This window comes from Paenibacillus sp. FSL W7-1287 (assembly GCF_038004245.1).
GTDB classification, from domain to species: Bacteria; Bacillota; Bacilli; order Paenibacillales; family Paenibacillaceae; genus Pristimantibacillus; species Pristimantibacillus camelliae.
Genome location: NZ_JBBORD010000001.1, coordinates 215,001 through 272,671, shown reverse-complemented (window position 1 = coordinate 272,671; position 57,671 = coordinate 215,001). Strand labels below are relative to the sequence as shown.

The window sequence follows — 57,671 nt, the reverse complement described above, 5'->3', positions numbered from 1 at the left end:
AATATTCGTTCAGTACTGCTTCGTGATCAAAGTTGGATTTTTGAACTTCCGCTCCAGCCCAGCTTTCAGCACCGAGAAGGTTGGCTGAAGACAGGGAATGAGGAGCGCAGCGTACGTATTGTGTACGTGAGCACCGGAAGACCTGGCTGAATCCAAGATTCGATGCCGATTAAGCTCCCACGAGTTACATCGTGATCAAAGCTGGGCCCCAAAATTCAATCCCGAAAAAGCGATCAGTACTACTTCGTGTTCAAAAAGTCACCTTTCAGCACCGAGAAGGTTGGTTGAAGACGGGAGCTGAGGAGCGCAGCGTACGTAGTTGGTACGTGAGCACCAGAAGACCCGTCTGAATTCAAGATTCGATGTGAATATACACTCAGTTTGACTTCGTGATCAAAGGTGGCTTTTAGAACTTTCCACTAAACCCACCACATTTCACCTAGTGGCTCACGGATTAGCACCTGCTGCAAATTCTGTACCGCTTTGGAGAAGCCTTCTTCTACAGACATAAGGCCGTCCTCATGCTCGATGCTGACAACGTAGTCGTAGCCAACAAGGCGAAGCTCACTAATAATATCTGCCCATGTTTTTAGGTCATGACCAAAGCCTACGCTGCGGAACTGCCAAGCACGATCAAGCATTTGTGTATAGCTTTGCATATCAGTGATACCATGCATATTTACGTTAACCGGATCAATCGTTGTATCTTTAGCATGGAAGTGATGGATTGCGCCAGCACGACCTAGAATACGGATCGCTTGCACTGGATCAATACCTTGCCACCACATATGACTTGGGTCAAGGTTAGCGCCGATCGCTTCACCTGTTGCCTCACGTAGACGAAGCATCGTTGCAGGACTGTGAACGGAGAAGCCGCCGTGCAGCTCAAGACCGATTTTCACACCAGCATCTGTTGCAACCTTATTAATATCTGACCAGTAAGGGATGACTTTTTGTTCCCACTGCCATTTTAGAATATCTTGATAGTCATTTGGCCATGGTGCAACTGGCCAGTTAGGATATTTCGCATCTTCATGATCACCAGGGCAACCAGAGAATGTATTCACAACTGGAACCTCTAGGCGATTAGCAAGCTCGATCGTTTTACGAATTACGGAATCGTCAGCTTGAGCAAGCGCTTTCTGAGGGTGCAGTGGATTAGAGTGGCAGCTAAGCGCACTAATGATAAGACCGCGAGATTCAACAGCCTGCTTGAATGCTTTCAGCTTACCAGCATCAGCAAGTAGTTCATCCGGATCGCAGTGTGCATTGCCTGGATAACCGCCTGTACCGATCTCAACAGCTTCCAATCCTTTCTCTGCAATGTAATCAAGTGCTTCCTCAAATGGCTTTTGTGCAAATAGAACAGCAAATACGCCTAGTTTCATAAGTAATAACCTCCTATGGATTGGTTAATAATGGTGATGAGTTGATTTCTGACTCTACTACTATAATGCCCTTAACGATCTGGAACTTCAAGACAAAGAACAAAATCGCATAATTATTAGACAAAACTGCAATAATGCACGGATGGCAGGAATGTCTTGTAGAATATATTGCTCAGCTTTGTTACACTATTAACTAGAAAATTGATAGCTAGTCAAATAGCATAACGTAGCTATAAACGAGTGAGAGGAATCTTAAAATGACTTTAACAAGATCAGATATTGAGCTTTTAGCACCAGCAGGTGACTGGGAATGTATGCGTGCTGCCGTTGCTAATGGTGCGGATGCCATATTTTTCGGCGTTGAAAAATTTAACGCACGAGCAAGAGCGAATAACTTTAGAAGTGAAGAGCTGCCTGAAATCATGGCGTTCCTTCATACGTATGGTGTGAAGGGCTTTTTGACGTTTAATATTTTAGTTTTTGAGGACGAGCTGAGAGATGCTCAAACTTTAATAGAAATGTGTATCGATGCAGGTGTCGATGCTGTCATTGTTCAGGACCTAGGATTAGTTAAGCTAATCCGCGAGCTTTCGCCGGATTTCCCGATTCACGGCTCTACGCAAATGACGATTACTTCTCCAGAAGCGGTTGAGTTTACGAAGCCATTTGATATGGAGCGCGTCGTACTTGGTCGTGAAAACAATTTGAAGCAAATTAAAACGATTGGCGATCAAGCGAAGCTGCCGATGGAAGTGTTTGTGCACGGTGCTTTGTGTGTGTCTTATTCTGGGCAATGCTTAACCTCAGAAATGTGGGGCGGTCGCTCTGCCAATCGTGGTGAATGCGCACAAGCGTGCCGTTTGCCGTATGATTTGATCGTAGATGGTGAGAAAAAGCCGATGGGAGACGTGGCTTACCTCCTTTCACCGAAGGATCTGGCAGCAATTGAGCTTGTTCCAGAGCTGATCGAAGCCGGTGTTACCTCCTTTAAAATCGAGGGTCGACTAAAAAGCCCGGAATATGTAGCTAACGTTGTAAGCAAATATCGCAAAGCCATTGATAAATATTTCGATGGAGATCGTTCAAAACCTTCCAAGGAAGAAATCCGTGAGCTGCAGCAAAGCTTCTCACGTGGCTTCACGCATGGATTCCTAGAAGGAACAAACAATAAGCAGCTTGTCGATGGTACATTCCCGAAGAGCCGCGGCGTATACCTTGGTAAAGTCGAACGTATTATGCGTGATGCGGTAACGGTTCGTCTGGAAGCTCCATTGAAACGAGGCGACGGTATTGTGTTCGATGCGGGTGACCCAACGAAGAAGGAAGAAGGCGGACGCGTCTACGATATTAGACGTCAGGGTGTGAAGCTAGAGAATGAAGCGGCAGAAGGACTTGTCATTGAGCTTGTTCCTGGCCGTAATGATATAGATTTGCGTAAGGTGCATGTTGGTGATCGGATCTGGAAGACGAATGACCCTGCGCTAGACCGTGCCCTTCGTGCGTCCTACGAAACAGAAAAGCCTTACCGTGTATTCCCTCTTCATGTACAAGTTACTGGGGAGGCTGGCAAACCGCTGCACACGGTATGGACAGATGTCGAGAAGCAGATTAGCGTGACCGTTGAATCTGAGCTTCTGCTAGAGGAAGCGTTGAAGCGTCCGATGGATGCGGAGCTGCTATCTGAGCAGCTTGGACGATTAGGCGGAACGATTTATCAGCTGGATCAGCTAGAGGTAGCCTTGAAGGGTGAGCTTATACTGCCGATTCGTGAGCTCAATCGTCTGCGCAGAGAAGCTGTCGAGCAGCTGGCAGGCGAGAGACCGAAGCCGCCAGTTTATACAAAGCGTCAAGTCGATGCAATGGATGATGCTTTCGATAATGTGAAGCAGCTGAAGCCATTAAGCAGTGGCCGTGATGCTAAACTATCTGTACTATGTCGCACACTAGAGCAGGTCGAGGGTGCCATTAAGGCAGATGCCGATTATATCATTGCTGACTTTGAATTTATTAAGCAGTTCCCAGCTGCAATTGAGCTAGCTCGTACTGCAGGCAAGCGTATTGCGCTCGCAACACCACGGATTCATATGCCGAATGAAAATGGTTACCATGCCAACATTCTTAAGCTGAAGCCGGATGCGGTGCTTGTTCGCAATACAGGAGCGCTTTATTACTATATGCGTGCGAAAGCACAAAACCCAGATGCGCCATTCCCGCGTTTAATTGGCGATTTTTCATTAAATATTGCTAACCACAAGGCAGTTCAGCTGTTTTTAGATAGTGGACTTGATACGGTGACGCCTTCCTACGACTTGAACATTCAGCAAATGGTCGATTTGCTTGAGCGTGCTGATACGAGCAACATCGAGGTCGTTATCCATCAGCATTTGCCGATGTTCCATACAGAGCATTGTGTGTACTGTACATTTTTAAGTGAAGGTACCGACTATACAAACTGTGGCAGACCTTGCGAATCTCATCGAGCATCCTTGCAGGATCGTATCGGAATGAGTCATCCCGTTCGCGTGGATGAGGGCTGCCGTAATACGGTATACAACGCAATAGAGCAATCAGGTGCGGAGTACCTTAAAAACTTTATAGAGCTCGGTGTATCACAATACCGTGTAGAATTTCTAGAAGAAAGCGCGGAGAAGGTTCAAGAGGTACTGAAGCTTTACCGTCAAGCGCTTGATGGCAGCATTAGTGGTACGCAAGTATGGCGCAGCCTCAAGGCAACAAACCAGCTTGGTGTCACACGTGGTCAACTAGTAAAGTAATGCATTGAATCAACGAAGAAGGAGGTCAAGTCGATCGCATGGCTTGGCCTTTTTTAGAGGTTATTCAAAAAACGCAACTGCAAACGATATGCACGGGGCTGTAATCGCACTTTTTGAACAGACACTTTTAAGTGATAAGGCGGGGGAGGGAAAACATGGATACTGGATGGTATGCGAATTGGCAGCATGTATTCAAGCTTGATCCAGATAAAGAAATTAGTGATGAGGCGTTGGATCAGCTATGTATGTCAGGCACAGATGCGATCATCATCGGCGGTTCAAGTGGCGTAACCTTTGACAACACGGTTGATCTGCTGGCGAGAGTTCGTCGCTACAGTGTCGACTGTGCGTTAGAGGTATCGACGATGGATGGGGCGGTGCCCGGCTTTGACGGCTACTTTGTTCCATTTGTATTAAATACGAAGCAGGCTGACTGGCTGATGCTGAAGCAGCTTGAAGGGCTTCAGGAATATGGACATTTTATACCGTGGGAGATGACGACCGCTTCAGGCTATATCGTTCTAAATGAACAGAGCACTGCCGCTAAGGTGTCCGGCGCAGAAGCGAATCTATCGGAGCAAGAGATTCTGCCGTATCTATGGATGGCGGATCGTTTACTCAGACTGCCTGTCGTTTATATTGAATATAGCGGAACGTTTGGTGATATGAATGTGCTGGCCCGAGCAGCAAGCGAGCTAGAGCAAGCGCATCTTATCTATGGTGGCGGTATCGACAACGCCGAGAAAGCAGCGCAGGCTGCGGCCCATGCACACACCGTCGTGGTGGGTAATGTCGTTTATGATAACTTGAAAGCAGCACTAGCAACCGTCGAAGCGGTTAAGTCAGTAAAAGTAAGTAAGCAGTAAAGGAGTGAGGGTGATGTTTAATTACATTAATATTGATGATGCGGTGGCCAAGCTTAATGCACCTCAGCGTGAGGCGGTACAGACAACAGATGGCCCTTTGCTAATTATGGCGGGTGCAGGCAGTGGTAAGACGAGAGTACTTACACACCGCATTGCCTATCTTATAGAGAAAAAACGTGTGGCGCCGTGGAGTATATTAGCGATAACCTTTACGAACAAGGCCGCACGTGAAATGCAGGAGCGGGTTAGTTCGCTTGTTGGTCCATCTGGACGCGATATATGGGTATCTACGTTTCACTCGATGTGTGTTCGCATTCTTCGTAAGGATATTGATCGCATTGGATTTAGCTCTAATTTTTCTATTTTAGATTCTGCTGATCAGCTGTCCGTCATTCGTGGCTGTATGAAGGACGAAAACATCGATGTGAAAAAGTTTGAACCGAAGGCCGTTCAAGCAGCGATCAGCTCAGCGAAAAACGAATTGATCAGCCCTGAACGTTATGAAGAGAAGGTAGGAGACTACTTCCAAGGCATCGTAGCGAAAATATATAAGATGTATCAGAAGCGTCTAAAAAATAATAACTCGCTTGATTTCGACGATCTTATTATGATGACGATTCGTCTGTTTAAAGAAGTTCCAGAGGCGCTCAACTTCTATCAGAACAAGTTCCGTTATATTCACGTCGATGAGTATCAGGATACGAACCGTGCGCAATATATGCTAGTTCGCATGCTAGCCGATGCACATCACAATATTTGTGTTGTAGGGGATAGCGATCAGTCGATCTATCGCTGGCGTGGTGCAGATATTAGCAACATCCTGAACTTTGAGGATGATTATCCTGAGGCGAAGACGATTCTGCTGGAGCAAAACTATCGTTCGACCTCTACCATATTGAATGCAGCAAATGCCGTCATCTCTAACAACACGGGCAGAAAATCGAAAAAGCTGTGGACCGATCAAGGCGAAGGCAATAAGATCTATGTCTATTACGGAGACAGCGAGCGAGATGAAGGCTACTTTGTTACGGGTGTCATTCAGAAAAATCGTAGTAATCAACATAAATATCGCGATCATGCGATTCTATACCGTACGAACGCTCAGTCGCGTATTATTGAGGAAACGTTAATCAAGTCTGACATCCCTTATCAAATCGTAGGCGGTATTAAGTTCTATGATCGTAAAGAGATCAAGGATATATTAGCTTACTTGCGATTGATCTCGAACCCAGACGATGATATTAGCCTGCAGCGTATTATTAATGTGCCTAAACGCGGCATCGGGGATACAACGATTGCTAAGCTTGCACAGGCAGCAACGGCACAGGGTGTGTCGATGTATCGTATTCTGTTCCAGCTAGATATGGTCGATGTGAAGGGCAAGACGAGGGATCAGCTGCAAAGCTTTGGTCATATGATTAGCAGTCTGCATAGTCAAGTGGATGAGCTAACGGTAACGGAGCTTACTGAAAAGGTACTGGAAATGTCCGAATATAAGCTTGAGCTGCAGCGCGAACAAACGCTCGAGTCGCAATCACGCATTGAGAACATCGAGGAGTTTCTATCGGTAACGCAGGATTTTGAACAACGCAATGAAGATCGCACATTGGTTGCCTTCTTAACAGATCTAGCGTTGATCGCAGATATTGACTCGATGAATGACGATAAGGAAGATGTCGATGCTTCCGATGCCGTTGTGCTCATGACGATGCATAGTGCGAAGGGTCTCGAGTTTCCGATCGTATTTATCGTTGGGATGGAGGAGTCGATCTTCCCTCACTCTCGTGCATTTACGGATGATGAGGAGCTGGAGGAGGAGCGTCGTCTTGCCTATGTTGGTATTACGCGCGCCGAGAAGCAGCTATATTTAACCTCTGCAAAAATGCGGACGTTATTTGGCCGTACGTCAGTCAATATGCCTTCGCGCTTCCTGAAGGAGATTCCTAGTGAATTGCTAGAAAGCAATCAAGCCGATGTGGTCGATGGAAGCTTCCCGCGTGGTTTTGGCGGCTTAGGCTCTGGCCGACCGAATAGCTTCGGCACAAGATCCGATAGCAATCAGGCTGGCTTTGGCTATGGCAGCAGAGGTAATCAAGGAGGCTATAGCAGCAGAGGCTCAGCAGGACAAGGCTATCCGACGAGACCGAGCGCAGGTACAGCTCGTCCTACGGTTACTGTAACCTCCGGACTCGATGCTGCGAGGAAGAATGCCCATACTCAGGATAATGGATTGGTAAGCTATGCAGCGGGCGATAAAGTTGCGCATGGCAAATGGGGAGAAGGTACTGTCATTGCTGTTCGAGGCAAAGACAACGACATGGAGCTGCAAATTGCTTTCCCTGCACCAGTAGGAATTAAAAAGCTATTAGCAAGCTTTGCCCCGATAAAAAAGGTATAATAGAGTAAGTAAACGGTGAAATCGTGAGCGATCATGTTTCACCGTTTATAATATGGTAATGCTGTAAAGTAGAATCGGTTGAAGATGGAGGAATGTTGATGTTGACGAATCAGGATCAGCAGAGAATGGAACAGCTTATAGCTGAGTTGAATGAGCACAATTATCGTTATTACACACTGGACACGCCAGAGATCTCAGATGCGGAATATGATAGGCTGTACGATGAGCTTGTCAGTTTGGAGACTACACTTGGTGTCGTGCTGCCGAGTTCCCCAACGCAGCGTGTCGGTCATACGATATTGTCTGGCTTTGAGCAGCATAGACATCTTGCGCGGCTATGGAGTTTGGATAAAGCACAAAACCTGGAGCAGCTATATGCTTGGGAAGCGAGATTGAAGCGGGCCATCTCTGATTATAATGCTAAAAATCCATCTACACCTCTGCCAGATCCGACCTATGTTATGGAGCTGAAATTCGACGGGCTCACGCTGAATTTAACGTATGAGCGGGGGCAGCTTATTCAGGCGGCTACTCGTGGAAACGGCACAGTTGGAGAATCGATTCTAGCACAAGTGAAAACGATTAATTCGATTCCACTATCCATTGACTATACCGATGGTGTCATCGAAGTACAGGGCGAAGGCATTATGACGTTATCTAGCCTCGCTCGCTATAATGAAACGGCAGAAGAGCCGTTGAAAAATGCGCGCAATGCAGCGGCTGGTGCACTTCGTAATTTAAATCCCGCGGTTACAGCAAGTCGCAAGCTGGACGCCTTTATATACAATGTTGGCTATGCAGAAGGGGTTACGTTCGATAACCATAAGCAGCTGCAGCAGTTTTTGAAGGATAATCGCTTCAAGGTTAACCCATATATTATCTATGCAGACGATTTGAAGCAGTTTGAAGATGAGCTTATTGCCTTAGCGGAGCGTAGAAATGAGCTCGATTTTCTTATTGATGGAGCTGTCATTAAAGTTCAGGATATGCGGACACGTGAAGCGCTTGGCTACACGGATAAGTTTCCTCGCTGGGCAGTTGTTATATACAGTTATTTAACATATGTAGCTTATGTAGTAATGTGTAATTATAGAGCTTGTTTTCACTATATGTATTCTAAGTGAAATTCTAAACAAATGGACATATAATATTGGATTATCAAATGTGCGTTAGGAAATGAATTTACATTCGCAAAAAAGGTTTTGAGTTATGTCTTATTGAAATAATAAAGTTACTATTTGTCCAATACTTATACTGAGAACTTACAGCAATTAAGGATATTTAAACAGGTAGTGGGGGGTGTTGGCATGAATGTGAAGAAAAGAATAGAGGAGTTAAGGGAATTAATTGAGTACCATAATAGAAAGTATTTTGATGAGGAACAGCCAGAAATAACTGATTATGAATATGATCGACTTGCTAACGAATTAGAACAATTAGAAAAAGAACATCCTGAATATGTTAGTGTGGATTCCCCTACACAAAAAGTAGGAGGCTCTGTTAAACGTGAATTGAGAAAAGTTGAGCATGATGTACCTGTAATAAGTCTGCAAAATGTATTTACAAAAGAGGAGATATACAGTTTTGTAAATAGAGTCTATTCGCAGGTTTCTAATCCGAAATTTGTGGTTGAGATGAAAATTGATGGTTTATCCGTAATGTTAAGGTATCACAATGGTAAATTAACGGAAGGAATTACGAGGGGGAATGGTCAAGTAGGGGAGTCAGTTTACGAAAATATTTTGGAGATAAAGTCAATACCCAAAGAGATTCCCACAAAATTAACTTATTTAGAGGTTCGCGGAGAAGTTTATATGTCTAATGAAACCTTTGAAAGAATAATACAAAAGGATATAGATGGCCAGAAATACAAAACACCAAGGAACTTAGCTGCAGGTACTCTAAGGCAGTTAGATCCGAGCGTGGTAAGAGAACGCAACCTGGATATATTCGTGTTTAACCTAGAAATATCAGAAGGAAAAGACTTCACTTCCCATAGTGAAACGTTGGAATGGTTAGAAAAACAAGGATTCACCACAGTCCCTGAGTATAAAATTTGTACAACAGCAGATGAAATATGGAGATATGTATCAGAAATAGGCGAGAAAAGATCAAGTTTATCTTTTGGTATCGATGGGGCTGTTATAAAAGTTGATAATTTGAATGACAGAAGAATATTAGGAATGACAAGTAGAGTCCCCAAATGGGCGGTTGCCTTTAAATATCCGCCAGAGCAAAAGGAAACGGTTATTAAAGACATTAAAGTACAAATTGGTCGTACAGGTAGGCTAACGCCCTTAGCCCATTTGGAGCCTGTCATACTAGCAGGAACTGAGGTTTCCAAAGCGACTTTACACAATCAAGATTTTATTGATTCTAAGGATATACAAATAGGTGATACCGTTGTTATACAAAAGGCAGGGGATATCATTCCTGAAGTTGTAAGAAGCATTCCTGAGAAGAGACCGAGCAGTGCGGTTAAATACACAATACCTCAAAAGTGTCCGATCTGTAATTCACCGACTGTTAGAGATGACAATGGTGCGGATATTCGTTGTAGTGGAAACGAGTGTTTTGCCCAAATGATTAGAGGAGTCATATATTTTGCTTCTAAAGATGCGATGGATATCGAAGGTTTAGGGCCAAGTAAAGTCGAGTCCTTAATGTCGGAAGGGTATATCAGAGATATTGCAGATATTTATCACCTTGGAGAATATCGTGATGAGCTAATTGAGAAGGGGATAATTGGACGAGAAAAGTCGATTGATAACCTTCTGAATGCGATAGATAAATCAAAGGAAAATGATTTGGACCAGCTAATTACAGGGTTTGGAATAAAGAATGTAGGGAAGCAAACGGCAAGAGTGTTGACTTCTAATTTTGCAGATTTAGACGAGATTAGTAACGCTACCTACGACAAATTAATCATGCTACCGGATTTTGGTGAAGTAGTTGCCAACAGTGTATTGAATTTCTTTAGTCAAAACAGTACAAGAGACTTGATTGGCAAACTGAAAAAAGCTGGCGTTAATACTACATCAAGAGTATCGGAAATAAGTAAAGATGACAGATTTACTGGGAAAACATTTGTTATTACCGGAACACTTCCGAACCTAAAAAGAGATGAAGCTACTCGATTAATACAAATGTATGGTGGCAAAGTTTCAGGTAGTGTTTCCAAGAAAACGTCATTTGTCCTTGCAGGAGAAGAAGCAGGAAGTAAATTAACAAAGGCAGAGGAATTAGGCATTAAAATAATTGATGAAGAAGAATTCAACAATATGTTAAGAAAGATTGTAATATGAAGTGCGACACCTAAAAAAATAACTCATGACGAATTCGTGTAGAATGAAGTTACCAGACACCACCTACAAGGAGAACTCGTCATGAGCTATACACATCTTACCATAAACGAGCGTACAAAAATAGAAACATTATTACATTTAGGATGGAGTGCAAGAGCCATTGCACAGCAGATCAAGCGCCACCATTCTACGGTTTCTCGTGAAATACAACGCATGAATAACCACTCTTCTACTTATGAGGCTAGCGACGCACAAGCCGATTATCAGCACAAGCGGATGCAAAGTAAACCAAAAGGAAAGTGGAACAAAGACAGAGCACATTACCTTACTCAAACTCTGGCTGCAACATGGTCTCCAGAACAAATTGAAGGTCGAATGAAACAAGACGATCCTGAGCACGCGGTATCCTTTAAGACCATCTATCGCTGGATTTACCAGGGGAAACTCGTCCAAGGAAACACCATCTTCTTGCGACACAAGGGAAAGCGTAGAAAGCCTCGTGAAAGCAGAGGTCGCTTTAATCTTGGATTATCCATCAGGCAACGTCCAAAAGAAGTGAAGCAACGTGAAACCTTTGGTCATTGGGAGCTTGATACTGTCGTTTCTAGCCGTGGTAAAAGTAAAGGCTGCTTGGCTACCTTTGTCGAACGAAAAACACGCTATTACTACGCTGTAAAAATGCCTGACCGTTCAGCCTTGTCTATGGAGAAAGCTGTTGCTACGGCTTTAGAAGAGCTTGCTTTACCTATGTTTACAGCTACCGTTGACCGTGGGAAGGAATTCGCTTGCCATCAAGCATTGTTAGAAGAGCACGGCTTGATGGTTTACTTTGCTGATCCTTATTCATCTTGGCAAAGAGGCAGTAACGAAAATGCCAATGGGCTTCTCAGAGAATTCTTTCCTAAGAAGTTCGACTTAAACACGATAGATCAAGCTGAACTTGAATGTGCTTTAGATTTAATCAACCATAGACCACGTAAATGTCTAGGTTGGAAAACTTCTCACGAAGCGATTATGGACGAGTTGTCGCACTTAGCTTGACAATCTATCTTAAAGTAAAAAAACAGATCAGAATGGTCAAGATGGTGTGCTTACTGAATAAGTGGCACACCTCTTATATTTAATTTGTGTTTTAATAACTGAGAGTAATATTATTAATTGCAAAGTTCATTTAAGTGGTGTGTAATAATTTGTTCTGTTTTTTCAATTGTGAATATATCCGGTCTTAAAAGAGCATGAATGGATATGCCTTCAATGATGACAGCAAGTCTTAATTTTTCGATTTCAATATTTATGGTTTTATTTATACAACCTGCTTTTATTAATATTTCAAGCAGTGCTTCCATTAAAATATATTCTCCTTCAGTTAGTTCATCTTTTTTTGCGTTCAAAGCTGCACTAGTAAGTGAGCGGATGGCAAAAACTAGCCAAACGCCCGTTTCAGTTTGTTTATCCTGACTCACCGGAACTAATTCTAACAACGTTTCACGTACCGCATTAAGAGGGTTTGTTGACCAGGATATATTCTCCGACCTTTCTCTCCCGCGAGCAAGAAAATATTCCATGATAAATAATAGTAGTTCATCTTGGTTTGAGAAATAATGTCTTAGTGCTCCGGTAGACATTCCAGCCTCAGATGCGATTCTGCGGATAGATGCTCTTTCAATGCCTTCCGTTTCGATAATTTTCCAAGCTGTTTCAGCGATAATCTTCCTTTTATGATCATGATCAACGATTTTTGGCACTTAAATCACCTCTTGCTTTTATTTCGCACACTGTGTTATTATCATTTTATCACAGTGTGCGAAATAAATAAATATGGAGGTTGTTTAGGTGCTTGAAATCATTGAATCATTAATTCCTACCAACATAGATTTCACAACAGCACTCCTCATTATTGTGCTCTGTGCTTTCATTGACATTTTAAGCCCCGGGGTATTGGCCATCACAGCTTATATCCTTCTAATACAAAGAGAAAAATTGGCATCGCGTTTGATGGTTTTTTTAATATCCACACAAATTTGCTATTTTATGATGGGTATCTTGGTTTACCTGGGAGTTGGGCAGATAATTGGTTTTATAGAAAGCGTGACTAACAATCAAATTTCAAGTTGGTTTTATACGATACTTGGAGTTGTCCTTGTACTCATTAGTTTTTATAAGCCTAAAAAAGGAATGGAATCCCGGTTCTTAGAGTGGTTACCTAAAGAATTATCAATAAGTGCGATGATTATACTCGGTATTATTGTATTTGCGATCGAGTTTACCACAGCCTTACCGTATTTTTACTCGATATTTTTAATGGATGGTTTAGCGTTTAATACCGGCTTGTCCATAAGTATTTTACTTGGCTATAACGTGCTTATGGTACTTCCTTCAATCATCTTATTGTTCATTTATATTCTATTTAGAGGTTGGATACAGAATAAGCTTGAAAAACTAAAAACAAAATTATTAAAAGCTCCATTGTCTTCTTTATTAGTGGGAGTGGCAGTTATTGGAGCTGTTTTATTCAATATTGGCATTAGGGGAATTCTATCGTGATATTAGTTATTTGGAAAGGGGATGTAATGATATGAAAGAGATTGCAAGCGGTGTAAGTCTACTTCTATTAATTCAAGGAGTTGGAGGGATCATAAACCGATTAGCAGGTGGGGGTCCAAGTTGGTTTCTCGTAAATTACATCGAGGCTTTGCAAGGGTATGAATTATTAGCCAGTGTTGCACTAGTTATACTTGGAGCAATTATTGGTGCAGGTTCTCTCAAAATAAAAGGTAAAGATGACTAAGCTATTATCCACTCAAGAACACATAGTTACTGAACCAAGGAAACTGTCATTCAATCGAAAATAAGTAATGATGACAGATTTACTGTGAAAACATTTGTTATTACCGGAACACTTCCGAACCTAAAAAGAGATGAAGCTACTCGATTAATACAAATGTATGGTGGCAAAGTTTCAGGTAGTGTTTCCAAGAAAACGTCATTTGTCCTTGCGGGTGAGGAAGCAGGAAGTAAATTAACAAAGGCAGAGGAATTAGGCATTAAAATAAGGGTAATCGGAAAATAGTGTGGAAAGAGGGTCAAAAAGAACCCTCCTCCATTACCTTAGTCAATGTGGAAAAATCAGCACCATAGATTTCTTCATACACCCATTCATAGCCATTTTGTCCCAAATTAAGGAATTTATCAGGTAAAATTTTTCCGAAAGCAACTTCAACTTCTTTAAATTTCTTTTTCTTTTTAACTTTACGATAGCCTTGAGTAAACAAAATCTTTGCTCTTAGTGCTTCAAAAGAGTAACCACGACCAACATGGTTCATTGTCTTAATTAAACGGTTCAAGGACTCAGTATAGGCATTTGTAATCGGAGAATTGAAATAGTTGAATATCTCTTCTTCCCAATTATTCGTTGACTTAATCGGTCTTCAAAATGCGTCATTAATTCTTTAGGAACATTTGAAAGCCATTTTTGATAGAGTTTATAGGCTTCATCAATTGATTCAGCCTCATAGATATCAAAGAATTGCTCTTTAAGTTCGTACGCTTGACCAAGTAACGGGAACTTATCAGTCCATACTTGCAACTTTATTTGGTTATCGAAGTCGTTAAGGTCTTTTCGTCTTGTAAGAAGTACATAACGATCTCTCATGAGTTGTCTACGTTCTTGGGCCGACACATTCTGACGGTTAGCTTTTCGGATTTTCTCTAAGGCTTCATTGGCTAATTTAACAACGTGGAATTTGTCAATTACAATTTTGGCATTCGGTATCACTGTATTAACAGCACTTTTATAAGGATTCCACATATCCATTGCTACAAGTTCAATTTTATCAATGTCTTGTAGCTTTGAAAGATAACTGATAACAGTATCTTTATTTCGTTTTCGTAAAATGTCAATTACAGACTTGTTTTCAACATCTGTGATGACACAACGATAGTTTTTGAGTAAATGGTCTTCATCAATACCAAGCCATTTGGGAGTTCTAAAATCTGTTTGAGCTTCAAGCTCAGCTACATAATCATTAAAGATGTTTCGTACAGTCTTTTCATCAACGCCTATCTCGTCTGCAACACTGGTGAATGTCTTTTCAAGACTGGTTTCTTGAATCCAATTTATAAGTCTATTAGTAACAGAACGTTTGACATCCATATCTGGTAAATCTTCAAAAAATGTTTCATTGCATTCACGGCACTTATAACGCTGCCGTTTGATAATTAACCCTACACGTTTGGTGTGCATCGGTAGATCAAAGAAGAGTTGTTCCTTTTTACCATGTTTGTATAGTTTAGGAATTTCCCCACATTGAGGACAATGTGATGGAGATGGTGTAGTAGACTCTACTAGGAATCTATAATCATATTCACTCTCTTTCATATCAAGAATCTTTAAGTTTGGTAGGTTAATCATATTTGTTAGCATTTTTACTTTCCTTTCAGGATACTTCTTTTTTCCTATATGATAGAAAGAAATTCAAAAAGAGCTGTCGAAACAGCCCTTTGATTTCGTAAAAATCATATCTTTGGTCAAACCAGGTGTAAGGGAATCAAACATTTTAAAAAAAGGATACCATTTTTATTTGTATTATTTGGTATTGGTTCTATTTAAGATTTGCCAAATAACTAGCTGCTACTTTGTTTAGAAAATAAGTGAAACCCACTTGCCATTGCTCAAGCATATTTCTATGAAAGTCGTCAACGATGAAATACTCTGTCTGATTTAGAAAGTCTTGCGGCGTTGATGGATGATCTTTTTTTTCTAAAAAGGATAAATGTTCTTTTACACGATCCAAAACTTTTGAATCATTTGGAGAGAAACCTTCTTGTAAGAACCGAATCATATCTTCATTAAATGACTGTGCTTCCATGGCAGAGTCGTTCATTGATTCTACATCAATCGTCTGATTCAAGAAGTCAAAATCATATTCTTTTTTCAAATGTTCGTTTTGGTCTTTTAAGGCTTCTTGCCATTCGTCTTCAGTTTCAAAACCTTTAAACATGGTTTCCATATCTAAATCGACTCCTTCTTTGACATTTTTAATAGATGAATTGATTGTCTTGATCAGTACTTTAAATCGTTCAACTTTTTGTTCTAACAAACATTTTTGCTGTATCAACGTATCCTCCCTGTCTATTTCGCTATCTAATAATTTTTTAATTTCCTTGAGAGGAAAATCCAATTCTTTGTAAAAAAGTATTTGCTGTAATCGTTCTAAATCTTTTTTGCCGTATAAACGATAGCCGGCTTCTGTCGTTTGCTCTGGAATCAAAAGACTTATTTTGTGATAATGGTGTAATGTCTTTACTGTGGTATGAGCTAGTTTTGCAACTTCATGAACGGTATACATTTCTTCTCCTCCTTTCAATGCTCTTTATACTAAAGTATCCTCTAAGGTAAGAGTCAACCATATATTTCACTTTTTTCTTTGAACATCATACGTGAATTTACAAAAGACAACAGCCGTAACAAGACATGAAACAATCAGTAAATAGTAGTTAATTGCGGGCGAATGGTTGAAAGTAGATTGTGATGCTCTAACTACCCAGTCAACTGGATTTATTTTTGATAGGATACTTATCCACTTTGGTAATAAATTGCTTGGCATAAAGGCAGAAGACAAGAAAATCAACGGGAAAGAGAAAAACTGCATAACTGTGATCATTGTTGAGTGCTTTTTGGTTAGAACAGCAATTCCAATTGAAACGGATCCGATTAGACACGAAAATAATGCTGGTGTGACAAGAAAAAGAATTGGTGAAACGATTCCTGTTGGCAGTCTGAATCCCATAAAATAGCCAATAACCACTAACAAAGTAGATTGGATCAATTGAAAAGTAAAAATGTAGACCAAATCACCAATGATGAAAACCAGATTATTCTTTGGAGCGACTAAATATCGGTTAAATATTCCTTCTCTCATATCATCTAACGTGCTCATTCCTAGATATATTCCACCAAATAAAGCATTCATGACCAGAATTCCCGGTAAAATATATGATGCATAATTGGATACTTCAAACCCACCGACGGATGAAATACTTGAAAATATCGTGCCAAACAGCACCAAGAAAATCAATGGCTGGAACATTGAAATAATAATTCCTATAGGATTTTCAATTAGCGGAGTCAGTCTCTTTTTTGCTAATAACAAAACGAATACTATGTTATTCATAGTTCTGCCCCTTTCTCATTAAAGTTTGCTAAATAAACGTCATTTAAAGTTGCCTGTTTCAGTTCACTAAATTCAATTTCGACATTACTTTGAATTAAGTACCTCAATAATTTAGACAAAATTTGTTGTCCCTGACTCGTCATAATTGTTAATGCTGCTGGTTTTATTTCGTGACGGACGACCTCTTTCAAATCAGAAATATATTCTTCGATTTTATGAAAGTTGGACAAATCTATTTTTCGATAGTGAATTTCAATTTGATCAGCCGCAAGTTTATTGATCAGTTCTCTTGGCGTCCCAATATCAAGTATCTTTCCTTTGTTGATCAATGCAATTTCGGTCGCTAGGTGATTCAGTTCCTCTAAATAGTGTGTTGTTACAAAAATTGTCGTTCCTTCAACTTGAGAAATTTTCGAAACAATTTGCCACAAGGTAGTCCTTGACTCTGGGTCTAATCCAGCTGTAGGTTCATCCAGTAAAAGAACTTCAGGTTTATGAAGCAAACTTATCGCAATATCCAATTTTCTTTTCATTCCACCTGAGTAAGTACCAACCAAATCGTTGGATACCTGGAACAAATCAAATTCCTTTAACAAGTGTTCTCCTCGTTCCATTATTTTTGAAGTGCTCATGCCATACATTTTTCCTGCAATCAATATGTTTTCCCAAGCTGTTCCTGTCGAAAATATAGTTGTTTGTTGGAATGTGACTCCAATTTTTTTTCGAACCTCATTCACCTCTGAAACAACGTCTAAATCCGAAATTTTGACAGTACCCTCATTTGGCAAGGATAAAGTAGCTAATATACTCGTCAAAGTAGATTTTCCTGCACCATTTGGACCAATTAGTCCGAAGATAGAACCTTTTTTCACTTTAAGAGACACATTATTTAATGCTGCCTTTTTGCCAAATGTTTTGCTAACAGCGTTTAAAACTATTTCATAATGGTCATACATATTGTTCCCTCCTTCATTTCTTATAAAAGGAACTATAAACTATCCTCTTAGAGGAGAGTCAACCATCAAATATTCTTTGTATAAAAGGTTGAGTTGGGATGAATTTAATGAGGCAGGAAAAAGGAGAATAGAATTTCATATATTCAGATTTTATCTATACTAACCACGCACATGGTAAAAAAGTCCAAGTGAAAACTTGGACGTAGTTCTTTCCGTATTAATAAATTAATACAGTTATGATTCGATAATAAAAGGCTTTAAAATGTAAACACACAATTATCCGATTTATAGTGCTTTGAACATTAATATAATTTTTAGGGTTTTCAACACTATAATCCGAATACCCTAAAATAATTGATGAAGAAGAATGCAACAATATGTTAAAGTAAAAAATCAGCTCATAATGGTCAAGATGGTGTGCTTACTGAATAAGTGGCACACCTCCTATATTATATTCATGTTTTATAATTGAGGGCGAATCAAATGTGAGAGAGGGTGTCAGGTCCATAGCGGGCGCATATTGTTTAGGAACGGTTTAACGTATACATGTGGAATAATAATTGGTATTTTAAGAATTGTGATTTCCTTAACTACCCTTGCAGTTTGGTTTAGGTGCATTTCTTTACAATATATATTACTGCAACTTGTATTCTTGTTTTAGAAGGGTTAAAATTGATTTACTATTAACCGAAAGGAATGATGGGTGGACAATGGATAACTGACCTAATTTTTCACATTTGAAATTGTATATTTCAGGTTAGAAAACTTAGGATTAGTCTGCCCGTTTTTCTATATACTAAATAACTATGATGCTGATTGACTAAAAGGCTAAATAGCTTTATTTGAGTGCGAAAAAATGCGATATGACTGATCCTTCCAAAATTATTTGGGAGGATTTTTTATTCTCCCTGAATCAAAATAAAGAGAGAAGGAATCGAATTGTTAAAACAAAGACAACTAATAGCAAAGGTTAAGGAACTTGTCGAGTTAGATGAACGAATATCTGCGTGTATGATGTATGGCTCTTTTACAAAGGGAGAAGGGGATCAATATTCTGATATAGAATATTATGTATTTCTAAAAAATGATGCGATTTCCACCTTTGATTCAGCAAAATGGTTAGGTGAAGTAGCTCCCTACATTTTACTCTACCTAAATGAGTACGGCACAGAAGTAGTAATTTTTGAAAATCTAATACGTGGTGAATTTCATTTCCTCTCTGAAAACGAAATGAATATTATTCCTTCGTTCAAAGAATCAGGCTACATTCCTGACACAAAAGCAATGTATATTTAAGATGAGACAGGGCAACTAGAACTGTATTTATCAGAGTTGGAAGGTCCGGGTCCAAATAGACTCATAGAAGAAAACGTTAATTTTTTATTGAATAATTTTTCTAACCAATGGTTAATGTTCTCAAAAGAGGCGAGTACGCACGCTCACTGGAAATTTTGGGTCATCGGAATATATAGTGGAATTTCTTTTCTAATGGCCCTGTTAATTTTTAATGTTGATAATTACATAAAAAATAGAGGAAAACTAAATGAATAGGGTTTCCTCTATTTGAACTATGGGGTAGCGTAGTTGAATAATGTTCAACAAGGAGTATCTTAAAATTTATAGTACCAAAAAATCGCCATTTCATTTGCTGTTGGAAAGTTGGAATAGAGCATAGTATCAACTGCACCTATTACAAATTGATTTTTGGCATAAAAATGACAAGCTGAAACATTAATATCTTGTGTTTCAAGTACAAGACCACAAAAGTTATTCTCCTTTGCCCAATCAATAGCTTTATTTAATAATGCTGTTCCTACACCGTTTTTTCTGTATTCTTTTGTAACAGCAATGTCCTCAATTAATGCATATCCATTCCAATTAGAACGAATCTTTATTCGACCAATACAAGTGTTTTCAACGTAATTTAAAAAAACGACTTTATCTTCTTCTTCAATATAGCTAATGTCAATTTCATCATCTTCGTATTTCTTAAAATAAGGTTCGGAAAACTTTTCCACTGTGTATTTCCAAACCTTGTTTTTAAATGTAGGTATGATTCTTCCAGAAACTAAGAAGCTCTCGTTTGGTTTACTATAATCCTTCATATTAAACTGATCCATTTTAATAATCATATCAATCTCTCCATTCAGACCAAATATAAATTATAACTTATGTTATGTTGCCAGTTTCACTTCATCCTACTTTAGATAATCTGGCTGTTGAAGAGGATTAAAGATTGAACTTTGAAAGTCGTAAACTGTCATATGTGTCCTTCATTTGAAATACAAATGATGTTAATAGAAATTCTTTTATATACTGTTTCGTGCTTTCATTACTGCGACTATCAACAAATAAGAACCAAGCAAGGTAATGATCAAGATATTTCGTAGCCACGCCTTTAAAACGGTCTATCCATTGTTTCAAACGAGAATGGAGACCGTTGACATTTTGGATGTGGTACAAGCCCTTAATAACGTATTTGCCGTCATTTGATTTAATACGATAATGCTCTAAACCCTTTTCTTTTGCATAGGTTTTGTAAGCCCTCCAAGCATCCGTTACAATCACGTTTTCATTAGATAGTTTAGAGCCAATTAAATTATCGACTTTTGTTTTTACAATACGCCCCATACAAGCAACTTTAGAGACGGTTGATTTTGTTCGGTCTCTGGCAACGGGAACACAAACTTGTTCGTGGCTTATTCCCCGATGTTTAGACTTTCCGCCACGTTTACGAGGTTTACGTTCTGTTATATCCCGTTGCCCCTTTTGAGAGTATAGGAAATAGGTCTCGTCAACTTCAACGATACCTTCAAATTGTTCAAAATCCAATTGTTTTAAAGCACTCAATAGTTTATGTCTCCAATAAAAAAGCGTAACCCAAGTAACCCCTACGATTTCGGCAGATTTTCTTAGGGAATACCCTTTAAACATACAATCAACAAATGCAATCCATTCATTGCCTTTTCGTGTTCGGTAAAGAACAGTATTGGTTGTGTCTGTGAATGTCTTACTGCAACCCTTGCAACGATAACGTTGGCGACCATTATTTTTTCCAAACCTAACGATATGTTCAGATGTACAGTGAGGGCATTCAAATCCTTCATTGAAACGAGTTTCTCGCATTTCATTAATTAGACGACCACCGACAGACGAAGAAGGTTCAACATAGCGTTTAACCCATTGAAAAATACGTTCTTTTTCTGTGTGTGACAAACTATCGATATGTTTTAGTAGATTATTGAACGCTTTACTCAACCGTCTCACCTCTCCGAATGTACGTTCTTACGGTAATTATACTAAGTTTTCAGAGAGTTATCAAATATCAACAATAACCTTTAACAGAGCCTTTCTAATAGTTAAATAACAATCAGTATATAAATCGGATTATTTGGTGGTAATAGATCAAATAATAGTTTTATTAAGTCATCAATCTAATTTGATTGATACGTTGTCAAGAATGTAGAGATTTGCGTGAGTTTATCTTTTTTAAGAATTTAATTCTTGGTAAAAGTGTATATAGTTCATCAGTTCTGCAATTCCTTTTAATTGAAGAAATAGTTGATTGTTCAGATTTTCCAATGCTAACTGAAAGGAACGTTCAATTTTATCATATTTTTGTGTGTCTAAGTCGTTTAATAATTTCTTCATATTTTCTATATAATAAACGGTTTTTCTCAAACTGCTTATGATCAGTATTTTTCGTAGTTCAGGTATCGAATATATTCTATAACCGTTTTCATTATTTCTTTCTGAATTGACTAACCCTTCATTTTCCCAATGGCGGATCGCTGAAGTATTTACTCCCGCTATTTTTGCAGCCTCTCCAATACTCATACATTCATTTAATTTTACATTTTTATATTGAGTAAATTCAGCATTTTGAATCATAGTTAGAATTTCTTCCACTCGCTGTTTCTCCACTTGTATTTGGAATTGCTGTTCATTCACTAACCAAAGGGCTTCCTCAAACCTTGAACTTTTAATCATTCTCATAACTTCATAAACAACGGGTATATCATATCCTTTTAACAAGGCTCTAATGGTAGTAAAAGCTTGGAAGTGAAAAGATTTATAAAAACGGTGATTACTATTCGTTCTTGGTACAACTGGAATGAGGTCTTGCTCCTCATATCTTCTCAAAGTTGTTGTACTAACATTTAAGGCGTTTGCAATTTGTTTAGGGGTATATGTCTCCATTTAATTACTCCTTATTAAAGTAAAACCTTCAAGTGCTACAATAACATATTTTAAATAAAATCCCAATATATAAAGGAAGAAAGACGGAAAACCGAAATATTGCATGAATGTTATATGATATATAGTAGAAACAATTTAGGAGTGATAAATATGGAGAAGAACATAAAACTTATGGATGAATCAGAATTAAAGGTTGGTTTAGTTGGAAATCCCGACTCTCCAACAATCATGCTTCCAGTTGCTAAAGAATCTGTATTCGGACAAGAAGCTGAAAACTTAAAATTGTGGGGAGTAGACCCCGAGTTAGGAAAACATTTTATTGAGGGACTGATGGACAAGTTTCAGATTCTATTTTTCGACTACGAAAGACACCGTTTGCAACATCCGAACCCTGAGAATCTAACACCTGAAAATTTAGTAATAGATTTGTTAACAATTGCCGATGAAATGAACGTTAATAAGTTTAGCTATTACGGATATTCTTGGTTAGCTTTAGTTGGATTACAATTAGCCATTCGAACGGATAGATTAGAAAGCTTAATCATGGGTGGTTTTCCACCAATAGATGGTCCATATAAAGAAATGATGGTGGTAACAAATAAAACATACGAGCAAGCTTTGTATAATCAAAATTCTCCTGTTATTAAGGAACATGATCATATTAATCCAGAAAAGATTGATTGGGATAACATACAGGTAAAGATTGACACGAATCAAACTAAACAATTCGTTACAATGTACAAAAATTTGATGGAATTTGATGATCGTGAAATCCAGCATAAATTAGCTATTCCAAGATTGGCGTTTGCCGGGGAAAAAGACACTATTGTTTATGGAGAAAACTTTGGCAGTGTAACAGTAGATATTATCGGTATACTTCAAAAAAATAAACAAGAGTTAGAACACTTTGGATGGGATATAGAAATCATAAAAGGAAATGATATGGATCACACCAAAGCTATGCAGCCTGTAACGGTGCTGTCATTGATAAAGCACTGGTTGATTAAAAGTTTGAATATAACTCGTTAAATATAGTAATCCGATACGCTAATCTCACAGAATCGCAAAGGATGAACAACTTGACAGACCTATTATTCCTCCCAGACCTTAGAGCAATAGAATCGCCGCAAGAAAATGAAACTGACATGATGTTTAAAGTGGAAGCAATCGAACCACCTGAACGGTGTCCTGAATGCGGTTTTGACAAACTGTACAGACATGGTTCAAGAAAGCAACTAATTATGGACTTGCCCATTCGTTTAAAGCGAGTGGGTTTACAATTAAATCGAAGAAAATATAAGTGTCGAAAATGTGATTCTACCTTTTGGGAACACCTTATATCTTTAGCTAAAACAGCGTAGCATGACTAGGAGACTGATAGAGTCAATTGAAGAACAGTCCTTGTCTAAAACTTTTGTGGAAGTAGCTGAAAACGTTGGGGTAGACGAAAAGACCGTTAGAAATGTCTTTAAGGATCATGTGGCATTCAAAGAACGAGAATACCAATTTGAGACTCCTAAATGGCTTGGGATTGATGAAATACACATTATCCGTAAACCTCGTCTTGTACTGACCAATATTGAGCGTAAAACTATCTTTGATATCAAGGATAATCGTAATAAAGAAACGGTTATACAACGCCTTATAGAGATATATGATAGGCATCATATTGAATACGTCACAATGGACATGTGGAAGCCATACAAAGATGCAGTTAATACTGTCTTACCAGAAGCTAAGGTAGTCGTAGATAAGTTTCATGTAGTTCGAATGGCTAATCAAGCCTTAGATAGCGTCAGAAAGTCCCTGAAAGACAAAATGACCCCAAAAGAAAGACGTAGTCTTATGCGTGAGAGATATATTCTTCTCAAACGCATACATGACTTAAACGAACGAGACGTATTCCTTTTAGAGACTTGGTTAGGTAATATTCCCGACCTAAAAGAAGCCCATGAACTCAAAGAAGAGTTTTACTGGGTATGGGACACAAATGACTCTGACGAAGGTAGAGAGCGTTATAAGTATTGGAGACAACGTTGTATATCCAGTAACTCTAAAGATGCTTATAAAGACCTTGTGAGAGCCGTAGACAACTGGCAGGATGAAATCTTCAACTATTTTGATAAGAAACTTACTAACGCTTATACTGAGTCCATAAACAGCATTATTAGGCAAGTAGAACGAATGGGTAGAGGTTACTCGTTTGAAGCCTTACGAGCAAAGAGTCTGTTTAATGAGAAGCTCCATCAAAAACGTAAGCCACGATTTAATTCGAGTGCTTTTAGCAAGGCTATGTTATACGATACTTACAACTGGAATGAAGTGATAGACCATCACACAACAGGCAACTACGGTGTCGATTTTTCCACACTTATTAAGAAATTGGAGAAGGGTAACTTATAGGCCCTTTTCCACCATAAAATCCGAATACCCGAAATTTTATCACAATTTCAAAAAAATATACTACAACTCATTCGGATAGTGGAAGAAAACGCCGATAATTGGCTCAATATGACCAAAAATCTCGAAAAAGAAATCAGTCCTAAAAACTATGAAAAGTTTAGGACGATTACTGCCCGCTTAGTGCAATCAGAATTATACGATGCGTACAAAAATTCTTTGCTTTTCGTTATGGAACTGCGTAAACTTATTGAAAAGCGATATCGATTAACCGTTAGCGATGATTTTTAGAGAAACTGTTACATTATATGAACGAATAGTATAGTCCCCTATTGTTCAAGGGTTACGTTAACACAATAAGAAAAAAATCTTTTATAAAAGATCTTCAGCAATCGGGCGCTTTTGCTGAATAACGAAATCCCAATTCCCCTTAATACATAGGCTATGTTAAATCATATTGTTGATATTTGAATTATACAAACATTTGTTCTATAATAGAGACATCATTTTGGTGCGGGGTGATTTCACCTATGGAATTGAAGGACTTGAAGAAGTACGCTGACGCTTTGGACGATAACGGCAAGCAAGAACTCATTTACTTTTTGCAGTCTCGAACTAAGGAGATGAAGGCTCCAGTACGTGTGATTGATGAAATCCAGGAGCAGAAGCATAAAGATGGGCTTGTCTGTCCGCATTGTGCGGTTTGATAAATACGTTATTAAAACTCGCACAGGTGAAATCAATCGGCAACGTTACCGCTGTAAATCCTGCAGTCAAACGTTCAATGACCTTACGAATACTCCCCTTCAACGTACCAGAAGACCTCACCTTTGGGTTCGATTCATCGAATGTATGATTGAAGGGTTCCCGCTCAGGAAGTGTGCTGAAATATTAAACGATGAGATTTCTTATGTTACCCTATTTTACTGGCGACATAAGATCCTCTCTTCTCTAAAGCAGATTCCAATAGAATCGTTCCAGGGTATTGTAGAAATGGACGAAACCTATTTTCTTTACTCTGAGAAGGGAAAACGGGGTATTACAGAACGTAAGCCTCGTAAAAGAGGTGGTAAAGCCAAATATCGTGGCATCAGTAACGATCAAATATGCGTACTGGTGGCTCGTGACCGTCAGAAGATGACATACTCTGGCGTTCTTGGGCGTGGGCGAATTCGCACATCAAAATTAGATGAGGTTATTAGTGATCATTTATCTGAATCTAACGTGCTATGTACTGATTCCTGGCGGGCTTTCAGCTCGTATGCAAGAAAAAAGGGATTAGACCATTATCGATTTAAGTCTGACGGGAAACAGCGTGTAAAAGGTGTGTACCACATTCAGAATGTCAACAACTACCATAGCCGGTTAAAACGTTGGATCGACCGTTTTAATGAAGTTGCAACCAAGTATTTGCAACATTATTTAGCTTGGTTCCGTTACTTAGACAGCAAGGAGTACGAGAACACAATGTCGAATAAGAAAAGTATGCTCGTGACTTCATGTCTTTTCACGGTAAATTTCACGAATGTCGGTCTTCGTCAATGTGATGTGGCTATATAGAAGCCCTATTTTAAATGCTACAAAAGAAAACGGCTAGAACGGAGGATTACTGGATTGAGAAGTGAACAAGAAATGATGAATATCCTTATAGACTTTGCTAAAAATGATAATAGAATTCGATTGGTAACTTTGGAAGGTTCACGTACAAACAAAAACATTTCACCTGATGCATTCCAAGATTATGACATTTCTTACTTTGTAACAGATATTGATTCTTTCAAGGAGAATGATCAATGGCTTCGAGTTTTTGGGAATCGTGTTATGATGCAAAAACCCGAGGATATGGAGCTTTTTCCGCCAGAAATAGGTAATTGGTTTTCATATTTAATGCTTTTTGAGGATGGAACTAAAGTAGATCTAACACTTATTCCCATTAACGAGGTGGAAGATTATTTTTCCAATAGCGACGGTTTAGTTGAGGTGTTGCTCGATAAAGATACTCTTAGCAAAAATGAAGTGATCGCAACTGATCGTCAATATTGGATTAAAAAGCCAACTGCAAGAGAATTTGATGATTGTTGTAATGAGTTCTGGATGGTTTCAACTTACGTCGTAAAAGGATTAGCGAGAAAAGAAATACTTTTTGCTATTGATCATTTAAACGAGATTGCAAGACCTAATTTATTGAGAATGATGGCTTGGAAAATTGGATCAGAGCAAGGATACACCTTCAGCGTAGGGAAGAACTATAAATTTATAAATCGTTACCTCCCAAATGAAGATTGGGAAAAACTCCTATTAACTTATTCTGAGGATGGGTATCAGAAAATGTGGAAGTCTTTATTAATTTGTTATGAGTTATTTAGAAAATATTCAAAAGCTGTATCAGAAAGTCTCGGATATAAGTATCCAGATTACGATGAAGCCATTACTAAGTATACGGATCATGTTTATACTTCATTAACGTGAACTACTAAGTAAATTACCGCCTTATTGTAGGCGGTTTTCTTTTGAAACAAAAATCAACAACAAGAATTAACATAGCCAATACATAAAGGGGAATTTGGGATTTTTATATGCTTAACGTTGTAAATTCGCATTTTCCTGACGCTACCCCTAGACTTGGAAAAATATCCGGCAGTTTATTTTCAGTCAGGCTTGTTGAAATGGTTAGATAAAACTGATGGCGCATTGCTCAAAATAATTTATGTAATATTCTTAGGATTTGGAACTGGTATATTTCTCGATAGTGAAATATGTATGGGCGCTTGAAAGTGGGTTAAGGGCAGGATGGTTACATGAAGTGGGACGCGGAAGCATGATTGGTATGTCATAAGCTGTGCGATTCTGTATTAAAGAATTTTTAGCAAACCAAAGTAGACTAATAAGAACTGGGTAAACTTGAGTAAACCGTAATTGAGTATAGTCTACTCAGTAGACTAATTTTAATGCCCGAAACAAGTAAGATAAAATCTTAAATATTGTTTAGGTTAAGACAAAAGGGATTTACATGTTCTTACGCGAAATTATTAAATTGAATAAAAAAATCATACCCCCGACCAATACCCATTAAATGTTCCTGCGATTAAACATTTTGATAAAATTACGCTAAATAAAAACGTGACTTTCTTTGTTGGAGAAAATGGTTCTGGTATTTCGTCCGTGAGTTCCCATAGATGTTCGCTTGGGGTACTCAGGGCATTGAAGGACTTGATTTCTAACAATTGATGCCCTGAGCAAGCAGGTTTTAACAGCAACGGTAAAGAAAAGCCATTGAAGACGGTGTTACATGAAAAAGGGTATGGTCCGTTCGATGAATAAATAAAGAAGGAGCTAGGATGTTGCTTAAGAATATATTCGGAGCCGGTGCCCCGTTTACTGACCTTAAATGTGAATATAAACAGGTTCCATTAAAGCGTAAAGGTGACATCAATTACGAAGTCCAATGGCGAACTGCTGATATCGAGAAAGACGGACATAAGGTAATGTCATCATGCAGCTTGTCGATCAAATGGGAATCCTATTTAGACTGGGATCATGTCAACCGTTCGGAGCGTTTTCATCAAAAGTTTGGTTTCGAGTGTGAACTTGATCATGAAGCTCAGAGCGGCAGGATAACTTGGATCAATCAGGCACTAGGGGCTATACGCGAAGAGTTAATAAAATTGAATTATTTAGAGGATGTTGGAAATGAAGGCTTATGAGAGGGATTTTACTGTTTTAACGGCTGAAGAGAAAAATGAATATGCAAGAATATTAGAAAAAGAGAAAGTCGACAAACTTGGGCATTTAGATATAAGAGTAAATTTATTCAGAGAATATCCCAAAGCAGCGAGACATTATTTAAGCCTATTCCCTAACAATTATCTTGATATTGTTGAGTTGGAGAATGAAGATAATGTCAAGTCTGTCTTGACCCAATTTTTAAAGAAGCTAGATGACGGTTCAATATCCGATGAACGTGACATTGCAAGATTTATCAAAGAAGCTGAAGCATATTATATCATTGGCTCGGTATTAAATTATTATGATTTTGGACATCACGAGGCGTGCATATTCCCGGAATTTCAACTGAGTTCAACCTACAAAGCAGACTATTTGTTGGTTGGTCGTAATTCGGACGGATATTCTTTTTTATTCGTCGAGCTTGAACATCCGGTAAAGCAGATTACGTTGGCAGATGGTGAACTTGGTAATGCTTTTAGGAAAGGTATCAAGCAAGTTAAAGATTGGAGAAACTGGCTCAATGGGAATTTCTCAACGTTTACAAGTACTATAAAAGACTATAAACATCCAGATAAGCAGCTACCGGATGAGTTTTACTCTTTTGATCCTACTCGCTGTCACTATGTTGTAGTTGCTGGCAGAAGAGAAGATTTAAATGACACTACGCGTAGAATAAGACGAGAGCATCTTGAAGAGCAAAAGATCAGACTTCTTCATTATGACAATATTATTGACAGTACATTTGAAGTAATTAGAAAAAAGAACTTCTGAATATTATCAATAAAAAGGCATTATAAGACTTGTCTATCGAGTTTTATATTGCCTTTAATTATTTTCAATACGTTTCCTTCAATTATTTGGTACAAGGATCTTAATCCAATGGTGCTTTTGAGTAGAGCATGTTCAATGCTGGTAATTGCAGGGATAGGATGACTTTTGTCGAATTGTAAGAGAGGGATTTAGGCTATTATATTAATCTGAAAGTGTATCATTTCTTTTGAAAGGAATCGTCATAATGCTGATAATGTATAGTCCTCGAAGAAGTTCTGGGTTTATGATTTCCGGAGTGTCATACAAGAACCAGGACTACCCTAAAATAAAGTACAATGCTAAAAAGCTACTCTTGGCTCGAGGGAATATGAAGGCAGCTGAGTACTTGGATAAGATTCCTTTTCGAATTTGCGATGCGCTCAGTAATGGTTTTGATGTCGAACTTTATGTCTTAAGTGCAGATGTTCCTTTGGAACTTTATGAGGAATTAAGGATAAATGCAGACAAAACTGAATTTGAAAGAATTGCAGAAGTAATTTCAGAAATCGGACTATATATTAGTTATATTGGAGTAGAGCTAGAACTAAGCTCTCCTGATTATGACAGTCGAGACAATGGGTTAAGAGAGAGGCATATCAGCAAATTGGTATATGGCTATATCGGGGTATCTGGGGGCTATTTAGGGGATTTTTCATATCGCACTCACCATCAGTTTTATTTGGACTTAGATTTGGATATAAATCCGAATAACCTTCCGGGGACTACCAGGGAAAGGTTTATGCAAATATTAAGGACGAGTCCGCCAGGCGTACAGGCTGAGATTCTAAAAGGGGTATTGGATCGCTACCCAGTAGGCTCGTCTGATATTAGAACTCAAGAAAAATTTAATGAAATAATTGGTTGGGTTAATGAGCTTTTATCGAAGGGGGCAGTATCCTTACCTACTTTACAGATCTCCAGTGTCATTGTTTCGACTGCTCTAGCTGATGCTTCTGAGCTTATATCTTCAAGAGGTGCTGTAAGCGGAGTAGACAGGATGCATACTGCCTTACACGGTTATCTTAGAGCAGTATGCTTGCAAGCCGGAATTGAAGTAAACCGAGATGCAAGCGTGACAGAATTATTTAAAGTGGTTCGTGAGCATCACCCTGCATTACAGGATTTAGGAGCACGGAGCGAAGATATAATAAAAGTTCTTCGCGCCCTTTCCACAGTAATCGATGCTTTAAATCCGATAAGGAATCGCGCATCGGTTGCCCACCCTAACGAGGAATTACTTGATGAGCCGGAAGCTGTATTAGTGATAAATGCAATTCGAACCTTACTACAATATGTCGATTCTAAGATTAATAATGAAAGGTAAATGTTATGCTTACAGAAAACGATGTAATTGCAGCGGTTTGTAACAAGCTCGAAAATATGAACTTTGAGATCCGGCAAAGACTACATACTTCAGAGCAAGGTATCGATATTATAGCTGTTAAGGGCAACTTCACATTAATGATTGAAGCTAAAGGAGAGACGAGTGCTCTAGGGACATCAAGTCGTTACGGTAAACCGTTTAATCGGAATCAGATTAAGAACCATGTCGGTAAAGCCTTATTAGCGGCTTCCAAGTTAATATCCAGTTACCGAGACTCAGTTGGATATGGTGTCGCTATTGCCTTACCTGATAATTATGGTCATCGTAAGATAATCGGAGAGATTGAGTACGCTTTGAAAAAGCTAGGAGTATACGTCTTTTGGGTTAAAGACCCAGATACAGTCGAATTCAAGTTGAATTAAAACATGCATGGAGGAACGGAATGAAACGTCCTTTATTTCGAGCACTAACAGTAGGAATAATATTTGTCATCACTTATTATGCAATTCAAGTATTTAGAGGTATATATCTTACCTACAAATACGTGCCGGACATTATTGAATCGTATGACTCAGTTAATTATCTGCAGCACAAGGTTTCGTTTGGCGTTTCAGTAGATTCCATGAGAGTTTTAATCGAGATACTAGGGTTATTGTTGCTTGGCGCGTCAATTTATTTTGGTGTAAGACGGATCAGGAGAAATAAATATGATACGTTAAGATGATGGTGAGATGACGAGAACATGGGCAAATATCGATACTCCGCTTAAACGTACACTTGGATCATGATATATGCCCTTATGTATTGGAAATGAAGCAAAGGACGGAACAAGGATGGAAGAAGCAACAAGGGACTGGCGGTTGGATACAACAGTTCCGGTCGAAAGAAAAAGCTTTGGAAGTTTACGATATGGGCAAGATGGAGTTAATTGAATGTGGTTACCGCAAATAGTGCCGTGAACGAAGTAGCTATAAAAACGGGAGTGTAGGGACTCGTCTACCGAGTTTCTATACTCCCGTTTCTTTTTAATGTAGAGAGTAAATTTTAAATGGGCAGATTGTTTCCTTCCTTGTCATTATATTTTTGTTCCGTTGGTTAAGCACTTCGGGTACTCGATCCCAAAATTCCAGAACTAGTTTTTGCCAAGTTCCGCTAGATTTAGGGAACGTCCTTTTTTTTCATATTTACGAATACCCCATATTCTCTAAGATTTTTAGAAGGATTAATGTCGTATTTCGTAGAATTCATTTAGTATAGGACTATATACTCAAAGATCCGTTCTATGACATCATGCTGTCAGTACATCGTATTAAAATAAAGAGATTACTTCGTGTAGGAGAGTGTAATTGATATGACATCTACGAAAGCAGATATAAACTTTGAAAAGGATCTTTTTGAAGCCGCGAACCGAATGCGTGCAACGGTCGCTCCAGCTGACTATAAGCACATCGTTCTACCGCTAATCTTCTTGCGTTACCTTTCTTTGCGTTACGATAAACGACGCAAGGAATTGGAGAAGCAACTAAGCGACCCTAATAGCCCAATGTATTTCAATGATGCGGAAATCGTTCGCGAGATCTTGGAAGACCGCGATCAATATATTGCCGAGCGTGTTTACGTGTTGCCTGAGGAAGCGCATTGGTCTTACATTATGAAAAACGCCAAGCAACCCAACATCAAAGAAATTCTTGATAACGCCATGAGGTTGATTGAAACAGAGAACGAGGATTTGGTTGGCGTACTGCCGCGTATCTATCGGAGCACGAACCTTCCGGTTGAAAACCTTGCTTCGCTTATCGAAATTTTTTCACGTGATGCATTCAGTTCCTCCAGCGACGATGCAGTGGATGTATTGGGAAGGGTATTCGAATATTTCATTGGTAATTTTGCTTCAAGCGAAGGTAGCCGTGGTGGCCAGTTTTTCACGCCGAGCTCCATTGTCGAACTGCTTGTTGCAATGCTAGAGCCAGAATCGGGTACAATCTTGGACCCTGCCTGTGGATCGGGCGGTATGTTCGTGCAGTCTCAAAGTTATTCCAAAAACAAATACGCACTCTCGTTCTATGGTCAAGAAAGCGTCGATCTCACCGTACGGCTAGGAAAAATGAACGTCCTCATGCATGGTATAAATGCTGATATCCGCCTCGGTGATTCACTCCTTAACGATCAGTATAAAGATCAGCAGTTCGATTTCGTGATCGCAAATCCGCCTTTTAATCAAAAATTGTGGGGGGCCGAGAAGATCCAAAAGAACGATCCAAGGCTTATTACGGAATATGACAAGGCCGTAACGGATGGCAACGCGAACTACATGTGGATGCAACATTTCCTGTACCATCTGAAAGACGGGGGGACAGCAGGATTCGTCATGGCCAACGGAGCGATGACGACGAACAATACAGGAGAAAAAGATGTCCGTCAGAAGTTGGTTGATGAAGGATATATCGATTGCATCGTACAATTGCCGGAGAAGTTGTTTTTTACAACGGGTATTCCTTGTTGTTTATTCTTCTTGAGCAAGAACCGTGATGGAGAGAAGGGTTACCGAGCTCGGAAGAACGAGGTGCTGTTCATTGACGCACGCAAGAAAGGAGTTATGGTTAGTCGGTATCGCGGAAATTTCGGCTGCTTACCATACGTTTCGTAGTGTGAATGGCAAGATTGAAAGTGTTGAAGGTTTTTTTAAGGTAGCGACTAAAGGGGAGATTCAGGGAAACGATTATAAGTTGACGCCGGGAATTTATGTTGGAACTGAAGAAACAGAAACGGATGATGTTCCGTTTGAGGAAAAAATGACGGAATTGATGGATCTGCTTCAAGAACAGTTTGCAGAGTCGAATAGACTTCAAGAGCGAATTACTCGTAACTTGGAGGACCTGATTTCATGATAATGAAAACGATGAAGATAGGTGACCTTACAAATAAAATTGGGAGCGGCGTCACTCCTCGTGGCGGACAAAAGGTATATCAGTCAGAGGGTACGTCACTTATAAGAAGCCAGAATGTTTACGACTATAAATTCGTGATAAATGGTCTTGTTTATATTGATGAAGATTCAGCAACTAAAATGAAGGGGGTTGAGATTTACAAAAATGATGTTTTGATGAATATTACCGGTGATTCTATTGCTAGATGCTGCATTGTGCCGGATGATGTAATACCTGCTAGGGTAAATCAGCATGTATGTATTTTACGGGCAGAGCAATCACGTCTAAACCCAAGATACCTTATGTATTATTTGAATGATCCGTTGAATAAGAATCGACTGCTTAATCAGGCTCATGGTGGAACACGGAAGGCACTAACTAAGGGGATTCTTGAATCGTTTGAAATAGATGTTCCACCATTGAGTGTACAAGAGCGATTAGTGGAAATTCTCGGCTCTCTTGATGAAAAAATTGAACTTAACCGTCGCATGAACGATACACTTGAGCAGATGGCAATGGCTTTGTATAAGCACTGGTTTGGCGAGGGGGAAGATGAACAACAACTCTCCGATCTCATTGACATTAACCCAAAAATCAACATCAAAAAGGGTACCCCCACGTCGTTCGTTGATATGAAGGCTTTACCGGTTGATTCGATGAGTGTTAGTGATGACCATGTAATCATCAAACCCTTTTCGTCTGGGTCAAAGTTTATTAAGAACGATATCCTCTTTGCCAGAATAACTCCATGCCTTGAGAATGGTAAAACTGCTTACGTTGATTTCCTTGAAGAAGGCCAGCCAGGTTTTGGTTCTACCGAGTTCCTAGTGTTTCGTGCAAAGGGTAATTGCTGTCCGCAGTATGTTTATTGTCTATCCCGGGACCCGGAATTTCGCGCATATGCAATAAAGAGTATGGTCGGAACTTCGGGTAGACAACGAGTTCAAACTTCATCCATTTCAGAATATCTGGTAGCAAAACCCGATGCTGATCTGATGAGGAAATTTGATGAAACAACAAAAGACTGGTTCAGCCAGATAAGAGGTAACACAAAAGAAATAAGTGAACTGAAGAAAATACGAGACTTCCTACTTCCCCGTCTTCTCACCGGAGAAATCGAGGTGAAGGTAGCCGAAGAACAAGTCGAGGAGGTGTTAGTTGGTGGCTAACGGATTGTACGAAACGGACTTTGAGGAAGCGACGATCGGCCGTCTACAGGCGATCGGTTACGAATATACCCATGCAATGAACCTGTTCGGTCGTACGTCGCTTAATGAGGTCGTACTTCGGGACCGCCTTGAAGCATTTCTTAAGAAAACGTACCCCGGTATTCCGGCGCAGCATATCCCTTCATTGGTTTCGCGTTTTGCCGATCCGGACGGGGTGACGTTGCTTCAGCGCAACCAGAGTTTCCACGAGATGCTGGTAAAGGGCGTTGACTTTTCCTACGAGGAGAAAGGCGAGCAAGTGTTTCACCATGTATACCCGGTCAACTGGGAAGAGCCGCTTACCAATAACTTTCTCGTCGTAAACCAACTTTCGATCGAAGGGAAGATGGCGCGGCGTCCAGACCTTATCATATACGTGAATGGCCTACCGCTGGTAGTCTTCGAGTTGAAAAGTCCGTATAGCGAGCAGGCAACGATCGAATATGCCTACAATCAAATCACGAACTACACCTATGACATCGCACAACTATTTAACTACAACGCCTTTGCGGTCATCTCCGACGGCATCCTTACGCTCCATGGCATTCCTGGGGCACCTTACGAGTTTTATGCAGCCTGGAAATCCACCGACGGCAAGGAAGTAGATAACAACATCACGAACTCGATGAGGACGCTCATTCAGGGTATGTTTCCTAAGGAACGACTGCTTGATTACATCCGCAACTTCATCGTCTTCATGAAAGATGGTAACAAAGAAGCAATCAAGATCGGTGCGAAGTATCACCAATATTTTGGCGTCCGGTTTGCAGTCGAACACGCTGTTCGCGCAACTCGGCCAGATGGGGATAGGAAGATCGGGGTCCTTTGGCATGCTACAGGCTCGGGAAAGTCGCTTTCCATGCTGTTCTTCTCTGGGATTTTGTCGCGGCATTCAGAGATGGATAACCCTACGATCGTCATTCAAGTGGATCGTACAGATCTCGACGGTCAGTTGCACGAGACATTTCTTCAGGGGGCATCCTTGGTTGGTAACGTTCATCATGCAGAGAATGCTAATGAATTAAGGGAACTTTTGCGCAACGAAGCCGGACAAATTATATTTTCGACGATTGAGAAGTTCCGTTTGAAAGATGGAGAAGGAGAGTTTCCAGTTTGCTCTGAGCGTCGGAATATTATTGTCATTTCCGACGAAGCGCATCGTACCCAGTACAGTTTTGACGGCTTTGCCGGCAATCTACGTCGGGCCTTGCCGAATGCTTCACACGTCGGATTTACCGGTACGCCGATTACATTTGCAGACCGTAACACGTATGAATTGTTCGGGAACGTCATTCACATCTACGACATGCAGCAGGCCACGCTAGACGGTGCAACGCTTCGGATCTACTACGAATCCCGTCTCATACCGCTTGATCTCGAGAATGCAGGTCTCGACGAGGAATTTAAGCAAATTGTTAGCCAGGTTGGTGATGGAAAGTGGGATGAACAGCGCGCTAAATGGGCGGCGCTAGAAAAAGTTGTCGGTACGTCCGAGAGGTTGGAGACGCTCGCCAAGGATATTGTAGAGCACTTCCAAAAGGCGGCTTCCCCTGAGGCAAAGGGCATGATCGTATGCATGAGCAGGGAAATATGCGTTCGACTCTACGAGAAAATGCGTAAAATAGACGGCTGTCCGTCGATTGAAATTGTCATAACGGGTAACATCGACAAAGACCCGCCAAGTTGGCGTCAAAAGCAACCAGGCAGTGAGTTCGCCCATATCAAGTCTAAGGAAGAACAGGAGAGCGTAAAAGCAAAGCTACGAGATCCTAACGACCCTCTCAAGTTTGTAATCGTACGGGATATGTGGCTCACGGGTACCGACATCCCGCCGCTAACTTACCTGTATGTCGATAAACCAATTAAAGGTCACGGCTTAATTCAGGCTATTGCCCGAGTCAATCGTGTCTACCCTGGCAAAACGGGTGGTATTGTCGTCGATTACATCGGCATCGCCGAAGCACTGAAAGAGGCGACGCATCGCTATACACAAGGCGGCGGTAAAGGAAAGCCGGCAGGGAACATCGAGGATGAGGCGGTGCCAATCTTCTTCGTTGCGCTCGAAGCGGTACGCGCATTGGTCCCACGAGACATCGACATTACAGATTGGCGGGCTAAGCCGAAGGTTGAGCGCGAAGATTGGATTGCGGACTTCGTGGGCTCTTTGATGGGGCCGGACGAGGACACTTACCTGAATGCGCAGGCCAAATTAGATAAAGCGTATCAACTTGTGAAGCACTTACCAGCTGTAATGCCCTACACGAATGAAGTGCTTCTCTATGAGATTGCTGCGATTCAGATCAAGAAGTTTAAAATCGCTGGCGACCCCGATGATAAGCCTAAGAACATCGAGGAAGAGCTGAAGAAATTAATCGATCGTAGTATAGGCGCCCGCGAAGAGGCCGTTGATTTGTTCGAGAAAGCGGGGTTAGAGAAACCGGACATCTCTATCCTAGACGAAGCATTCCTTGCCGATTTCGAGCAAAAACCGCATGTCGATTTGCGCTTGAAATTGCTTCAGAAGTTATTGGAGGAAGAAATCTTTTACTTGGTGAAGCAAAAAAATACGCTCGGCAAAGAGTTAAGCAAACTGCTAGAGAAGACGATAAACGATTACCATAATCGAGTTATTACGGCAACCGCCGTGGCACAAATGATGGTCGAAGCAAAGAAGAAAATGGACGATGAGCGCAAAAAGAAAGAGGCGCTGGGACTGTCTGAAGTGCACCCTGTCAAGTGGACAGTGTAAATAACAAAAATAATTTGCTTGGAGACCTCAGCTCATTTGAATGGAACTGGGGTCTCTTTATTATGCAGCTTGCCGGTATTCATTTGGTGACAAACCGCCTAGACGCTCTGTATAGCGATAGTTGTTATAATAGAGGATATATTCACTAACATCCTTGAGGACATTTTCATAAGTGTCATACTTTGTAAGATAATAGCTCTCTGACTTGTACGTCCCCCAAAAACGCTCAATCGGCTGGTTGTCCAGGCATCGACTCACGCGAGACATGCTTTTCCTAAATCCGTATTTCACATGGAGTCGGTTATACTCATGGGACGTGTACTGGAAGCCTCTGTCGCTTTGGATGAGCGGGATTACACCAGGATTTTTCTCGTAAGCCTTCTTCAGCGTATCCATTACGAGCTTATTGTTGTTGGAACGACCTAATACCCATGAAACAATGGAGTTATCGTACACATCAATAATCGCGCTTAGATAGGCTTTGCAACCATTTCCATACTTCAGTTCTGTCACATCTGTACACCACTTTGAATTAGGAGAATGGGCATCAAAGCTACGATTCATTACATTTTCAACAATATGGATCTCAGGAGTTTTCACGTAGCTTGGCCGTTTCCTACGAATGACCGCTTTGAGTCCAAGGGCCCGCATGATTCGGTAATATCGCTTCTTGTTATACTTCTTTTTGAGTTTTCGGTTGAGCTGAGTACGTATTTGACGGTAACCGAGTATTCCTTTTCGCTTGTCATAACGAAGCTTTACTTCTTTGGCTAACAAACGGACTTCCATTTCCCTGGCAGATGGCGTCCAGTTTAGCCACTTATAATAGGCAGATCGAGCTACCCCCGCTAGTGCACATAACTTTGTAATGGCGTACCCTTTTTCTTTGTTCAATTCTTGAATCGCTTGATACAAGTTTACGTGTCGAACAAGGGTTAGCGTGTATTTCGTCGCTTGATCTCTTCCAACTTTTTTGCGAAGGCATTCTCCATCTCTAGGTATTCGTTTCGAGCTTCTAGTTCCTTGATCCGTAGCTTAAGACGTTCATGCTCATCTAGCTCGTCTACAGGCTTTTTACGACCACGGTTGTCCTTGAGAGCATCCTCGTTGCCTGCTTGATATTTACGAACCCATGCATAGACTTGCTGATAAGAGACGCCGTACTTTACGATCGCTTTCTGATAATCCATGTTATTAGCGATGGTATATTGTGCAATTTCAATGCGTTCTTCAAACGTTGTTTTACGTCCTTTATTCATAGGAGATAGCCCTCTTCCTTTACGAGTAGGTTTCAATTCTATCTCACCAGTATACTTGGAAATCCATTTCTGCAGGACACTTCTACTTGAAATATTGTGTTTTTTTATTGCAGCTGCTACGGAATAATGACCAGACAATACATCTTTAATAGCAGTTAGCTTTAATTCCTTCGAGTACGTTTTCCATGTATTCGATTCCTTTAATCCATTAAAACCATCCGCCATATATTTTCTTATCCAATCACGAACAGTGAGTGGACTAACGCCTAGCTGTTTCGCTTCATAGGTTGGATTGGATTTGTGTTCTAAACATAGCTGTACGACATACAATTTCGTTTCCAAAGAGGTTAGACTTCTTTTAGACATTAGAAAAACTCCCATCATTGTAGCAGTAGAAGTTTTTGTTTTTTCTACTGTCTACTATGATGGGAGCATATCAGTCTGATGAGGAAATGGCCTTTTATTACATTATTGAGAATATGGGTAATGATGCCTTCACCAATGAGTTCATTTCAGGTTTGATTCGTAAAGTGGTCGCTGCAATGAAAAAGGAATTCCAAATCGACTGGACGAATCCGCATCGTGCTGACGTCTTGGCAAAGGTCAGCAATGCCGTGAAAATGGTGCTTATTCGGGAGAAGATAAAGGGCGAGCAGCTGAGGTTCCTAACAAATGCGATCATTGATCAGGCAAAAGAAAAATATAAGGATTGGCCAATAGAGGCGTAGAGGGAAAAAACTAAGGTTTTATCTTGGCTTTCTGCGAGAGGAAATATTGGCCGTCAAAGGGGCAGCTATAATATTCTGTTCCTTTTATTTTTCTAAAGAATTGGAGGTCTTAATAATGGCCGAGGAACAATCTCAGATGCTGTCTCGCGAGCAGATCTATAACGAGGTGTGGGAATTGTCGCTTGCTGGTGTAGCTAGGAAATATGGAATATCGTACGGCCTTATATACAAACTTTGTAGAGAAGCGAATGTGCCTATACCTCCTTCCGGGTATTGGACGAAGTTAAATTTCGGAAAGCCGGTATCAAAACCACCTCTTCCAGACTCAACAATAAATGAAGTTGCTATTCCTCGTGCGAAAACGCCTCGGATAAGAGTACAGAAAGTTGATCAGGGAACGGCAACCATTTCAGAAGCAAAAATTGAGGCGCAGCAGGATGAAGAAGTGGTAAACAATGCTAATGCCAGGCCTGATGATGTCTTAGAAGCAAGATTGGATACTGACGCATTATCCATATCTAGTAAAACCGACGATTGCTCCAATTCTGAAGCCGCTCACAATAGTTTTTCAGAAAGATTGACATTCCTCGTCGAAGCTGAAAGGAACAAGATTCTTGATATAGCGAATCAGATACAAATACCGCATGAAAAGGCCAGGCTACACCCCAAGATTGCTACACATAAGAATGTTGTCATTGAATGGAACAAGAACGATAAAAAAGAAGTAGGCGCTCAAAGAAGCCCTCAAAACTACAGCTCGTATAGGTCCCCTCCTCCATTTTTAGCAGGTGTGGTTTCGAAAGAGACGCTTCCACGTGTTTACCGAATCCTTGGGGCACTTATTCATGCTATAGAACGGTTGGGGGGATCGGTGACGGATTCTCTCACTTTTATTATTCGGGATGAGACGGTTTCTTTAGAAATATATGAACTGCAGGACAAAGTCGATCATGTTATTACTAAGTCAGAGGAAAACCAGCTTCGTAAATATGAGGAAGATAAGAAGCGATACTCCTGGGCTTCGAAACCGAATTTACGCAAATATGATTATATGTTTAACGGGCGACTGTGCATCAACATAAATCAGAATCGTATTAAAAGGTTTCGTGATACCAAATCTTCTTTTCTGGAAAACCAATTAGGACTTCTTCTGATTGAGATGTACGAATCATCTGAAATTATACGAAAAGGGCGAGAAGCGCGCGAAGAAGAGCGTCGTAAACTGGAAGAAGCAGAGAGATTGAGAGAGGAACGCCGAAAACGCCATATGATCGAAGTTGAGCGTACGGTTGCATTGACAAATAAGGCTCAGGATTACGCGATGGCTTGCAAGATAAGGGATTATGTTTCAGCTTTGGAATCGTCCCGTAATTTGGCAGAGGAAGATATTCAATGGATCGATTGGGCAAAGAAGAAAGCCGATTGGTATGATCCGATAATTGCTAGAGAAGATGAGATACTTGGGAAACGGGGAAGCAGCAAAGGGAAACAATCGGAAACCGAATATGCTTGGTGGGAATAGCTATTTGGGAACGATGGAGTGCTTACCTTTACGGGAACGATCCTATTTTCCATGTTTTCAATCTCGATGACATTATTTCCGGAGGTAAATGATGAGAATCAAAGAATTGCGGATTTTAAACCTACGTAACTTTAAAGATGGAATACGAATTATTCCTCAAAAGATAAATGGTCACGATATCGTAGTACTTATTGGGGAAAATAATGCTGGAAAGTCCAACGTACTGTCCATTCTCCATATGATCTTCAATCCAGATAGATCGGTTAGAACGCTGGAATTTGAGGAAACGGATTTTTACGATATTGGCAAACCTATCGAGGTAAAGGTTATTTTTGAAGATCTAAGTGAGGAACTCTGCGCCGAATTTATTGGTCTTGTCGACACAGTACAAGTTGAGGGAGAAGAAGTATACACTTTATCATTACATTTTTCAGTTAATTATAACCCGGATACACGTGAAGCAGAACCTTCACTAGTTTTTGGTCGGCAACCTGATCGTTCAGTGTCGTTTGGAGAAAAGAAATTAATCTCGTTCTTTTTACAGGACGCAATGCGAGATTACAGAGCTATTAAATCTAACAAAGGAAGTTTGTTCGGTCGCATACTCAATCAAATTAATCTTACAGAACAAGAGATAGCTATATTGTCTAAATTAGACGAAGCGAGCGAATCATTAAAAGAAAACCCTGAGATCGCAGCCTTTACTAGTGGGGTAGCAGACATTACTAGAGAAATCATTGATTTACCGAGAATCGATAACCTTTTGCGTCTTACTATTGCAACATCAACGGCTGTAGACATAAAGAAATACATTCAAATACAGTTAAAACATCATACGTCGGACAAGTATCTCGATGTTAATCAACTCGGCTTGGGGCTTCAAAGCGTTCTTACAGTAAGCATTTTTCGGGCCTTTGCTGGTATTGGAAAACTAAGGGAAGGAATTTTCGCTATAGATGAACCTGAGTCTCATCTTTACCCGCATGCTCAGCGCAAAATGTTTAGAGAGATTCTGAATTTATCTCGGACTAGACAGGTTTGGGTGGCCACTCATTCCCCATCATTGATTGAACTCATCAATCCGAGACAAATATGTTTAATTCGGAAAGGTGCGCAAGGTATATCAACAAGTGTGCAGCTACCGATGGATTTTCCAGAAGAGTATGTATCCTCCTACGAAAAACATCTTGATGTGGGAAAATCCGATGCTTTTTTCTCGAAAGCGGTTTTATTGACAGAAGGGCCGACAGAGCAAGGTTTGTTTCCTGAGATGGGCCTCTCACTTGCTTATATTGACAGCAATTATGACTTGGATCGAATTGGTGTTTCAGTGATTAATGCTGGAGGGAAAACAAACATCAAAGCTTTTATCAGGCTCTTGAATAACTTCGGCATACCGAGCGCCGTTGTGATCGATTATGATTCTAAAGATAAAGATCATGAGGAGGAGCTAAATGAAATCAAAATGATTTGTTCCGACATTTATGAGTTACCTAGGATCCCTGACATGGGGGACATAGAGGGATATGTTTGTAATACCATGCCTATTGTTAAATTGATAGCATTCTTGGAGGACGTTCTTACGGGGGAAAGAAAATCGGAGCTCTTTTCTAATCTTAAAGGAGTAGTAAAGAATGCAGATATAGATAAGTCAAATATTCTGCGTGAAATGCGAAAAGAAAATCGGAGCCTGAGAGATGCGATACCGATATTGTTGTCTATAATCCCTGATTATCCTGAAGTAGAGCCTAAAATAAGGAAAGCCTTGGCTAATTCATTTCGTAAAATTAAGGGCAGAACGACAGGGAGACTTATCGGGGAAGGATTCAGTGAGCATTTTCCTGATGAGTTCATCAAAAATACGCTAGACGCAGTCGTAACACTGGCGGGGTATGGCGATGATGGAGAAGGAGAGCAATCGGAAAATGAACAGCCTTGAGGGATTAAACAAGGAACAGATTGAAGCTGTGACAACTATAGACCGCAATACCATGGTTTTTGCGGGGCCAGGTACAGGGAAAACGCGTGTTATCACACGGAAGATCGCTTATTTATTTGAGGCGGATCTAGTCCCTGATTCGCGTAAGATTCTTGCCATAACCTTTACCAATAAAGCAGCAAATGAAATGAAAACGAGAGTTCAAGGCCTTGGGATTGAAAGTCGTCGTATTCGTTTGGGGACATTTCATAATTTGTGCCAATCCGTTCTAAGGTCTTACGGGGATAAGATCGGGGTAACACGGGATTTTACTTTTGTATCCACAGCGAACAGGAATGCGCTTATTCGCTCTATTCGAAGAAATAATGGATTAACGGCCATGAGCGAATATGAGCTTGCAAATAGAATCAGTACCTTGAAAAACTCATCTGTAGATTACAATGATTACGTGCAGAAAACAGATTCAAGAATTATAGGATTTAAGGCTGCTACTGCCGAGTATGAATCGCGATTACGGGATAATGGAATGATTGACTTTGACGACGTCATTTTGCTAACCGTATCTTTATTTAAATCAAATCCTGAAATATTGTGGTTGTACCATAATGCGTACCCATTTCTGCTGATCGATGAAATGCAGGATACAAACCGCATGCAACTTGAACTTATTCGTCTATTGGGCAACGGCGCGAGAAATGTGATGGCTGTTGCGGACGATGACCAGTCCATATACGGTTGGCGAGGCGCATTGCCTACAGTGATTCGCGAATATATTATGCAAATGAATGCAAAGAGTATTACTTTGATTCAAAATTATCGTTCACCCCAAATTATTTTAGACGCGGCGAATTCATTAATAGAACAAAACAGTGAAAGGGAAATTAAGTCTCTATTTGGCCGAAAAACAGAGTCACAAGATTGTTTGAAATTGTTGAACTTTTCCACAGCCCTACAAGAAGCTGAATGGGTTTCCGATAAGATACAGGAAATTCACACTGACGGTGTCCAATATAAAGAAATTATCGTACTTTATCGTAGCAGACACCCTGGACTTAAAGTTATCGATGACATTTTCACCCAAAGAGGAATACCATTTCGACATTTTGGTAGAAATTTCAATAGCAGGATCGATCTATTATCCGATCTTATCCGCGAATCGCTGAAGTTAATAATAGAACCCTCGAACGATTTGATTCTGGAGTCGTTAATTGCATATTTTTCTAGGCTTCACAATTATGATGACACTATTAATTACTACAAGGAATTGATTGGGGGAGAATTGTCCATTAAGAAACTTGCTGAAATTACTCCAGAAGATGACATGGACGATGCAGTAAAAAAGTTTGCACAATTTTGTGTAGGGTATAGTAGTTCAATTAGTAATCGTAAGGTTTATGATACGTTGAACGACCTTCTTAAAGTTGAGGTCTCACTCGAGAGGATGGAAGAAGGGGATGTTTATGAACAAATTCGGCATCTTGAATCGCTTAAGGAAAAAATGACGAAATCTTTAGCTAATAACCTAGTGGATTTAATCGGAGAGCTTGATCTTCAAGACGAATCTAATCATATTGATGATACGATTGATGAGGTTGGAATTTCAACATTTCATGCGGCCAAAGGTTTGGAGTATAAGGTTGTCTTTATCATCGCTTTGGAAGATGATATTATTCCTTCTAGGAACGATGAGGCTGAGGAGCGACGTGGACTTTATGTTGCAATGACCCGATCGGAAAGCAAATTGTTCCTGTCTTCTTCACAGCAACGTGAAAGTCGCCGTGGGGGCAATGATATCGAAAAGCAACCCTGTCGATTTCTTAGTGAAATATTATTGTAAGTGCAATATGTAAGTGCCATAAAGTCTTCGAATTAAGACCGGTCTCGAATCTCATCGAAGTATGCTGCAGTATCGAGGGATTGAAACTATAAAAATTAATACTATTTATCTTCATTATATTGATTTTATTTGATCAAGCATCTAGGAGTAGTCATCGAAAGATCACTCAGGGGTCACCCGAAGGTCACCCAAAGGTCACCCAAAGGTTACTCGTGGGTCATCAAAAGGTGACCCTTATCACTTAAGTGACGAGGACTTTTCTATCCCTCCGACTCTTTATAGGATAACCCGCACAATATGAATTTGTAGTAATGATGCAGAAATTGACGGATAAATTTTTTGGGGTAAAGGGATGGTTGGTATTGTCAAACGGGGTTCAATCATAAAAGATTGCTGTTGAGTGAGTATAACTAACCTTATGTTATTGCGCTACTACTGGTAACATAAAGATAAGGTGGTTTATGGATGATATAACTCTAAAAATTGCAGAAGTTTTTCTTTTTCCACATTTGCCATAGCCCCTATTTTCTTTTGAATCAATACACCTACAACATCTGAATCAATTGTTTCCGAGTTGTGAGGTATCATCATGAAAAATTCAACTAAGGTCAGATTCAAAACTGAGGTTATCTTCTCTAGGCTTTCAACGGATGGACTTATTTCTCCACGTTCGATTTTTCCAATATGAGTAGAGTGTAGTCCGCAAAGATGTGCTAACTCTTCAATAGTATAACCGCGATGTTTTCTTATAGTTCTAATAATATTTCCAATAGTTTTTTTTGATGTTTTCATGAGTCTTACACCTCGGGATTAACATAACGTAATCAAGATGTAGCACCAAGAGATTAAATGGTATATGGATATACCAAATATGGTTTATTTTCTACGAGATATAGTCTATATTAGGAAAAAGAAGAAGTACTCTTTAGGTAAGTGTCTAGGGTAATCGGTTCTTTGTCGGTACTGCTTATATTGGGTAACTCGAGATTGAATAAATGATTGGGGAATGATGATGAGAATTGTACTTAGAGACATACCATCAAGTGCACTCTTTTATAGTGAAAAAGATGGGTCATATACTGTCTTTTTGGAGATGGAGAACGGATGTGTAAAGGATCCCATTACGTGTTTGCGCCAGAACTCTAATGGAGATAAAGAATTTATGGAAAAATATTACGAAGACATGCTTCCGTATATTGATGATGTAGTAATTAAACGATTGTTAATAGAATCAATGATTATTGATACTAAAATCGCCATTGAGCACTACATAGACGCAATAAATGATGCAACGCCGGAGGAATTAAATCGAAAAATCGGAGAGATTGACCCAACAAAATGGTGGACATCGCTTTATCCTACTCGATTAGAGTTATATACCGAGCATATTTCTAATGAAAAGAAAGCACTGAAAAAATACAAGGAAATGTTAAATAAGCTAAAGGGGAAAGAGGAGTCGGTTGATAACAACAATTTTAAGTTTTCTTAGCTAGGCAAGAGAAAGCACTCTCGGTTAAATTTTTATTAATGTAAAATGAAAAAACGCTTCCGCTTATGTTAAAATGTCTAATGGGGACTAAGCGTGGTCACCGGAAACAAGCGATCTACGAGAGGGCGGTTAAACCTTTATCTCGACAGGTCGCTTGTTTTTTAGAACTAAAGTAGGAATTCAATTTGAATCTTTGATGGAACACCACTAAGGAACAGAACAGTTGGTACACTGTTTTAATCAATACCCGATCCTAAATAATATTTACGTATTTTTAGAAGTTCAGTTTTAAAAAAGCAGTTGCCAAAGGAGATTGTGGGATGATTTTTGAGATAACTAGGGAAATGGCTGAGAAGATAAGAAAGTGGGACTCATGCCTAGCAGTTGATGTGTCAGGAGGGAAATTTGCTTATATATTCATCCCGACGAGTATTGGACTAGTCATCAAGGTTCGATGCGACGTGTGCAACAGGGAATTGGATCTTACGGAAGATTGGGGGTAAACTTTTTTCAACTGTTCATGCCGAAATAATGCTAAAGAGTTTCGAACAGAAATTAGAAATACGGGGATTGAAAATGATAATTTACTTATCCGAACTTGTTGAAAACGTGTCGAGAGTAGTTTGATGACAATTTAACAACAACTGCATATGGGTGTAGAATTGGTAAGCGTTATCCTTTGTGTGATATCGAAAATTTCTTAATAAGATAGATATTCATAGCCTGTCTTATTGAAAAAGAAGATGTATGCTGTATAATAAGGTGAAGGGTTTAGCCTCGATGCGAGGCGGAACTTTGCAGAATGAATTAAATCAATTAATCTCATATGGAAGTAGCTACGGTCATTTTTTACCCTATGGGAGACTTTAGCGGTACAACTTCAAGTCACGCGACGCATGAAGAAAATAAGAACGGAACTCGTGAGAGACCGTCTTTTTCCTCATGCGTCTTTTGTTTTTAACTTTTGGAAGTTTCGAAAATACCGAAGCATTCGACGAGATGGCGATCCGAGATATTCCGCTATTGCAAAGTAAGTAGGTTAAGTTGACCTTTTATGTACCTACCTGAACAAATGGACTAAACTTTAAAAATATTTAGGGGGGAAGTGGCTATTAATGAAAGTTCAAACAATCCAAACCGGTACAGGCAAGCGATATATAGTACTGGATAACAACTATAAAGTTATTGAACCAGTATTGAAGTATCTTAAGTATTTGGACTCTTTGGAAAAATCGCCATATACTTTGAAAACTTATGCTCATTTTTTGAAAATATTTTGCGAGTATTTGGAGGAAAAAAGACTTACCGTTTATTCAATATTTGATGCAAAACAAGGAGTTATTGAAATTCTTGTTGATTATATTGGATGGCTTAAAGGTAGTAACACCCAATCAAATATTAAGGCTTTTCAACGTAATAGAAAGACAAGATCGAATGCGACTATTAACAATATGATGGTAGCAGTACAGGGTATGTACACATTTCTAGCTAATAACAAAGAGATACCTAAGGTGGAATTTTACAGAGAAAAGATGAAAACTATTACAAGTTATAAAGGCTTCTTACATGAGACTACTAAGAAATCTACAATACGCGAAAATATTCTGAAACTAAAATCAGTTCAAGATGAAAGCTATGAGTTTATTACACGGGAACAATATAATAGTTTATTCAGAGCTTGTAATAACCGTAGAGATAAATTGATTATAGCATTGATGTTTGAGTGCGGATTAAGGATTGGTGAAGTGATAGGTTTACATATTGAAGATTGTAAACCACAGGATGGTAGCATTTACATCAGACATAGGGATAACTTACCCAATGATGCGAGAGTGAAAAACCATTCTGAAGGAGTAGCGTTTATGCCGGATTACGTTATAAGTTTATTGATAGACTATTTGACAGAAGATATCCTGAATATCAGCAATGATATGCTATTTGTAAACCTTTATCGCGGAAATATTGGTGAAGCAATAAAAGTAAATACAGTAGAGGATTTATTTAAACGTTTATCGCTGAAAAGTGGAATAAAAGTACATCCACATATGCTGAGACATGGTTTTGCAACTGAACGTAAAAAATCTGGTATGGACATGATAAGCTTGAAGGAACTGTTGCGACATGATCAAATACAAAGCACAATGATTTATACACATGTAACGAATGAGGAAAAACGGGATATGGCAATTGAGTTTTACGAATCTAAGCAAGAGTCTGCAGAATACATGAAGAGATTTACTCAAGGGGTGCCTGGATGATAGAGAAAAAAATTATTAATCTTGAAAATGAGCGGTTTTGGAAACAAGATATTCTCAAAATGTCGGAATGCCCCCAAAATAATGTGCGAGTGTATTTTTGTGATCCAAGGTACATCGAGTTATCAACATTTGATCTACAAGGATTAATAAGCGAAGAACTAAAAAAGGAGATTAAAGGGTATTTAAAATCTGTAACCACTGAATTAGATATGTCTAGTAAAAATAATAGAAGAAAATATATATATCCGATTCGCCATTTGATTGAATACTTTAACTATAAAGATATTTTAACAATCAAGAACATATCAGGGGAAGTCATCAAAAAATACGAAGACTTTTTAATAAAAATTGGTGTTGAAGATGGATATAGGGATAAGACAAACAGAGCTTCGAATAATCAAAAGATTATATGGCGTGTCTTTAGGTTTGCGTTAATAAGCTTGTCTGAGAAAGAGCAATTTACTTATGATAGATGGCTTATTGACAAGCAAAATGTATACTTGGGAAATGATAGCGGCATAGTTTCTTTTGCGGGTCTATCGGAGAGCATAAAAAATGATCTCAAAAATTTTTTCGTTCGATTCGAAGAAAGATATACACAAAAAAATACATTTAAAGCTCGAATTTTGTATCCAATTAGACTTTTAATAGATTACTGCATAGATTATGAAATAAATGAGATTAATAAAATAAACATGGACCATTATAAAATATATCTAGAGCGAAATGGTAGGGAAGTTTACCTAAGTAAATCAGACAGAAAGAAAATCGGGCCGAATGTTAATATTCTAAATTTATTGTGGGTTTTTCAAGATGAAAAAATTAACCCATTTTTTTATGATCGTGATTTTTGGGATCTAACAAAGTTGAAAATAGAAGAGAGCAGGATTAATCTGATTTCTCTAAAGGAAAGCATTTCCTTTCGTGACATTACAAATGAAAAAAATAAAAAATTACTGCAGATCTACATTAGGCATCTATTAGAAAATACCTCACTCACATTAAGCACCATTCTAAAAAAGCACTACATGGTTAAACGAATTATGGTTAATTTCAAAAATGGGATCGAACTGCCAAGAGAAGAAATAATTAATTTCATTAAAACAACGGAATATGGGGAAAAAATGCAAGGGTCAATTTTAAATGATCTTAAGGATATGCTTTTCTATTTATATGAAACAGGTAATATTAATGATCCGATACTATACCAAACGGATTTAATAAAGGCTAATAGAAAGCATGTGAACCGGACTGTCGATGAATATGTTGTTAACCAAATTTTTAATATTCTAGACAAGATTCCAGACGATCTAAGGTTAATTTATTTAATTATTTATTGTACTGGGGTCCGTGTCAGTGAAGCTCTAACAATTAAATCAGATGCATTATTCATTAATTCGAAAGGATGCTTACTAAAAACTTATTCTACAAAAATGAAAAAGTGGCAGTTCAGTGCTATACCTATTGAATTGTATGTCATGATAGATTCCTATATAAAAGAAAACTGTTATGAAAATAACGTGGAATACGTTTTTAAGTCAAAAAGGAATCCTGATTTGCCAATGAAATCGGGTTATTTTAGGGAGAAAATACACAAGCAATTTGAAGATCATGAAATAAAATCCTCAACTGGGGAGCGCTATAGAATCGATATTCACGGATACAGGCATAGGCTAGGAACAGAGATGCATGAACATAGAATTTCACCGTTTATTATCCAGAAAGCATTACATCATGAATCAATTGAAATGACTATAGCATATATCGATATTATAGAAAATGAAATTAAAGAAAGCTACAAAGACTTTTATGACAAAAATGGTGATAAGATAGTTCCTGATCCTGAAAGTGAAAGGATTGTTTTGAATTATTTAGACAAAGCGTTTAATATGCAGGCCCTTCCGAATGGAATTTGCACACTCCCAGTAAAATTAGGCAAATGTGAACATGCAAATGCATGTCTTACTTGCAATTATTTTGGTACAAATGAAAAATATTTGGATATCTTAAGACAACAATTAATAGAAACAGATCATATTCTTGATGAGTCATATAAAAATGACTGGGTAATGCAGATAGCTACAAATGAAGAGGTGAAAAAGAACCTCGAAAATTTAATTGCAAAGTTAGGGGGATAAGCTTTGAAGACTGCGGTTAATAGCAATGGGGATATATCGTTTTTATACGAAAAATTGATGGATAGTTTAGAATGTGAATCGTACCTTAAAAAAGATACGTGGATATTTATGGAAAGTGATGTATTAAAAAAGAACATGAAAAATAATGAAAGAATTATTACCATCAGCAAAAACAGATCTTTTGATTTTACTATAATACAAAACGATAAAATTAGAGATGAAGTAAAATTCTTTTTTGCAAAACAATTGATGCAGGACAAAATGTGCCCCGAAATAAATTATCTTTATAGTGAGTTCAAAAGAATTTTTCAATACCTTTCAAATGAAAAATTTTCGCATGCACAGAGCTTACTTGACTATGACAAAGAGGAACTGCTGAGCGATTTTAGAAATACTCTTGAAAGAAATCAGCAATCAACCACGACAATCGCTAAAAGGATAAATAAAAATATTAAAATGGACATTTATTTTGTAGACTCTGGAATTTTGAGATCACTAAAAAAAATGTATGATTATTTATACCAAGAAATAGTTGAAAATAAGAAAGAATACTTTGAGCGCGATAAGTGGGTATTTTCAGAAATGCCTTTTAAGGTTAATTTGGAAGACTTCTCTGCAAATAAAAGCATTTCTTTTACTAAAATAGCCCAACCAGGAATAAAGAAGATGATTAAGAAATTGTGCTGGCATGAACTAAAAATGACAGTAGTTCGTACGGCAATAATGCGCGTTTATTCTTTTACTAGTTTTTCTAGATATTTAACGAAGAAGTTTCCGTTTGTAAACAACGTAGAAGATATTACTTATGACATGCTGCATAATTATGTAGCGTATTTAAAAACAGAAACTGGGCTAGGACCTGCAACAATTAAAGGGAGAATAGAGGCTGTCCATAAACTATTTGAAACGATTAGGTTTATGAAGTGGGCCGAAATAGATCCTAATGTAAGGATAAAAAGCGACGATATTGTAAAAGTGATAGATAAAACTGGTGACCCATATACAGAAGAAGAATTAAGGGAAATAAATCGTCATTTAGACCAAGTTCCAATACAGATTGCAAGATTACTATGTGTTCTTCAATACACTGGAAGTAGAATTAGCGAAATATGTTCATTTAAAATTGAAAATCTCAGAAAGAGTGAAGATGGAAGAGATTATTTGACTTATAGACAGTTCAAAACAAATAAATATAATGTTATTCCCGTAGAAGGAATAGTTTTGGAACTATTAACGGCGGCTATAAAGACCTCTCGTGAGTATCACGGAGATAGAGCTATATATATTTTTTCATTAGAGAACAACAAAATCATTAAACCAAATTTAATTGATCAAAAACTAAAGCGTTTATCGTATAAGTGGGAACTAAAAGACAAGAGTGGAAAGCCTCTTAATATTAAAGCACACAGGTTTAGAGATACGGTTGCTACTAACTATGCTGAACTTGGAATTGATCCAATTGCGATTTCAAGATTGCTTGGTCAAAAAAGCGTAGGTGTTTTAAAACATTATGTCGAGATTCACAACGATATATATTTAGATGCTATGCAACCGCTTTTGGAAAAACAAAGCCAAATGATTAAAAATATTGGACACATTGAAGATGTGCCTAAAGCTGAGGTAGAAGACACTATCGCCATTCCATTGCCGAATGGTTCATGTTATAAGCCCGCAAGCAGTGGATTATGTCAGCATGCAAATTGCTGTTATAATTGCAAGATGTTTCAACCGGATTCTAAGTATATACATGTCTATAAGAACCACTTATTAAGAGCGAGACAAGATTTGGATATTGCGAAGCTTAATGGCTACGATAGGATATTGCAAATAAATCAGGATCTTGAAAAATCCCTTATTAGAATTATTGAGAAAGTAGAAGAGGAAGGAGTATTATGACGAAAAGAAACACTTCTGCTATAGTAGCAATGGCAAAAGATAAAACATCTAAAAAAGTAGAATTGGTATTACTGGAAATTAATAAGATGCAAAAGAAAAATGAGAAGGTTACAATCTATTCTGTATCAAAAAAAACAGGTGTCTCTCGTTCCTTTTTGTACAATAACCAAGTTTTGTTTAATAAGATTGATTCAATTCGTAACAATGACACAAGATCCGAAGATACAATTCAAACTATTGTTGAGGCACAGAAGCTTAAAATAACAAAGCTTGAAAAGGAAATTGCTGAATTAAAAAAGAATGAAAACTTCAAAAAAAAATACGAAGATCTTTTAGCCCAAAATAGGGAATTGAAAAAACAACTGGAGGTTGCTTACTCATACTAAGTCAGCGCTTTATCTTTATAATAATAAATCTAGGTGGATGAAAAAATGTGCGTGAGCAAATTATGGCAGGGTAGTTGAAGAATTCGCATATAGTAATTAACAGAATAACGATACTGAATTAACTCAAAAGGCGGGTGATAAAATGAGGATGTTTAGCAAGCTTTTTGGGAATAAAAAACAAGAAAAGCAGAATGGTAGTCAAAAAGTTTTAAAAGAAAAAAAGGAATCACGAAAACGGGATAATAAACCAGTTAATGAAGTAAACGATGTTGGCATAGGTATGGGATTATCTTTTAATATCTCATCTGACGAAAACGAAAAATATGGGATCTCTATTTCTTCATCGCCTGTGGGCGTTTCTACTGATAGTACAGCCACAGATTTTTATGTATATGAATGGTTTATCAAAGATACCGGTGAAATCTTTTATGTCGGAAAAGGGCGTGGCAATCGCTATAAAACGTTCCACGAACGAGCATACGAAGCTGAAAAAATTCGTAAAATGTATGACACTGCCTCTCGCTTTATTGGAACGGGATTAACTGAAGAACAAGCAATAGAATTAGAGAGCAAAGAAATAACGCGAATATTAAACGAAACAAACGATAGACTAACTAACCGCATAATCCCGCTCTTCACTAAAAGGGATAACGGATACGGTCGCAGTCCTAAAACACCTGAATTACAATTTGAAACAGCTCCCCATTTTTACGTAAGTGAGATAGAAGAACATTACTTTGGAATAAAACCCCGATCATTTGATGAAGTTAAGTGTGAAAATTTAAAAGCGGTAGTCTTCATCACTCGAAATGTAAGAGATGAAATTAGTATTATTTATGGCGGGAAGTTTGACAAATACCAAGATGAAACAAAGGCATTATTGTCAATAAACGGCAGCAAAATACTTAAAAGCAAATTTGCGAAATCAGTTACTGCTTGGGTATACATTGGTGATGATTACGTGATGAATTATGAAAACGACCAAGAGCAAGCATTAGAAAAGCTAGGGCGGAACATACCAACTTATCATTTAATTGATGTTTGGAAGTTTTTAAAAGAAAACTTTGGCGAAGTTAATACAGTTTTAGAAGAAGAGAACCCGATTATTCCAATCCACAATAGGGTTTCACTAAAAGAAATAAAGAACCTATACGATTGGGAAAAGGGATTTGACGAAGGGATGCCATATTGGGAAAAAGGCGATAAGGAACGAAAAGCCGGCAACCTTGAAAGAGCTATTGAGTTATTTGATATAGCACGATACAACGGCTACAATGCCCCAGCATTATATACATCGTATGCAATGGCATATCGAAAACTTAAAGACTACGAAAATGAAATTGCTATCATTGACGAAGCGATTGAACGTTTACGGTCAGAAAAAATTAACGCAAATGAAATTACTATTATGGGATTAAAAGAACGTCGGGCAAAAGCTCTCGTATTAAAACAAAAAAATAGTTCGGAACGTTAAAAGAGTTTCTTCAAATAAGACAGGTCGCTGAAAAACCAGCGCCATTTGCTTTTGGTGAAAAGAATTAAGAAAAAACAAGACGGGTCTGTATTCTTGGTAAATAATATTGAGTATTCCATTAACGGGCGCGACTGCGGAATACCAAGAGCCTAATTACTCATCCAATTCAGCAGGGATTAGGCTCTTCTATCTTTCAAAAATCCTAACGTTGTAAAATCCGCTGCATTTTCTTGATGATACTCCTATAGGGGGCTATTGATGCTATAATTTCATGGGAGAAGGGAGAGAATCTCTATGTCTTTAATTTTTAATATAACAAGTTTTGAAGGCTCGCTTAATTTTTTGAAAGATTATTTGGAGATAGATCCTAAAAGTGTGATTGAGTACGTAAAATCAGATGACAATGATGTTGATGTAGATGATTTTATTGATATATTTAAAATTTCATTAGATAAGTTAGAACATGAGAATATAGAAGCCGTAGCACTTCATGTAACTTCTAATGATGACGATTGTAAGTCTATAAAAAATACCGGTTTACTAAATTTACAACAGGCATTAACTATGAATACACCAATAAAGAAGTATCTAGGAGAATTTCAAATTGAATTTGATGTGTCTAATAAAATAATGTGGGTTAAGGGTAATCAGTTCGATATTACTTATAGCAGCAGTTGGTCTGATGATAAGGATGAAAAATTAGACAGTGTTGCTAGAAAAGTGTATTTTGATCACCAAATAAACGGCTTCTTTAGTATACAAGATGCTAAAGATTATGGTGGAAGAGTTCATGAGAGACCAGAAATATTGCATAATCTGAAAGAATTATTTAAAGCTGATGTTTTAGAAGATCGCTGGAAACAGATTTGTAAACCATATGTTATTAAATATAAAGCACCATTAGATTACTTTACTTACTACTCCTTTTATTCAGAAAAGCACGAGTATGAGGAAGACTATGCAGAAAAAACAGCTTTGAAGGTCTGGTTAATTAATAAGGCGCTTTATGTTGTTTGGAACATGGCTCACAAAAGAATGATGCCAAAAATATTTGCTTACATGAAGCCAGAGGTTAGTATTATTCCGAAAAACTTATTAGGGATTATTCCACTTGATGTTAGTAATTAGATGGATAATTTTATAAACTAGGGTTTATTAAGTAAAGAATGAATCGAATGAATCGATCATGCCGGAGTGAGCAATTTGACGATGCTTTAAGTGTGGGATATTCAATAACGATAGAAATTCGAAAAAGGACCGCGTAGCGTAGCCGGTAGTATAATTAAATTATACTATGAAACAATAAGAAACTCATTTTCCACAATCGGGCCCGGTTGGATTATGACATTTTATCTTTCAAAATCCTTATTAACGTATACCTGCATTTTCCAAGCGTAAAAAGCTCAAATAGCAAGAAGCTTAAAGAAGGACGTGCTAGAAGTCCGTGCTTGCCAACATATTCTGGGCTTCTGTATGATATTAAAAGAAACGCTTTCCATGTGAAGACGAAACTCAGGTCTAACTATTCGTTTAATTTTTGGTTTGACTTTCTTTTCCCCGCCAGTAAAGTCGCCCGAAATCTGCGATAACCGCATAAGGTGGTAAAAATCATCCGCCGTATTCATCCATTACTAATACAGTGAATACATGTACTCAAGGACGCTATGCAGGTAATATTTGATTCCTTAGTATGTGACCTATATATAACAGTCGCCTTTAAGTTCGAGGCAGAGGAAGCAGAAACAACGCTGCTATCTGTTTCATGGGAAGTAGGGCGTACAGGGAAGATTACACCGGTTGCAAAGGTCGAAGCTGTTGAACTGGCTGGTGTCACCGTACAAAACTGCACACTTAACAATATGGGCGATATCGAACGGAAAAATTTGAAGTTTGCGCTAGGAACGTTAGTTGCGATTCGCCGATCGAATGATGTTATTCCAGAAATACTTGGAAAGGTCGATGAGGAGCTAGGAGAGGAAATTGTATTCCCAGATAAATGTCCATCATGTGGCTCTGAGCTCGAGCAGCGCGGTGCGCATTTGTTCTGCAACAACAAACTGGGCTGTGAACCGCAAATGATTGGTCGAATTACTCATTTTGCTGCACGTGATGCGATGGACATCGAATCATTCAGCATTATGACGGCTGAGCAGTTATATCGTGAGTGTGGTGTAAAGGACCCGGCAGATCTATACAAGCTAACATTTGATGATTTAATTAAGCTAGAGCGATTCGGCCAGAAGAAGGCACAAAAGCTGCTGGATGCGATTGAGCATTCAAAAACGCGGGAGCTTTCCTCGTTCTTATTCGCCTTAGGTATTCCTAACACTGGAAAAACTACTGCAAAAACTTTGGCTGATCACTACAATAGCCTAGATGCAGTCATGCAGGCTACGACGGATGAGCTCGTGCAGCTTCAGGATATTGGACTTATCGTTGCTGAAAGTATCGTAAGCTTCTTTAATGATCCTGACGTGCAGCAAAGCATTGCGGCGATGCTGGAAGCGGGCGTTGCTCCTCAAACTGAGCAGCTAGCGACGGTTGCATCGGAAGATCATCCGTTATTCGGGAAGACAATCGTTATCACAGGAACACTGCCAACGCTTGGCCGTGACGAGCTAACGAAAATGCTAGAGGCTTGCGGAGCGAAGGTGACAGGCAGCGTCTCGAAGAAGACAGATCTTGTCATCGCTGGTGAGAAAGCGGGAAGTAAGCTGACTAAAGCGCAGCAGCTTGGCATTACGATTATTGAAGATGAAGCTCAGGTGCTTCAGATGATCAAAGGCTAGAAGATTGCATTCGATGACTAGATGCTAGATTGGTCATACGAAAAGTAAGCTCAAATGTATTAGATACTAATTAAATGTCTTTAGAGTTAAATATCGTTTTAATTAAGCTTTGTTGCGAGAGCATACAAGAAGCCTGTTGATACCTTCAACAGGCTTCTTGTTGTAATGGCTACCTAATTGTTGTGTTTCTCTATCTGACAGCTAGATCATAATCTTTTATGCTATGAGGGCGTGATCGCCCTACTTGTTGTTGTTCAGACGATATTTTCCGCATTTGTCATTAGGGGTGCTTGATATCGTCTAGCCGGATCCTTGTTGTGATTGATGGCAATTTGTGAATTACTGTTCATATTTTATTCACGGATCGTTGCCAATTGTTGTGATTTTAATCACGCTTAGCATTAAATGCGCAGAGGTATACTTTATACAGATGATAATGAAAGGAAGCGTGATTATGTTAAGTGAACAAACGATTAAGGTTATAAAATCTACAGTGCCCGTACTAGAGGTACATGGTACGGCCATAACGAAACGGTTCTATCAGATGCTATTTTCTAATCATCCAGAATTACTGAATGTTTTTAATCATATAAACCAAAAACAAGGTAGACAGCCTGCAGCATTGGCTAATGCGGTGTACGCTGCAGCAGCCAACATCGATAATCTCGGACAAATTCTTCCTGTTGTTAAGCAAATCGCACATAAGCATAGAAGCCTTGGCATCACAGCTGATCAATATCCGATTGTAGGCG

The 57,671-nt window shown here is 38.9% G+C and carries 42 protein-coding genes and 7 pseudogenes (1 of these 49 only partly in view); 36 read left to right on the top strand and 13 right to left on the bottom strand.

Features of this window, described 5'->3' with window-relative positions; translation table 11 throughout:
• Window positions 1-419 precede the first annotated feature (419 nt).
• Entirely contained in the window at window positions 420-1,388 is a 969-nt protein-coding gene (locus NSQ99_RS01340) for a sugar phosphate isomerase/epimerase family protein (RefSeq protein ID WP_251671354.1), read from the bottom strand.
• Window positions 1,389-1,645: 257 nt separating this feature from the next.
• On the opposite strand from NSQ99_RS01340, the gene NSQ99_RS01335 reads away from it, so the two are divergent.
• From NSQ99_RS01335 to NSQ99_RS01310, 6 genes and pseudogenes are all read left to right on the top strand, one after another.
• Window positions 1,646-4,162 carry a DUF3656 domain-containing U32 family peptidase gene (locus NSQ99_RS01335; RefSeq protein ID WP_251671352.1) on the top strand — a complete coding sequence of 839 codons (2,517 nt, stop codon included), beginning with the start codon at window positions 1,646-1,648 and terminating at the stop codon, window positions 4,160-4,162.
• A 155-nt stretch (window positions 4,163-4,317) separates the two neighbouring features.
• On the top strand, window positions 4,318-5,028 hold the full coding sequence (locus tag NSQ99_RS01330; protein WP_340834506.1) for a heptaprenylglyceryl phosphate synthase: 711 nt from the start codon (window positions 4,318-4,320) through the stop codon (window positions 5,026-5,028).
• Window positions 5,029-5,041: 13 nt separating this feature from the next.
• Window positions 5,042-7,426: a DNA helicase PcrA gene (pcrA, locus tag NSQ99_RS01325; protein ID WP_340834501.1), complete on the top strand. Its 2,385-nt coding sequence runs from the start codon at window positions 5,042-5,044 to the stop codon at window positions 7,424-7,426.
• A 98-nt stretch (window positions 7,427-7,524) separates the two neighbouring features.
• Window positions 7,525-8,466 (top strand): annotated as a pseudogene (locus NSQ99_RS01320) (DNA ligase LigA-related protein); the annotation flags it as partial.
• Window positions 8,467-8,733: 267 nt separating this feature from the next.
• Entirely contained in the window at window positions 8,734-10,731 is a 1,998-nt protein-coding gene (gene ligA, locus NSQ99_RS01315; RefSeq protein WP_340834499.1) for an NAD-dependent DNA ligase LigA, read from the top strand.
• An 81-nt stretch (window positions 10,732-10,812) separates the two neighbouring features.
• The gene (locus NSQ99_RS01310) at window positions 10,813-11,772 is read left to right on the top strand and encodes an IS30 family transposase (protein WP_340834498.1); all 960 of its coding nucleotides are present in this window, start codon (window positions 10,813-10,815) and stop codon (window positions 11,770-11,772) included.
• A gap of 113 nt (window positions 11,773-11,885) precedes the next feature.
• Here NSQ99_RS01310 and NSQ99_RS01305 read toward each other — a convergent pair whose 3' ends face one another.
• Window positions 11,886-12,476 carry a TetR/AcrR family transcriptional regulator gene (locus NSQ99_RS01305; RefSeq protein WP_340834497.1) on the bottom strand — a complete coding sequence of 197 codons (591 nt, stop codon included), beginning with the start codon at window positions 12,474-12,476 and terminating at the stop codon, window positions 11,886-11,888.
• An 88-nt stretch (window positions 12,477-12,564) separates the two neighbouring features.
• Here NSQ99_RS01305 and NSQ99_RS01300 point away from each other — a divergent pair, with 88 nt between their 5' ends.
• The 3 genes from NSQ99_RS01300 to NSQ99_RS01290 all read left to right on the top strand — a co-directional run bounded on the left by NSQ99_RS01300 (window position 12,565) and on the right by NSQ99_RS01290 (window position 13,801).
• Entirely contained in the window at window positions 12,565-13,275 is a 711-nt protein-coding gene (locus tag NSQ99_RS01300) for a GAP family protein (RefSeq protein ID WP_340834496.1), read from the top strand.
• 31 nt (window positions 13,276-13,306) lie between these two features.
• Complete coding sequence (locus tag NSQ99_RS01295; protein ID WP_340834495.1) at window positions 13,307-13,519, top strand: hypothetical protein; 213 nt, start codon at window positions 13,307-13,309, stop codon at window positions 13,517-13,519.
• An 84-nt stretch (window positions 13,520-13,603) separates the two neighbouring features.
• Window positions 13,604-13,801: a BRCT domain-containing protein gene (locus tag NSQ99_RS01290; protein ID WP_445670468.1), complete on the top strand. Its 198-nt coding sequence runs from the start codon at window positions 13,604-13,606 to the stop codon at window positions 13,799-13,801.
• A gap of 13 nt (window positions 13,802-13,814) precedes the next feature.
• Here NSQ99_RS01290 and NSQ99_RS01285 read toward each other — a convergent pair whose 3' ends face one another.
• The 5 genes from NSQ99_RS01285 to NSQ99_RS01265 form a co-directional block, all read right to left on the bottom strand.
• Window positions 13,815-14,099, bottom strand: coding sequence for a transposase (locus NSQ99_RS01285; protein ID WP_340838709.1), 285 nt, complete (start codon window positions 14,097-14,099; stop codon window positions 13,815-13,817).
• Window positions 14,072-15,142, bottom strand: coding sequence for an ISL3 family transposase (locus tag NSQ99_RS01280; RefSeq protein ID WP_340834494.1), 1,071 nt, complete (start codon window positions 15,140-15,142; stop codon window positions 14,072-14,074). The genes NSQ99_RS01285 and NSQ99_RS01280 overlap by 28 nt, the downstream gene beginning before the upstream one ends.
• Window positions 15,143-15,332: 190 nt before the next feature.
• The gene (locus NSQ99_RS01275; protein ID WP_340834492.1) at window positions 15,333-16,079 is read right to left on the bottom strand and encodes a MerR family transcriptional regulator; all 747 of its coding nucleotides are present in this window, start codon (window positions 16,077-16,079) and stop codon (window positions 15,333-15,335) included.
• 66 nt (window positions 16,080-16,145) lie between these two features.
• Window positions 16,146-16,904, bottom strand: a complete 759-nt coding sequence (locus NSQ99_RS01270) for an ABC transporter permease (RefSeq protein WP_340834491.1) — start codon at window positions 16,902-16,904, stop codon at window positions 16,146-16,148.
• A complete protein-coding gene (locus tag NSQ99_RS01265; RefSeq protein WP_340834489.1) occupies window positions 16,901-17,860 on the bottom strand; it encodes an ABC transporter ATP-binding protein in 960 nt (319 codons plus the stop codon). The genes NSQ99_RS01270 and NSQ99_RS01265 overlap by 4 nt, the downstream gene beginning before the upstream one ends.
• Window positions 17,861-18,799: 939 nt before the next feature.
• On the opposite strand from NSQ99_RS01265, the pseudogene NSQ99_RS01260 reads away from it, so the two are divergent.
• Window positions 18,800-19,314 (top strand): annotated as a pseudogene (locus NSQ99_RS01260) (nucleotidyltransferase); the annotation flags it as partial.
• 156 nt (window positions 19,315-19,470) lie between these two features.
• Here the strand turns inward: NSQ99_RS01260 and satA are convergent.
• The 3 genes from satA to NSQ99_RS01245 form a co-directional block, all read right to left on the bottom strand.
• A complete protein-coding gene (gene satA, locus NSQ99_RS01255; protein WP_340834487.1) occupies window positions 19,471-19,992 on the bottom strand; it encodes a streptothricin N-acetyltransferase SatA in 522 nt (173 codons plus the stop codon).
• A gap of 97 nt (window positions 19,993-20,089) precedes the next feature.
• The gene (locus NSQ99_RS01250; protein ID WP_340834485.1) at window positions 20,090-21,118 is read right to left on the bottom strand and encodes an IS1595 family transposase; all 1,029 of its coding nucleotides are present in this window, start codon (window positions 21,116-21,118) and stop codon (window positions 20,090-20,092) included.
• A 231-nt stretch (window positions 21,119-21,349) separates the two neighbouring features.
• Window positions 21,350-22,060 carry a MerR family DNA-binding transcriptional regulator gene (locus tag NSQ99_RS01245; protein WP_340834484.1) on the bottom strand — a complete coding sequence of 237 codons (711 nt, stop codon included), beginning with the start codon at window positions 22,058-22,060 and terminating at the stop codon, window positions 21,350-21,352.
• Between the two features lie 150 nt (window positions 22,061-22,210).
• Between NSQ99_RS01245 and NSQ99_RS01240 the strand changes: the two genes are divergently transcribed.
• From NSQ99_RS01240 to NSQ99_RS01180, 13 genes and pseudogenes are all read left to right on the top strand, one after another.
• The gene (locus NSQ99_RS01240; RefSeq protein ID WP_340834482.1) at window positions 22,211-23,089 is read left to right on the top strand and encodes an alpha/beta fold hydrolase; all 879 of its coding nucleotides are present in this window, start codon (window positions 22,211-22,213) and stop codon (window positions 23,087-23,089) included.
• Window positions 23,090-23,139: 50 nt separating this feature from the next.
• Window positions 23,140-24,463: pseudogene (locus NSQ99_RS01235) on the top strand (ISL3 family transposase).
• Window positions 24,464-24,493: 30 nt separating this feature from the next.
• Window positions 24,494-24,780 (top strand): annotated as a pseudogene (locus NSQ99_RS01230) (nucleotidyltransferase); the annotation flags it as partial.
• Between the two features lie 210 nt (window positions 24,781-24,990).
• Window positions 24,991-26,020, top strand: a pseudogene (locus tag NSQ99_RS01225) (IS1595 family transposase).
• Window positions 26,021-26,074: 54 nt separating this feature from the next.
• Complete coding sequence (ant(6), locus tag NSQ99_RS01220) at window positions 26,075-26,929, top strand: aminoglycoside 6-adenylyltransferase (RefSeq protein ID WP_340834481.1); 855 nt, start codon at window positions 26,075-26,077, stop codon at window positions 26,927-26,929.
• Window positions 26,930-27,798: 869 nt separating this feature from the next.
• Complete coding sequence (locus NSQ99_RS01215) at window positions 27,799-28,164, top strand: hypothetical protein (RefSeq protein ID WP_340834480.1); 366 nt, start codon at window positions 27,799-27,801, stop codon at window positions 28,162-28,164.
• Window positions 28,151-28,957, top strand: a complete 807-nt coding sequence (locus tag NSQ99_RS01210; protein ID WP_340834478.1) for a Shedu anti-phage system protein SduA domain-containing protein — start codon at window positions 28,151-28,153, stop codon at window positions 28,955-28,957. The genes NSQ99_RS01215 and NSQ99_RS01210 overlap by 14 nt, the downstream gene beginning before the upstream one ends.
• A 367-nt stretch (window positions 28,958-29,324) precedes the next feature.
• Entirely contained in the window at window positions 29,325-30,320 is a 996-nt protein-coding gene (locus NSQ99_RS01205; RefSeq protein WP_340834476.1) for an abortive infection family protein, read from the top strand.
• 5 nt (window positions 30,321-30,325) lie between these two features.
• Complete coding sequence (locus tag NSQ99_RS01200; RefSeq protein WP_340834474.1) at window positions 30,326-30,742, top strand: hypothetical protein; 417 nt, start codon at window positions 30,326-30,328, stop codon at window positions 30,740-30,742.
• Between the two features lie 20 nt (window positions 30,743-30,762).
• Window positions 30,763-31,044, top strand: coding sequence for a hypothetical protein (locus NSQ99_RS01195; RefSeq protein WP_340834473.1), 282 nt, complete (start codon window positions 30,763-30,765; stop codon window positions 31,042-31,044).
• Between the two features lie 627 nt (window positions 31,045-31,671).
• Window positions 31,672-33,208, top strand: a pseudogene (locus tag NSQ99_RS01190) (N-6 DNA methylase).
• On the top strand, window positions 33,205-34,416 hold the full coding sequence (locus tag NSQ99_RS01185; protein ID WP_340834471.1) for a restriction endonuclease subunit S: 1,212 nt from the start codon (window positions 33,205-33,207) through the stop codon (window positions 34,414-34,416). The pseudogene NSQ99_RS01190 and the gene NSQ99_RS01185 overlap by 4 nt, the downstream one beginning before the upstream one ends.
• Complete coding sequence (locus tag NSQ99_RS01180; protein ID WP_340834469.1) at window positions 34,409-37,204, top strand: type I restriction endonuclease subunit R; 2,796 nt, start codon at window positions 34,409-34,411, stop codon at window positions 37,202-37,204. The genes NSQ99_RS01185 and NSQ99_RS01180 overlap by 8 nt, the downstream gene beginning before the upstream one ends.
• A gap of 60 nt (window positions 37,205-37,264) precedes the next feature.
• Here NSQ99_RS01180 and NSQ99_RS01175 read toward each other — a convergent pair whose 3' ends face one another.
• Together NSQ99_RS01175 and NSQ99_RS01170 are read right to left on the bottom strand one after the other, a co-directional pair.
• Window positions 37,265-38,119 carry an IS3 family transposase gene (locus NSQ99_RS01175; RefSeq protein ID WP_340834468.1) on the bottom strand — a complete coding sequence of 285 codons (855 nt, stop codon included), beginning with the start codon at window positions 38,117-38,119 and terminating at the stop codon, window positions 37,265-37,267.
• Between the two features lie 20 nt (window positions 38,120-38,139).
• Complete coding sequence (locus NSQ99_RS01170; RefSeq protein WP_340834466.1) at window positions 38,140-38,829, bottom strand: helix-turn-helix domain-containing protein; 690 nt, start codon at window positions 38,827-38,829, stop codon at window positions 38,140-38,142.
• Between the two features lie 56 nt (window positions 38,830-38,885).
• On the opposite strand from NSQ99_RS01170, the gene NSQ99_RS01165 reads away from it, so the two are divergent.
• The 4 genes from NSQ99_RS01165 (at window position 38,886) to NSQ99_RS01150 (ending at window position 44,489) form a co-directional block, all read left to right on the top strand.
• Window positions 38,886-39,191, top strand: a complete 306-nt coding sequence (locus NSQ99_RS01165; RefSeq protein ID WP_340834464.1) for a type I restriction enzyme endonuclease domain-containing protein — start codon at window positions 38,886-38,888, stop codon at window positions 39,189-39,191.
• Window positions 39,192-39,306: 115 nt separating this feature from the next.
• Window positions 39,307-40,713 carry a hypothetical protein gene (locus NSQ99_RS01160; protein WP_340834461.1) on the top strand — a complete coding sequence of 469 codons (1,407 nt, stop codon included), beginning with the start codon at window positions 39,307-39,309 and terminating at the stop codon, window positions 40,711-40,713.
• Window positions 40,714-40,801: 88 nt separating this feature from the next.
• On the top strand, window positions 40,802-42,652 hold the full coding sequence (locus tag NSQ99_RS01155; RefSeq protein WP_340834459.1) for an ATP-dependent nuclease: 1,851 nt from the start codon (window positions 40,802-40,804) through the stop codon (window positions 42,650-42,652).
• Window positions 42,612-44,489 carry an ATP-dependent helicase gene (locus NSQ99_RS01150; RefSeq protein ID WP_340834457.1) on the top strand — a complete coding sequence of 626 codons (1,878 nt, stop codon included), beginning with the start codon at window positions 42,612-42,614 and terminating at the stop codon, window positions 44,487-44,489. Before NSQ99_RS01155 ends, NSQ99_RS01150 begins: the two co-directional genes overlap by 41 nt.
• A 459-nt stretch (window positions 44,490-44,948) precedes the next feature.
• On the opposite strand, the gene NSQ99_RS01145 is transcribed toward NSQ99_RS01150, so the two are convergent.
• Entirely contained in the window at window positions 44,949-45,281 is a 333-nt protein-coding gene (locus tag NSQ99_RS01145; protein ID WP_340834454.1) for a helix-turn-helix domain-containing protein, read from the bottom strand.
• A 214-nt stretch (window positions 45,282-45,495) separates the two neighbouring features.
• Between NSQ99_RS01145 and NSQ99_RS01140 the strand changes: the two genes are divergently transcribed.
• The 9 genes and pseudogenes from NSQ99_RS01140 to hmpA all read left to right on the top strand — a co-directional run.
• A complete protein-coding gene (locus NSQ99_RS01140; RefSeq protein ID WP_141235823.1) occupies window positions 45,496-45,978 on the top strand; it encodes a hypothetical protein in 483 nt (160 codons plus the stop codon).
• Between the two features lie 1,115 nt (window positions 45,979-47,093).
• Entirely contained in the window at window positions 47,094-48,236 is a 1,143-nt protein-coding gene (locus tag NSQ99_RS01135) for a tyrosine-type recombinase/integrase (RefSeq protein WP_340834449.1), read from the top strand.
• Window positions 48,233-50,374, top strand: a complete 2,142-nt coding sequence (locus tag NSQ99_RS01130) for a tyrosine-type recombinase/integrase (protein WP_340834446.1) — start codon at window positions 48,233-48,235, stop codon at window positions 50,372-50,374. Before NSQ99_RS01135 ends, NSQ99_RS01130 begins: the two co-directional genes overlap by 4 nt.
• 3 nt (window positions 50,375-50,377) lie before the next feature.
• The gene (locus NSQ99_RS01125) at window positions 50,378-52,270 is read left to right on the top strand and encodes a tyrosine-type recombinase/integrase (RefSeq protein WP_340834444.1); all 1,893 of its coding nucleotides are present in this window, start codon (window positions 50,378-50,380) and stop codon (window positions 52,268-52,270) included.
• Complete coding sequence (locus NSQ99_RS01120; RefSeq protein ID WP_340834442.1) at window positions 52,267-52,656, top strand: DUF6262 family protein; 390 nt, start codon at window positions 52,267-52,269, stop codon at window positions 52,654-52,656. The genes NSQ99_RS01125 and NSQ99_RS01120 overlap by 4 nt, the downstream gene beginning before the upstream one ends.
• A gap of 148 nt (window positions 52,657-52,804) precedes the next feature.
• Window positions 52,805-54,130, top strand: coding sequence for a GIY-YIG nuclease family protein (locus tag NSQ99_RS01115; RefSeq protein ID WP_340834439.1), 1,326 nt, complete (start codon window positions 52,805-52,807; stop codon window positions 54,128-54,130).
• Window positions 54,131-54,424: 294 nt separating this feature from the next.
• On the top strand, window positions 54,425-55,258 hold the full coding sequence (locus NSQ99_RS01110; protein WP_095398021.1) for a hypothetical protein: 834 nt from the start codon (window positions 54,425-54,427) through the stop codon (window positions 55,256-55,258).
• A gap of 581 nt (window positions 55,259-55,839) precedes the next feature.
• Window positions 55,840-56,919, top strand: a pseudogene (gene ligA / locus NSQ99_RS01105) (NAD-dependent DNA ligase LigA); the annotation flags it as partial.
• 454 nt (window positions 56,920-57,373) lie between these two features.
• Window positions 57,374-57,671 carry the 5' end (the start) of an NO-inducible flavohemoprotein gene (gene hmpA / locus NSQ99_RS01100; protein ID WP_340834435.1) on the top strand. Its footprint extends 920 nt past the window's final position, so 298 of the gene's 1,218 nt are visible here — the first part of the coding sequence; the start codon lies at window positions 57,374-57,376; its stop codon lies beyond the right edge, outside the window.

Excerpts from the sequence above, each read along its gene's own strand:
- NSQ99_RS01340 (WP_251671354.1), bottom strand. The coding sequence starts at position 1,388 with ATGAAACTAGGCGTATTTGCTGTTCTATTTGCACAAAAGCCATTTGAG.
- NSQ99_RS01335 (WP_251671352.1), top strand. The coding sequence starts at position 1,646 with ATGACTTTAACAAGATCAGATATTGAGCTTTTAGCACCAGCAGGTGAC.
- NSQ99_RS01330 (WP_340834506.1), top strand. The coding sequence starts at position 4,318 with ATGGATACTGGATGGTATGCGAATTGGCAGCATGTATTCAAGCTTGAT.
- pcrA (WP_340834501.1), top strand. The coding sequence starts at position 5,042 with ATGTTTAATTACATTAATATTGATGATGCGGTGGCCAAGCTTAATGCA.
- ligA (WP_340834499.1), top strand. The coding sequence starts at position 8,734 with ATGAATGTGAAGAAAAGAATAGAGGAGTTAAGGGAATTAATTGAGTAC.
- NSQ99_RS01310 (WP_340834498.1), top strand. The coding sequence starts at position 10,813 with ATGAGCTATACACATCTTACCATAAACGAGCGTACAAAAATAGAAACA.
- NSQ99_RS01295 (WP_340834495.1), top strand. The coding sequence starts at position 13,307 with ATGAAAGAGATTGCAAGCGGTGTAAGTCTACTTCTATTAATTCAAGGA.
- NSQ99_RS01280 (WP_340834494.1), bottom strand. The coding sequence starts at position 15,142 with ATGATTAACCTACCAAACTTAAAGATTCTTGATATGAAAGAGAGTGAA.
- NSQ99_RS01275 (WP_340834492.1), bottom strand. The coding sequence starts at position 16,079 with ATGTATACCGTTCATGAAGTTGCAAAACTAGCTCATACCACAGTAAAG.
- NSQ99_RS01270 (WP_340834491.1), bottom strand. The coding sequence starts at position 16,904 with ATGAATAACATAGTATTCGTTTTGTTATTAGCAAAAAAGAGACTGACT.
- NSQ99_RS01265 (WP_340834489.1), bottom strand. The coding sequence starts at position 17,860 with ATGTATGACCATTATGAAATAGTTTTAAACGCTGTTAGCAAAACATTT.
- satA (WP_340834487.1), bottom strand. The coding sequence starts at position 19,992 with ATGATTATTAAAATGGATCAGTTTAATATGAAGGATTATAGTAAACCA.
- NSQ99_RS01245 (WP_340834484.1), bottom strand. The coding sequence starts at position 22,060 with ATGGAGACATATACCCCTAAACAAATTGCAAACGCCTTAAATGTTAGT.
- NSQ99_RS01240 (WP_340834482.1), top strand. The coding sequence starts at position 22,211 with ATGGAGAAGAACATAAAACTTATGGATGAATCAGAATTAAAGGTTGGT.
- NSQ99_RS01215 (WP_340834480.1), top strand. The coding sequence starts at position 27,799 with ATGTTGCTTAAGAATATATTCGGAGCCGGTGCCCCGTTTACTGACCTT.
- NSQ99_RS01210 (WP_340834478.1), top strand. The coding sequence starts at position 28,151 with ATGAAGGCTTATGAGAGGGATTTTACTGTTTTAACGGCTGAAGAGAAA.
- NSQ99_RS01205 (WP_340834476.1), top strand. The coding sequence starts at position 29,325 with ATGAAGGCAGCTGAGTACTTGGATAAGATTCCTTTTCGAATTTGCGAT.
- NSQ99_RS01200 (WP_340834474.1), top strand. The coding sequence starts at position 30,326 with ATGCTTACAGAAAACGATGTAATTGCAGCGGTTTGTAACAAGCTCGAA.
- NSQ99_RS01195 (WP_340834473.1), top strand. The coding sequence starts at position 30,763 with ATGAAACGTCCTTTATTTCGAGCACTAACAGTAGGAATAATATTTGTC.
- NSQ99_RS01185 (WP_340834471.1), top strand. The coding sequence starts at position 33,205 with ATGATAATGAAAACGATGAAGATAGGTGACCTTACAAATAAAATTGGG.
- NSQ99_RS01170 (WP_340834466.1), bottom strand. The coding sequence starts at position 38,829 with ATGTCTAAAAGAAGTCTAACCTCTTTGGAAACGAAATTGTATGTCGTA.
- NSQ99_RS01165 (WP_340834464.1), top strand. The coding sequence starts at position 38,886 with ATGATGGGAGCATATCAGTCTGATGAGGAAATGGCCTTTTATTACATT.
- NSQ99_RS01160 (WP_340834461.1), top strand. The coding sequence starts at position 39,307 with ATGGCCGAGGAACAATCTCAGATGCTGTCTCGCGAGCAGATCTATAAC.
- NSQ99_RS01155 (WP_340834459.1), top strand. The coding sequence starts at position 40,802 with ATGATGAGAATCAAAGAATTGCGGATTTTAAACCTACGTAACTTTAAA.
- NSQ99_RS01150 (WP_340834457.1), top strand. The coding sequence starts at position 42,612 with ATGATGGAGAAGGAGAGCAATCGGAAAATGAACAGCCTTGAGGGATTA.
- NSQ99_RS01145 (WP_340834454.1), bottom strand. The coding sequence starts at position 45,281 with ATGAAAACATCAAAAAAAACTATTGGAAATATTATTAGAACTATAAGA.
- NSQ99_RS01140 (WP_141235823.1), top strand. The coding sequence starts at position 45,496 with ATGATGATGAGAATTGTACTTAGAGACATACCATCAAGTGCACTCTTT.
- NSQ99_RS01135 (WP_340834449.1), top strand. The coding sequence starts at position 47,094 with ATGAAAGTTCAAACAATCCAAACCGGTACAGGCAAGCGATATATAGTA.
- NSQ99_RS01130 (WP_340834446.1), top strand. The coding sequence starts at position 48,233 with ATGATAGAGAAAAAAATTATTAATCTTGAAAATGAGCGGTTTTGGAAA.
- NSQ99_RS01120 (WP_340834442.1), top strand. The coding sequence starts at position 52,267 with ATGACGAAAAGAAACACTTCTGCTATAGTAGCAATGGCAAAAGATAAA.
- NSQ99_RS01115 (WP_340834439.1), top strand. The coding sequence starts at position 52,805 with ATGTTTAGCAAGCTTTTTGGGAATAAAAAACAAGAAAAGCAGAATGGT.
- NSQ99_RS01110 (WP_095398021.1), top strand. The coding sequence starts at position 54,425 with ATGTCTTTAATTTTTAATATAACAAGTTTTGAAGGCTCGCTTAATTTT.